Here is a 57,671-nt window from a genome sequence, read left to right as displayed (position 1 = left end):
AGGTACATCATTTATAATAAATTCGCTTAGATTCATAATTAGAAATTATACTGCAAATTAAATAAAATATAGCAATTAAGGATTACATTTGTAGCTCAATTTTAAGCAGATGACAAAACTTAGTGTAAACATAAATAAAATAGCTACCTTAAGAAATTCTAGGGGAGGTAATGTGCCTAATTTATTAAAAGTAGCTCAAGATGTTCAAAGATTTGGAGCAGAAGGGATTACAGTTCATCCAAGGCCAGATGAGCGTCATATACGTTATCAAGATACAAGAGACTTAGTTTCAGTTGTTACAACTGAATACAATATAGAAGGTAATCCTATACCAAAGTTTATAGATTTGGTGTTAGAAACTAAACCAACTCAGGTAACTTTGGTGCCTGATAGTATTGATGCTATTACATCTAATGCGGGATGGGATACAATAAAACACAAAGACTTCTTAATAGAGGTAATATCTGAATTCAAAAGAAATGGAATAAGAACTTCTATTTTTACCAATCCAGACTTGAAGATTATAGAGGGGGCAAAACTAACTGGAGCTGATAGGATTGAATTGTATACAGAAGAGTTTGCTGAACAATATGCTAAAGGGAATAAGTTGGCAATTGAGCCCTATGTAAAATGTGCAGAGTTGGCTAATGAATTAGGTTTAGGTGTAAATGCAGGTCATGACTTAAGTTTGGAAAATATTAAGTTTTTTAAGGAAAATATACCGGGTTTACTAGAAGTGTCTATCGGTCATGCACTTATATCTGAGTCAATTTATTTGGGTATAGAAAATGTGGTAAGTATGTACTTGAATAAATTAAAGTAAATGAATCCAGTTTTACATTCAAAAATTTTAGGAGAAGGACAACCGTTATTAATCTTACATGGTTTTTTGGGTATGTCAGATAACTGGAAAACCTTAGGTAATAAATTTTTAGAAAATTTTCAGGTGCATTTAATAGATCAGCGAAATCATGGAAGGAGTTTTCATCACGAGGATTTTTCTTATGATGTACTTGTTCAAGATTTAAAGCAATACATAGATTTTCATCAATTAAAAAATTGTATTCTTTTGGGGCATTCAATGGGGGGGAAAACCGTAATGCAGTTTGCTTTAGAATACCCTGATTTAGTAAGTAAGTTAATTGTAGCAGATATAGCTCCAAAAGTATATCCGGCACACCATCAATATATTTTAAAAGCATTATCCGAAGTAGATTTTTCAATTCAAAAGTCTAGAAAGGAAATAGAAGTTGTTTTAAAAGAATACATTAAAGATGCTGGTGTGGTTCAATTTTTAATGAAAAACGTTTATAGAAAAGAAAAAACGGAATTAGCTTATCGCTTTAATTTACCAGTTTTGATTAATAGATATGAGGAAGTGATAAAAACTTTTGAAGTAGATAAGTTCTTTAATAAACCAGTATTGTTTTTAAAGGGAGGAAATTCTAATTATATTAATTCTAGCGATGAAATAGAGATTGAACGCAGTTTTTTACAAGCTGAAATAGCTACGATTCAAGGCGCAGGTCATTGGCTTCATGCAGAAAAGCCTCTTGAATTTTATGAAAAAGTAATGCAATTCTGTTAAAAAAATCGTAATATTGCTATGTTTGCATAGTAATAAACACAATCAATTTTAAACTTTTTTTTAGAAAACAAACAAAACAATTATGAGGAAATTATTATCATTTGTGCTGTTTTTTCTTGTAGGATCATCATTGTATGCCGGAGGGTATAGAGTGTCTATTCAAGGTCAAAAACAGTTAGCCATGGGGCATACAGGTGTTGCTGTGATTAGCAGTGCAGAGTCAGCATTTTTTAATCCAGCAGGATTATCATACCTAGACGGTAAATTAAATGTTTCTATAGGTGGTAGTGCTATCTTTTCAACTGTTAAGTTTCAAAACATTGGAGATAGTTATGAAGCAGAGACTGATAGTCCTTTAGGTACGCCATTAAATTTATATGCTTCATATAAAATCAATGATTGGTTAACAGCCGGTATTGCTGTGTATACTCCTTATGGAAGTAGAGTAGAATGGGAAAAAGATTGGGCTGGTTCTCATTTAGTAAATAACATTAATCTTAAGGCTATTTTTGTTCAACCAACAATATCGTTAAAAGTTAATGACTATTTAAGTGTTGGAGGTGGACCTATTTGGGTTAATGGTTCAGTTGAATTTAATAGAAATTTAAATACAGGAACTACCTCTGTTGGAACTGGAGGAAGATCTAATGTAACTATCGAAAAGACAGGTATTACAGCTTGGGGTTATAATGTGGGGTTAATGTTAAAGCCTACAGAAAAATTGAACATTGGATTTAATTATCGATCTAAAGTTATCATGGAGGCAGAAGATGGAGATGCAGATTTCGAAAATATAGCAATCTTACCAGACGGTAAATTTGATGCAGAGTTACCTTTACCTGCAGAAGTAACAATAGGGCTTTCATATAAGTTCTGTGATAAGTTCTTATTTGCTTTCGATTATAATTTTGCTCAATGGAGTGAATATGAGGCTTTAGTTGTTGAATTTGATAATGCAGCAGGAACTTCTACTAATTTAAGAAACTATAAAGATTCTAGTACTTATAGATTCGGGTTACAGTACGAGGCACATAAAAAGTTCACTGTTAGAGGTGGAATTTATTTTGATGAATCGCCAGTTCAAGATGGATACTTTGCTCCAGAGACACCACGTAACGATTCTGTAGGTTATACTGCAGGGTTGTCTTACCATGTAAATGATAAATTATCTATAGATGCATCTTTCTTGTATTTACACTTTAAAGAAATAGATAATTCTTACGATTATATTGATAACGGAAATGGAACGTTTTCTTCTTTTGGAGGAACGTATAAGTCTAGTGTATTTGCACCTGGTATTGGAGTGTCTTACAAATTATAATAAAAGAAGAATATGAAAAAACTATCATATATAGCAATAGCGGCTTTAGGTTTGATAGCCTGTGAGCCAGAATTCGATAATACGATTAGCGATAATCAAGCAACTTTTACTGCAGGTGATGCAGATTTCTCTAAATTTGTTTCTATTGGTAATTCACTAACATCTGGTTTTGCAGATGGAGCTTTGTATATTCATGGGCAAGAAAATTCATTCCCAAATATATTAGCTGGTCAATTTTCATTAGTAGGAGGTGGAGATTTTACACAACCTTTAATGAATGATAACATAGGAGGGTTACTTATAGGGGGATCTCCGGTTTTAGCAGATCCTAATAATCCAGCTACAAATCAATTTCCTCCAAGATTAGTTTTAAATGGGCAATCATCTCCTGTTTGGGTTAATGGAGCTTCAACTACAGAAACCACAACAGTGTTATCAGGTCCTTTTAATAACATGGGGGTTCCAGGAGCTAAATCTTTTCATTTAGTAGCACCTACAGATCCTAATAACCCAGCAAGTGGTTATGGTAACCCAGGAGGGTTAGTAGCAGGAACGGCAAACCCTTATTATGTGCGTTTTGCTAGTTCACCATCGGCTACAGTTTTTGGAGATGCTTTAGCCCAAAATCCAACTTTCTTTTCTCTTTGGATTGGAAATAACGATATTTTAAGTTTTGCGACTTCTGGAGGTGTTGGAGTAGATCAAAATGCTGCAGGAAATATGAATGCTGCTACTTATGGAAGTAATGATATATCTCATTCTAATGTAGTAGCGGGTTCTATTCAGAACATGATAAATGGTTTAACAGCTGCTGGAACTAATGATGTTAAAGGTGTGGTGTGTAATATACCAAGTGTTACAGATATTCCTTATTTTACTACAGTTCCTTACAATGCAATTCCAATGGATCAGGCAACCGCAGATGCTACAAATTCATCGTATTCTGGTTACAATTTAATTTTAGGAGGTTTAGCTCAAGCAACTGTAATCTCTTCTCAAGAGGCAGCAGCTAGAATGGTTTCTTTTTCAGCGGGGCAAAACCCAGCTTTGATAGTAGATGAAACACTTACAGACATAAAGCCACAATTGGAAGCTAATGGTGTTCCAGAGCCGCTGGCAGAGTTGTTAAAGAAGTTAAGGCCAGCTACTCCAGAAGATTTATTGGTACTTCCTTCAAGAACGGTGTTAGGGACATTAGCAGATGATAATAACCCAGCCTCAGTAATTGGAGTGGGGGTTCCTTTAGAGGATAAATATGTATTAATTCCTTCGGAGCAAAATGCTATAGCGACTGCACAAAATCAGTATAATGCATCTATTTCGGCTATTGCGGCTGCAAATAATAATGTAGTTTTAGTAGATATGGCTTCACATTTAAACACATTAAATACTAGCGGAATATCTTATAACGGAGGTACTTTGTTTTCAACATATGCTACCGGAGGAGCTTTTTCTTTAGATGGTGTGCATCCAACAGCTCAGGGATATGCTGTGATTGCTAACAAGATTATTGATGTTGTTAATGCAGAGTTTAACGCTAATATACCAATGGTTAATCCTGGAGAGTATACTTCAATATTCTTTGAGTAGTATTGTAGTTTTTAAAATAAATAAAAAACGCTGCCAGACTGGCAGCGTTTTTTTTGTTGGTATAGTTTTGGTGGTGTAGCTAAATAAAGAATAATGAATTATATACTAAGAATATTATTATCTGCCTTAGCAGTTTTTGTTTTGGCGCATATTTTGCCAGGTATAACTGTAAGTAGCTATATATCTGCAGTTGTTGTTGCAGTATTATTAGGTTTTCTAAATACAATAATTAGACCTGTTTTAGTAGTGCTAACTATACCGGTTACTATTGTAACATTGGGTTTATTTTTGTTGGTTATTAATGCAATAATTGTAATGTTAGCTGGTTATTTTGTTAGCGGGTTTACTGTTTCTGGGTTGCTTCCGGCAATTGTGTTTAGTGTGTTACTGTCTATTTCACAATCTATTTTACATAAATTAGTAAAAGAAGATAAGAAAAGCTAAGTAGGTAAATAATAACATTTAGATTAATAAATATAAAATAATTTATAAAATTCAGGTAAATATCTGATTATGAATTCTGTTGCAGGGAATCAAAAATTTGTTAGGTTGTAAAAATGTATTACTTTTGCACTCCTAAATTTTACCTATTTAATAGATAAACAATGAATATTACAAGAGAAAACATTGATGCACTTAATGCAGTAGTTACAGTAGCAATTGATAAGACTGATTATCAAGAGAAAGTTGAAAAAGTGCTAACAGATTATCGTAAGCAAGCTAATATACCAGGTTTCCGTAAAGGACATGTGCCAATGGGAATGGTGAAAAAGCAATATGGTAAAGCAGTATTGGTAGATGAGGTTAATAAACTATTACAAGAAAACTTAAACAAATTTTTAGTTGAAGAAAAAATAGATTTATTAGGAAATCCGTTACCTAAAGAACAAGATGATTTTAATTGGGATGCAGAAGATTTTTCTTTTGAGTTTGAATTAGGTTTGGCGCCAGAATTCGATATAGACTTAAAGAATAAAAAGGCAATTACTCAATATAATATCGTTGCTGATGACGAGACTATAAATAACCAAATAGAAAACATCAGAAAGCAGTACGGTAAAATTTCTCCAGCCGAAGAGGTAACAACTGAAACAGAAATTACAGGTGTTTTTAAGAGTGTAGAAAAAGGAATTGAGAATACAACTACTTTTTCTTTAGATAAAATTAAAGGTAAGCGTAATAGCGATAAGTTTTTAGGAGCTAAAGTTGGTGATGTATTAAACTTAAAGACCAAAAACTTATTTAACGAAGATCATGATTTAATGAGTTTCTTAAAAGTTTCTCATGAGGATGCTCAAGGCTTAGAAATAGAAGTTTCTTTTGAAATAACAGAAGTTAATACTAGAGAATTAGCTGAAATGAATCAAGAGTTTTTTGATAAGTTGTTTGGGCCAAATGCTGTTAGTTCAGAAGAAGAGTTAAAAGACCGTTTAAAAGAAGATGCTGCTAAACAATTTGCTCAACAAGCAGATCAGCGCTTGTTAAATGATGTAACGGAGTACTTAGTAGAGAATACAAAGTTTGATTTACCTCAAGCTTTCTTAGAAAAGTGGTTAAGAGTAGCAGGTGAAAACCCATTAACAGAAGAAGAAGCTAAAGAAGAGTATCAAAAAGCAGAGAAAGGATTGCGTTATCAACTTATAGAAGGTAAATTATTAAAAGATAACGATATTCAAGTTCAGTTTGAAGACTTAAAAGCTTATGCTAAAGATATGGTCAAAGCTCAAATGGCTCAATTTGGTCAGACTAATCCAACAGACGAAGAGTTAAATGGTATAGTTGCTAGAGTTTTATCTAATCAAGAAGAAGTTAAGCGTTTACAAGAACAATTGGTTAGCCAAAAGTTATTGGCTTTCTATAAAGAGAATGTAAACTTAAAAGTAAAAGAATTAAACTACGAAGCTTTTGTAAAAGAAGTATATAGTTAATAAACGATAAAATTGATTATATTTAAGGCGTTTTAAACACTAGTTTTTAACGCCTTTTTAATATTAATAAGCGAATAAAAGCTTATATTAACCAGATATAAAAGAATTTATAAAAATATGGATTACGGAAAAGAGTTTGAAAAATACGCTATAAAGCATCAGGGAATAAACAGTATGTACTACGATAAAATTATAAGTAGTATGTATCCGCAAGGAATGACTCCTAATATTGTAGAAGAAAGACAACTAAATGTAGCAATTTTTGATGTATTCTCTCGATTAATGATGGATAGAATTATCTTTCTAGGAACAGGGATTAATGATCAGGTTGCCAATGTTATTCAGGCTCAGTTATTGTTTTTAGAAAGTATAGATGCATCTAAAGATATACAAATTTATATCAATTCTCCAGGAGGTAGTGTGTATGCAGGATTAGGTATTTATGATACAATGCAATTTATAAAGCCAGATGTAGCTACAATTTGTACAGGTATGGCTGCATCAATGGGAGCAGTTCTTTTATGTGCAGGTTCTGCAGGAAAACGATCAGGTTTATCTCATTCTAGAGTAATGATACACCAACCGTTAGGAGGAGCTCAAGGTCAAGCTAGTGATATAGAAATTACAGCTAGAGAGATATTGATATTAAAAGAAGAATTGTATCAAATTATAGCAAAGCATTCTGGACAGTCTTATGATAAGGTTTATCAAGATTCAGACCGTGATTATTGGATGAGAGCAGATAAGGCCAAAGAATATGGTATGATAGATGAAATCTTGGTAAGAGATAAATAAAAGAGAAATCTGAATTAATTATGGCGAAGGAAGAGTTAGAATGTTCATTTTGTGGAAGGAAAAAGTCTGAAACAAGTTTATTAATAGCAGGTTTAGATGCACATATATGTGATAGGTGTATAGAACAAGCTCATGGTATTGTATTAGAAGAGTCTAAAGATACTGGAGATGATGCTTTATCTGCAGAGCTTAGTCTGCGTAAACCGGTAGATATAAAAGCTTTTTTAGATGATTTTATTATTGGTCAAGAATACAGTAAAAAAGTACTTTCTGTAGCTGTTTATAATCATTATAAAAGATTGTTACAACCAGTAACAGATGATGATGTAGAAATACAGAAAAGTAATATTGTAATGGTTGGTCAAACCGGTACCGGAAAAACGTTAATGGCTAAAACCATAGCAAAAATGTTAAACGTACCCTTGGCAATTGTTGATGCTACAGTTTTAACTGAAGCGGGATATGTTGGAGAAGATGTAGAAACAATTCTTACTCGTTTGTTACAAGCTGCCGATTACAATTTAGAAAAAGCCGAAAAAGGAATTGTTTTTATAGATGAGATAGATAAGATTGCTCGTAAGAGTGATAATCCATCAATAACCAGAGATGTGTCTGGAGAAGGTGTTCAGCAGGCTTTATTAAAGCTTTTAGAAGGTACGGTAGTTAATGTGCCACCTAAAGGAGGAAGAAAGCATCCAGATCAAAAGTTTATAGAAGTAAATACAGAAAATATCTTATTTATAGCAGGAGGGGCTTTTGATGGTATTGAACGCGTTATCACCAAGCGCTTAAATATGCAGGCAGTAGGTTATAGTGCTTCAAAAAGTGAAGATAATATAGATGAAGAGAACTTATTGCAATACATTATTCCTAGAGATTTAAAAGATTTTGGTTTAATTCCTGAAATTATAGGAAGATTACCAGTCTTAACTCATATGAATCCATTAGATGCTGGTACCTTAAGGGCTATTTTAACAGAGCCTAAAAATGCAATTATCAAGCAATACAAGAAGTTATTTTCTATGGATGATATTTCTTTTGATATTACAGATGATGCATTACAGTACATAGTAGAAAAGGCAATAGAATATAAGTTAGGTGCAAGAGGTTTACGTTCATTATGTGAATCTATTTTAACAGATGCTATGTTTGAAATGCCTAGTAGTGAAAACAAAGAGTTAAAGGTCGATAAAAATTATGCTGAAAAGAAATTAACCAAAGCAACACTTAATAAGTTAAAAGCTGTTTCATAACTTAAGAAATATTATATTTAAAGCCATTGCTAAACAAAAGCAATGGCTTTTTAGTTCGTAAATAAATGAATAATCATCCCATTGGTATATTTGACTCAGGAATTGGAGGACTTTCTATATGGAAAGAAATTCATAGCCTCATGCCTTATGAAAAAACTATTTACTTAGCTGATAGTATAAATGCTCCCTATGGTCAGAAGACAAAACAAGAGATTGTAGAATTATGCATTAAAAATACAGAATTTTTAATTTCAAAAGGATGTAAAATAATAGTGGTGGCTTGTAATACCGCTACAACTAATGCTATAACATATTTAAGAGATAATTATTCTGTACCTTTTATAGGAATTGAGCCAGCTATTAAGCCTGCAGCATTGCAAACCAAAACAAAAGCTATAGGAGTTTTAGCTACTAAAGGAACACTTAGTAGCGAGTTGTTTCATAGTACATCTGAAATGTATGCGGAAGACATACATATTGTTGAGCAAATAGGAGCTGGTTTGGTTGAGTTAATAGAATCGGGTAACTTATTAAGTAAAGAGTTAGATGAATTGTTAGAAAGCTATATGCAACCTATGTTAGCCAATAATATTGATTATTTGGTTTTAGGCTGTACCCATTATCCTCTTTTAATACCTAAGTTAAAAAATATCTTACCTAAAGATGTTAAAATTATAGATTCAGGCGAAGCCGTAGCTAGACAAACATTGAAAGTTTTGAAGGCTAAAAATTTAACAGCGAATGATTCTATTGAGATGTTGAATGATAATTATTTGTTTTATAATAATAAAGAAGTAGAAATAATGAAATCAATTCTTGATAATAAATATCAAATTTCTTTTTTAAAGTTTTAAAAGTGAATGAAGATAAAATGAAAAGGCCTGCTTTAAGTAAAGCAGGCCTTTTTTATATATTTAAAAAGTATTTCTTTGGGACTTAAAATTAAGGAGTTACTAAAGCAGTTTGCTGAGTGTTTAATACTTCTGTCTTAGCTTCTTTAACTTCATTTGCACAATAACGTTTTTTACAACTCCATCTGCTTCCACCACATGATACTAATAAGAAAGAAACTGCTCCTAATACGATTATACTTTTTTTCATCTTTATGTCTTTAAAAATTATGGGTTATTTTGATAAGACAAACATATGTTAATAAATTAGAATATAAAAACTGTTAAATCTTGTTTTTCAGCTACTTATGTTTTTTGAGTTGTGTAAAATCTAATGTAATGTTAATATTGTTGTGAAATATTCTTTTTTTGTTGTGAAACATTCAATAATTCTTAATAAATGTTAACTAAAGATAAACGGTAGATATTATCGACGAAATGCACGTTTCTTGTTTTTTTTCGATGAAATGTATATGTTTCAAAAAAGAATACTATATAGTTGATAGTGAATAGATTTAGGTTTGATATAAAAAAAGGAGATCAAAGTAATTGATCTCCTTTTTTAAAGAATGTTGTTAAGAAAGATTATTTAATAACAACAAATTCTATACGTCTATTTAGTTCATGTTCTTCGTCAGAACATTCTTTAGAAATACAATCAATTATTGTTTGAGTTTCTCCAAACCCTTCAGATATTAATCTATCTGCATTAACACCTCTAGAGATTAGGTATTTCATGGCAGAAGCCGCTCTTCTTTTAGATAAACCTAAGTTATAAGCAGCACTACCTCTTATGTCTGTATGAGCATTTACCTCAATTTTCATATCAGGATTATCTTCTAAAACTCTTACAATTTTATCTAACGATATTTTAGAATCATCTTTAATAGTTGCTCTGTCAAAATCAAAATAAATGTTTTCTATTTTAATCATTGTTTTATCACCTTCCTCTACTATTTCAGGCTGAGTTTGTTCTAGGTTTACTTCAATGTCAAAATAGCGATCTGTAGCAGAATTGGTTTCAACATCCATAATATTTTCAATATAGCCTTCTTTGTTTGAGCGAATAGTGTATACTTCGTAAGGGTCTACATAAACAGAAAATTTAGCATCTTTTCCGACTTTTTTAGTTGTAATTATATTTCCATCCTGGTCTATAACCTCTACTACTGTGTTAGGGGCGTTTAATTTAGTTAACGCATCTTTTACAGTACCTCTTATAGATTGTTTATTATAGTTTAAAATTACTTTGTATATATCAGAACCTCCTACACCATTTGCTTTTGCAGAAGTTACATAACCTCTCTTACTGTTAGCCATCATGAAAGCGTAATCATCTTGATCGCTATTAATAGTTGGACCTAAATTTAAAGGTCTAACAAAAGTACCATTTACATTTCTTGCTCTAAATACGTCTAAACCACCTATTGTGTTGTGCCCGTCTGAAGCAAAATATAAATATTTGTTTTTACTGTCTATATAAGGTGTCCTTTCGTTGTTAGGAGTATTTACTCCTTTTCCTAAGTTTATAGGTTTGCCAACACTACCATCAGCATTTACATCTGCATAATAAATATCAAAACCTCCAAAACCACCCGGCATGTCAGAGGTAAAATATAATTTTTTACCATCATTGGTCATATATGGATTTTCGATATTGTAATTGTTAGAGCTAAGGTCTATCTTTTCCTCACCTAGCCATTGACCATTTCCTTCAGCATCTCTAGCTCTAAATAATTGGTAATTATGAATAGAATCGTTTAAAATACTTCTTGTGTAATAAACAGTTCTTTCGTCTGGTGTAAATGTGATACTACCCTCGTTATCGTGAGTATTTAAAATACGTGAGTACAAGGTTGGATTATCTAAATTTCCAGTCTTTTTGATAGTAGAGCAGTAAATTTGAGTATGTGGCTCTCCTGTTAAAGGATCTTTTGTACCGCCTAACCCTCCAATTTTCTTAGCAGAAATAATAATATATTTTTGCTTAAAAAAACCAGAACCATATTCATTTTGTTTCGAGTTTACACCAGTATCTGTAACATCGAATTGAAAATTAGCTGTAAGAACGGTTACTTCAGGAGTTTCAACATTGTTAATAGAGACAGTTTCTGTATCTGTATTTTGATTGTTATCTTGAGCAAATGTTAATAAGCTAAAGAAAAAGAATAGAGTTGAAAAAAGAGTAGTCTTCATCATAATAATCTAACTTAAATTTGTTATCACTAAACAGTTCGGGTGTTATAAACCCTAATAAGTCTTTACGTTAATTGTATAAGTAGGTAGTTTTGGGAGGGCTAAAATAGTTTAAAAACAAATGTTAACAAACTGAAAGTCAGAACTTAACTTGTGTGTTTCAAAAGAAATTAAAATTAACAAATGATGATTTTTTAGTTTTTACGTCTAATTATTGTGTAAAGTGTAGTAAAATTAATTGATGTTTGGTTATTTTGTATTTTTTAGATCAATACTGTTTAAACTTAGTAAAAATCTATCTAAAGGTGTTTTTTCGACGAAATGCACCTTTTAGCGGAATAATTTTACCGTTAATCGTTAAAGTTGTTGCTTTTTAATAGTGTTTCAAGAAATTCTCGTGAGTTAGAAAGCCTAGGGATTTTATTTTGACCACCAAGTTTGTTGTTACTTTTAAGCCAATTATAAAATAATTTAGGTTTAGCTATGTGTAAAGTAGGTGGGTTTAAGGTCATATTGTTTAAACGCTTGGCTTCATAATCAGAATTTAAAGATTTTAAGGCATTATCTAATAGCTCTGTAAATTGGTTTATATTATTTGGCTGTTTTTTAAACTCTATAATCCATTCATGAGCTCCTTTTTCTTTACCATTCATAAAAATTGGTGCAGCAGTATAATCTATGATCTCACTGTCGGTTTTCTGGCAAGCTATTTTTAATGCTTCATCTGTATTTTCAATAATTAATTCTTCACCAAAAGCATTAATATAATGCTTTGTTCTGCCTGATACTTTAATTCTGTACGGACTAATAGATGTGAAACGAACAGTATCACCTATTTTATAACGCCATAATCCACCATTAGTAGTAATAATAACAGCATAATTTTTATTCAATTCTACAGCATCTAGTGGAATAACTTTTTGATTTATTGTGCCATAAGTATCCATAGGTATGAATTCATAAAAAATACCATAGTCAAGCATTAGCAATAATTCACTAGAGTTATTTTGATCTTGAATTGCAAAAAAGCCTTCTGAAGCATTATAAATTTCGTAGTATTTAAAAGAATTACTCGGTAGTAAGCTTTTATATTGATCTCTGTAAGGATTAAAGCTTACACCACCATGAAAGTATACTTCTAAATTAGGCCAAACTTCTAATAAGTTTTTTTTGTTGGTTGTTTCTAAGGTTTTGTTAAGTAGAACCAACATCCAAGAAGGCACACCAGCCAAACTGGTAACGTCTTCTTTTATGGTTTCTTCTACAATGGCTTGCATTTTTACTTCCCAGTTGTCCATTAAAGAAACTTTACTGCTAGGGGTAGAACTAAACTCTGCCCAAAAAGGCATGTTGTCTATAAGTATAGCCGATAAGTCTCCAAAAGAAGTTCCGTTATTTTTATACAATTCTTTACTGCCGCCTAGGCGTAACCCTTTTCCTGTAAATAGTTTAGAGTCTTCGTTGTTGTTTAAGTACAAACACAATAAATCTTTACTGGCTTTGTAATGACAATCTTCTAAAGAATCTTCGCTAACAGGAATAAATTTACTTTTAGCATTGGTGGTTCCGCTAGATTTTGCAAACATTTTTATAGGAGAATCCCAAATAATACTTTGCTTACCTTGTCTGTTTTTCTCTATTAAAGGTTCTACATCTTCGTAATTTACAATGGGTAATCTGTTGGCAAACTCCTCGTATGTTTTAATAGAAGCAAAATCGTACTGCTTGCCAATTTCTGTATGTTTAGCTCTTTGTAACAATCCAAATAATAACTCGTGTTGTACTTCGTTTGGGTATTTAATAAAGAATTCTATTTGGTGAATTCTCTTTTTTAAAAACCAAGAGACAACAGAATTAACTAACGGAATTGGCATAAATAATTTATCTTTAGCATAAAAATAACAGAAAAATCTCAATATGCAATACCAAGGTGTACTAAAGAAAATGCAAACCGGTTTACAAGATACAGTACAATACTATCTAGATTTTAATAATGATGTATTGAATATGAATCAGTTACTTAACAAATCGATCACTATTTCTTTTGAAAAGTATCAATGTATGAGTTGTGCAAAAGACAAACAATTATATAGGCAAGGCTTTTGTAAGTCGTGTTTTTATGATGCTCCACAGGCTGGTGAATGGATTATGCATCCAGAAAAATCTACTGCTCATTTAGGCATTGAGGATAGAGATTTAGAATTTGAAAAGCAAGCTCAGTTGCAACCACATATTGTATATTTAGCATTAAGCAGTAACATTAAGGTAGGGGTAACTAGAAAGAAGCAAGTGCCTACTAGATGGATAGATCAAGGAGCGAGTAAAGCCCTACCTATTGTAGAAGTACCGAATCGTTATTTAGCAGGTATTGCAGAGGTAGCTTTGAAAAATTATGTAGCCGATAAAACTAATTGGAGAGCTATGCTGAAGAACGAAGTTCCTGATGAAGATTTAATGGCTAAAAAAGAAGAACTGATTGGTTATTTGCCAGAAGAGATTAAAGAATATACTTTGGCACAAGAAAAAGAATACGTGCTAAATTTTCCGGTAGAGCAATATCCAGTTAAGTTAAAGAGTTTAAACCTTACTAAAACCCCTGAATATACAGGAGTGTTAAAAGGTATAAAAGGGCAATACTTAATTTTTGAAGATCAAACTGTTTTTAATGTTCGTAATAACGAAGGAGTGGTGGTTAGTTTGAGTGTGAATTAGTAATACCTTTGATTAAAGATAGAGTATAGTTAAAAGATGAGTATACCAAGAAAGCACCATTTTGTATCCGAATGTCAAATTAAGAATTTTTACAATGATGATTTGAATAGAATTTTTCTTTATGATAAAGAATGTGATAATCATTTTAGTAGAATGGCTCCAAAATCTATTTTTAGGGAAAAAGATTGTAATTCTAAAATTGAAAATGGTGTTATAGACCATGGAACTCTGGAAAAAGAGCTTAACCTAAATTTCGAAAATGATTTTTTAAAGCACTTTAATATAATTAAATCTATAATTAATAGTAATCATGCTAATTTAGAGGAGATAGAGGATAGTGTTGTTTATATAGCTAAATATGGTATCGCTGGATATTTAAGGCACCCAATAGATAAAAAAAATACAGACAATACAATTTTCAAACCTTTTTTTGAAGAATTAATGCCAATTGCAGCCCCAGATTTAAAGTGTGAGTTGAAGCTCCTAAAAGAAGAATTGGGAAAAGTTAACTATTCTAACTTAACTTCATATAAAGATTTTGTTGAAAGTGTGTTTGATAAGATGGGAGACATTAGATTTGATATATTACAAATAACTAGTGATGATTATTTTTTAATCGGAGACAAATCATCTTTCGTTCAAAGAAGAAAAATAAATGAATATTTTAACCCTAATATTGAAGAAATAGCAATAATAGATATTCCTCTTTCTAGTAAAGTCTTATTGAAAATAGAATCTAAAAAACTATCAAATAAACCAAGTCGTTTTATACAACTCAATAATAATGATAGCAAGTTTATATTTGATGTTAACTATGCTATATTGAAGTTGTCGTTTAAACAGGTTGGTTGTGAAAACGAGGAGTACCTGAATGATTTTATAGAAAAGCTTAGAAAAGATGAACTTCTATAAATAATAGTTTTTAGTTTACTTTTTCTCCGTACTATCTTTTTTCTTTTTGCCAAACAAACCACCAATTACATCGTTGGCCAGGTCTTTAACGGCTCCATTGTTACTATCTGAGCTATTACTAGTAGAATCGGTTTCTTGGTTGTTGTTTCCTCCTCCTAACAAGCCACCTAGAACATCCTTAACAGCATCTGTACCTTGACCTAATAATTTATCTTTTTGAATCTGTACCAATTGTTTGGTTAAATTGCTAACAGAGTTTTTTAAATCGGTTTTAACGCTTGGTTGGCTAAAAGAACCATTAATGTTAGCAGTTACAGGTACTTTTACATCTTTAATATCTTCTTCGTTTAATTTAGATAATAAACCACTTACCTCATTACCAAAATATTTAGCAGGAACATCAAAAGTAGCTGTATACCCTAAACTATTATCAAAACCATGGCCACCCGCTATTGTAATAGTAATATCATCGTACTTTACATCGAACGGACTAATGTTTACTTTGCCTTCTTTAAAACTAAGAGCAGATTTTAAGTTTTTTAAATCCAATTTATCTAAATCTATAAAAGGTAATTTATCGTTTAATAAATTCAACGCTTTAGAGTTTTCAGGAACAACTTTGGTTGTTAAAATTTCTGCCAAGGCATTACCAGTTAATGAGTTTAAGTCTGGAGAAAACTCCTTATTTAAATTACCCGATAACTTTAAATTGGTATTTAATTTTCCTTGAACCATTTTTGCAATAGGAGCTAAACTAGTTAACAAATCCATTCCTTTAAACGATTTACTAATATCGAACTTATCGATACCTAAGTCTAAAGCAAAGGTTGGAGTTTCGTTTTTGGTAGATATGTTTCCATCTATAGCCATTCTGCCATCAAACATATCTGTAGTTAAATTCTGTAAAGAGGCTGTTTCGTCTTTAATTACTAAGTCTCCTTTTAGGTTGTTAAGTGTTAGGTTGTCATAAATTACCTTTTTAGCATTAGCGGTAATTTTAGCATCTAAAAACGCAGGTATCTTTAAACCTTCTCCTTTTTCAGATTTTTTCTGAGTGTTTTCAGAATCATTACCATCTTCTGTATTATCAACCATAAAATCATCAACTTTAAATAATTGAGAGTTCACTTTAAAATCTCCTTTTAATTTTTTATCGCTAAACAAGAATCCAAACAAATTATCTATGGTTCCGTTGGCTTTAAAATCGCTACTGCCGCTAGTGGCATCGAACTTTTCTAGGTTAACAGAACTAGGCGTAAAATCAACTTTAGCTTCTGAAATATTAATTGGGTTTACAATATCTTTAGATGCGAATTCAAATCCAGATACACTAAAATTACCATTATTCTTAATTTTTTCATATTGGTTGTCTTCTATAGCTTTTTGTGAAAAAGCGGTTTGTAAATTAGCTTTTACAATTCCCTTTAAATCGTTTTCTAGAACAACCGGATAAGCTTGAGACAAGTTAGCTAAATTTAAAGTACCATCTAGTTTAGCACTTACATACCTGTTGTCTGAAGGTAAATTAGTTATCTTTCCTTGTGCATGAAATACATCTTGATCTATTTGTAAAGAAAGCTTTTCAAGATCTAAAAAGGTGTCGTTTATATTGCCTGTAGTATTGCTAATGGCGGCAATTAGGTTAATATTTTCTACCTTTTTAGGTAAATCAGGATATTTAAAAGAGGCGTTTTTAGAGTTTACTTGAATATTAAAATTAGGAATAGTAGTTTCTGTAATCTTTCCTTTTACATCACCATTAATAGCAAAACTTCCGTTTGTTTTTATGCTATTAATGTTTTTTGAGTACTGCTTAGGTAAAACAGCAATAAAGTTTTTAAAATCAGAAGTAGGAGTGTTAAATTTAATATCTACTTCGGTCTCTTCAGTGTTTTTTACAAAACCATTGAATTTTAAAGCCAGCTGGTTTAGTTTAAACGTATTTTCTAAAAAACTAATTTTACCAGTTTCTTGGTCAATGTCTAAATCGGCTTCTAATGAAAGTGAATGGTTGTCTAAATAATTACTAACTCCTTTATTTAAAGATATAGTGCCGTCTGTTAGGGTGTTGAGTGTAGTTTTAGCAGCAGATAGATCTCCTGCTCCCTTATGATTTAAATTTGCTAAAGCTAACTTTAAATTAGAGGATTCATCTATATAATTAACAGTACTGTTATTAATAGCATATTCTTCTACAGTAAAAGCAAAACCTTTTGCGTTAGTATCTTCTGTTTTAGTAGGTTGTTTGTTTTCTTTCTTTTTGGCTATATCGTAATTAGTAATTCCATTCTTATTAGAAATAATATTAACCAAAGCTTCATCAATAGTAAAAGCGTTTATAGTAATAGCATCTTCTGCTGTCTTTGTTAAACCAGATAACGGCATGGTTAAACCTATTTCTTTGGCATAAAATAAGGTGTCACCTTTAAAAGGTTCAAAGTTAGTAATGCTCAACCCTTCAATTTGTAAACTGGCTTTAGGAAAATTATTAATTAAACTAATATCAACATCGTCAAAATCTACTTGGGCGTTAATTTGTTTATTGATTAAGGTTTTAATCATGCCAGCAAATTTATCTTTAAATACAATAGGAGCAGCTACAGCAGTGATAATGAGAAGTAGAAATAAGATTCCGAATATTTTAAAAGCTTTTTTCATGAATTGAAAATAGTTATTTTATACTGTTAGTTTGAATTGACTAGCAACTCTAGCGAGTTTAATCAAAAGCGTTACTTGATTTATTTGATGAGGTCTTAAAACAAATTTTATATGACAACTCTGTAGTTACAAAAATAGCTTAAAATCAGTTGTCTAATGTTAATTCTTCGCCAAATTCTAGACCAAAATATTTTCTAAATAAGTAAGTAGATATGTATAGTAAAGGAGTATCTAGTATAGCAACCATTATTTTAAAAAGAAATCCGCTAATTAGCAATCCCCAGAAACGTTCCCAAGCAATGATATCGGCATTGCATAGTAAGAGTAAAATAACGAGAGTGTCTATTAATTGAGAACTAAAAGTAGAAAAGTTATTACGCAACCAAAGATGTTTCCCTTTGGTTAGTTTTTTCCAGAAATGATATAAGTGTACATCTATAAATTGGGCAAATAAATAAGCTAGCATAGATGCAAATACTGCTATGGTAGCGTTCCCAAAAACTTTATTAAAAGTTTCATTGTTAACTGGAGACCATGATACGGCATTAACAGACTGACTTATAAATACTATTAATAAAGAGAAGACAGAAGCAAATAAACCAGCTTTTACAAGATTGTTAGCTTTTTGTTTCCCATAAATTTCAGAAACAATATCGGTAATTAAAAAAGTTATTGGGTAGGGCAGTAAACCGACAGAAAGTTCGAATAATTCTTCTCCAAAGATGGTAATAGGAAAAGGTTTAAACGCAAAAAATTTCTGAAAAATAAGATTGCAGACAACCAAAGAGGTAATAAAAAGTGCTCCTAAATAAAGGTAGATAGTATATGCTTGTCTTTGCTTTTTTGAATTCATAAGAATAAAGATAATTTATTTTTTTGGTAAGAAATGATTAAAATTGTAACTAGTTAAACAACTTTAAATATTAAAAAATGAAAAAAGGAATTTTTACTCTATTTGTAGCTACAGCTACATTATTATCATGTTCTAGTGATGACTCATCTGGTAGCTCACAAGACCCAATTATAGGTAATTGGCGTTTAACAGCTCAATCTGTAGATGGAACTCCACTTAATGCCTCTGAATTAGGATGTGACTTAGAAGAAGATTTAATATTTAGTTCAAATGGCGAATATACTAGCGAAAACCTTGTTGAAAGTGGTAATGATTGTGTGTTAGATGAGTTAACAAGTGGAACTTGGTCTAGGATTTCTAGTGGTGTTTATGCAATCACAAATTCAGGAGAAACTAATCAAGTTACTCTATCATTTTCTAATAATAATAATACCTTTACAGTTACAGAAACTTATACAGACCCTGCTCAAACAGAAGTGAGTACGTATGCTCGCCAGTAAAAGTAAGGTTGTAAAATATAGATAAATGACAGAGCTACAAGAAAGAAAAATATACGTATTAAATCTTAAGATAGATAGAATAAAAGAGAGTACTGGTTTTTTAAAAAGAAACTTTGTAAAGGCATTGCTTTTTGGAGTCGCATTTTCGTTTTTATGTCCTATGTATTCTGGTTCTAGTCATTATGGAACACACCAAAATAGAAAAAGTATTATGGAAAGAGCAGGTACAGATTACCTTACTTTAGTATTGTATTTTTTTTTAGGATACGTATTTGTGTGCTTACTGGGGCATGTAGTTTTTCATTATCAAGATAAATTCAGAATAAGAAAAATGGAAGAGGAAATTAAAATGATAAAAGAGCAAGCCAAAAAATAAAATAAGAAAGCCGCTATTTAGCGGCTTTCTTATTTTTAAATTCGGTTACAATCATATAGAATATATACAGAAAACCTGCTGTTCGAGTAATTTGCTTAGCTGTTTCTGAATAGGGTAATTCTAAGTTAAAAAGCCAGCCAATTGTTCTGTATAATAAGGCAGCAATACCTATAATAATTAGAATCCAAATTACAGTAGGTTTATGAGTGTTAATTTTCATTTTTATAAAAAAAAACGCCTACTAAGGTAAGTGTAGTAGACGCTTATAATGTTTGTATAAATTTTTATTACTGAATATTTAAATCGTATGGTAGTAACATTTGCGCTCCTTCCATCTTAGTAATATTCTTCATTTTTTGCATGATTTCGTAATTACGAGCACCCAACTCTTCTTTTAATAAGCTTTCTTTTGTTTGAACAAATCCAAAACCAGATAGCATTTTTTCGAAATCTTTTTCATAATGAGGTAACTCTTTAACTTTATAATCTTCTAATTCTGCAGCTTCAGCAGCATATTTTAAAGCGATGTCTAGTCCTCCTATTTCGTCTACTAAACCAATGTTCAAAGCATCAGAACCAGTCCAAACTCTACCTTGTGCTATTTCGTTTACAGCTTCAGGAGTCATCTTTCTACCATCTGCCACTCGTTTAACAAATAAGTTGTAAATATCTACTACCCCTTCTTTAATTACATCGTGTTGTTCTTGAGATAACGGTTCGAAGAAACTGTAAGTTATAGCATTTTTGTTAGTTTGAACACTTTCTGCATTGATACCTATGTTATTCATAAATTCATGAGCATTAGGTAAGGTTCCAAATACACCTATACTACCAGTAATAGTACTTGGTTCTGCAATAATTTTATCAGCATTACAAGCAATGTAATATCCTCCAGAAGCAGCTAAGTTACCCATAGAAACAATAACAGGCTTAACAGCTTTTGTACGCTCAATTTCTCTCCAAATTAATTCACTAGCCAGTGCAGACCCCCCTGGAGAGTTAACACGTAAAACAACGGCTTTAATTTTTTCGTCTTCACGCGCATCTTTTAAAGCTTTGTTTATAGAACCTTGTCCAATCGTTTTCTCATCACCTTCACCATACATAATTTGACCTTGTGCATATATAACAGCAATCTTATCTTTAATTTTTGCTTTTTTGCTACGTATTTTTCCTGCAGCATATTTAGCGTATTTATATATGCTAACAGTTTCTACATCTTTATCTTCTTCAACACCTAATCTATTTTTAATAGCATCATTAAATTCATCTACATAAGCAACTTTATCTATTAATTTGCTATCTGCCGCTTTTGTAGCTGTACGGGTTAATAAGTTGTCGGCAATAGTATCTAATTGAGCTACAGAAACTCCTCTGCTTTCACTAATTTCATTTTTCATATTAGACCAAATAGAGTTTAAGAAAACAGAAATTTGCTCTCTGTTAGCTTCACTCATTTCTTGAGCTAAATAAGGTTCTACAGCACTTTTATATTTACCATGTCTGATAACTTCCATTTTTAGACCGTACTTTTCTTGAAAGTCTTTATAATATAGTATCTCAGACGATAATCCTTTAAAGTCTAAAGCTCCCACAGGATTTAAGTAAATAGAATCAGCAACAGAATTTAAATAATATGCTTTTTGGCTAATAATATCTCCATAGGCAACAATAAATTTACCAGTGTTTTTAAATTCTTTTAAAGCATCACGTAAGGCTTTAGTTTGAGCCATACCAGCTTGTAAGTTTAAGTTTTTTATACTGATACCCTTAATGTTTTCATCTTTAGATGCATACTCTATAGCTGAAATAATATCGAATAAATCATTATGGCCTTCTTTTCCAAATAGCTCGTTAAAGATTTTATCTTCTTCAGATTTAGGCTTGTAATCAGGAATAGCTTGGTCTAAATTTAATTCTAAAACCGTATTTTCTTTTATTTTCACTTTATCGTCACTTCCTCCACCTGCAATAGCTCCGATAATCATAAGCATTACAAAGCAAAGCCCTATAAATACAAATATTCCTACAATAGTTGCTAAAACTCTTTTCAAAAAATTCATTTGTTTTTTATTTAAGTTTAAAAAATTTATACGTTAAAAAATGGTAGTTTTGTGAGCTACTCAATTTTGTTAAACTGTAAGTCTGTCGTTTTTTGAATTTGTTACAAAAAATATTTCTTTCTTTAGGAACCAACCAAGGAAACCGATTGCAAAACCTGCAATTGGCAGTAGATAAAATATTTGAACAAGTAGGAAATGTTATTCAGGTTTCACCAGTTTATGAAACACCATCGTGGGGATTTGAAAGTGATGATTTTTTAAATTGTTGTATAGAGATTACAAGTTTCTTATCTCCTGAAGAATTACTTATTAAGTTTCAACAAATAGAAATTGAGTTAGGTAGAAAAGAAAAAACTACATCTGGGTATCAAGCTCGAGTAATCGATATCGATATTTTATTTATTAATGATAAGGTAGTAAGGACTAATAAGCTTTCAATTCCGCATAAAGATATAGATAAGCGTAATTTTGTGTTAACTCCTTTGGCAGATATAGCTAAAGAATTCAAACACCCTGTTACAGAGAAAACTGTATTAGCACTGAAAGAAGCTTGTTTAGATACGGATCTACCAATAAAACTAAGTGAGTGTTTAAACAATCCGCCAAATGATTTTAATCTTAGTAAATATAACTTTATTGCTATAGAAGGAAATATAGGTTGTGGTAAAACATCTTTGGCAACAATGATTTCTCAAGATTTTAAAGCCAAATTAATTTTAGAACGTTTTGCAGATAATGCTTTTTTGCCAAAATTTTATGAAGATCAGCAACGTTTTGCTTTTCCGCTAGAAATGAGTTTTTTGGCAGATAGATATCAGCAACTTTCTGATGATATTGCTCAATACGATTTATTTGCCGATTTTATGGTGTCAGATTACCATATCTCTAAATCATTAACCTTTGCTAAAGTAACTTTACCAGAAGATGAATTTGGCTTGTATCGTAAGTTTTTTAATGTGATTTATAAAGACATGCAACAACCCGATTTGTATGTGTATTTATATCAAAATACGGAAAGATTATTACAAAATATAAAAAAGAGAGGTAGAGAATATGAGCAAAACATACAGCCAGAATATTTAGAAAAGCTAAACAAAGGTTATGTTGAGTTTATGAAATCTCAACCCAAATTAAATGTTAAGGTAATAGATGTATCTGATTTAGATTTTGTAAAGAGTAGAGAAGATTACTTAAAAGTGTTGATTCAATTGTTAGGATAAATTGTATCTATTTGGTAATAAGTTTTTTAGATTATTAAAAACAATGATTTTGTTGTAAATTTGAAAGAAACGCTAAACAAAATCAATACAAATGAAAAACTTATCAGCTAACGAACAAAACAAATGCCCCTTTCTTAGTATACAAAAAAAGCCAGCCGGAGGAGGAACCTCCAATAGAGACTGGTGGCCCAATGAATTAAAGTTAAATATTCTTCGTCAAAATGCTTTAAAAAATGACCCAATGGGTAAAGGGTTTAATTATAAAGAAGCTTTTAATAGCTTGGATTATAATTCATTAAAGCAAGATTTAGTTAATTTAATGACAGATTCTCAAGACTGGTGGCCTGCAGATTATGGTCATTATGGAGGGCTAATGATACGAATGGCTTGGCATAGTGCTGGAACTTATCGTGTGGGTGATGGTAGAGGGGGAGCTGGATCTGGAACCCATCGTTTTGCACCATTAAATAGTTGGCCAGATAATGGGAATTTAGACAAGGCACGATTATTATTATGGCCCATTAAAAAGAAATATGGAAATAAAATTTCATGGGCAGATTTAATGATTTTAGCAGGGAACTGTGCACTAGAGTCTATGGGGTTTAAAACTTTTGGTTTTGCTGGCGGACGAGAGGATGTATGGGAATCAGAACAAGATATTTATTGGGGTAGTGAAAATCAGTGGTTAGGTAATGATGATAGATACGATACTGGAGATGGTGAGTTAGAAGGTCATTTAGGAGCAGTGCATATGGGATTGATTTATGTAAACCCTGAAGGTCCAAACGGAGAACCTGATCCATTAAAATCGGCTCATGATATTAAGATTACTTTTGGTAGAATGGCAATGAATGATGAGGAAACAGTAGCTTTAGTAGCGGGTGGGCATACATTTGGTAAAGCCCATGGTGCTGCAGATCCTGATAAGTATGTGGGGGTTGAACCACATGGAGCTTCTATTGAAGAAATGAGTACAGGCTGGAAAAACTCTTTTGGGACTGGAGTATTAGATGATACAATTACGAGTGGTCTAGAGGGAGCGTGGACTCCAAATCCTACTCAATGGGACCATGATTATTTTGATGTATTGTTAAATTATGATTGGGAATTAACTAAAAGTCCAGCAGGAGCGCATCAATGGACGCCTACGGCTGCTTCTAATGCTAGAATGGCACCTAAGGCTGGAGATCCAAACGGAAAACAAGCTTTAATGATGTCTACTGCAGATATGGCCTTAAAAATGGATCCTACCTATCGAGAGATTTCAGAACGTTTTCATAAAGATCATGCTGCCTTTGAAGATGCATTTGCACGCGCTTGGTTTAAGTTAACCCACAGAGATATGGGACCTATTGATCGTTATTTAGGGCCAGAAGTGCCTTCAGAAGAATTAATTTGGCAAGATCCGGTGCCAAAAGTAAATTATACTTTAAGCGAGACTGATATTAATTCTTTAAAGAAAATGATTTTAGATTCTGAATTGTCTATTTCAGAAATGGTTAAAACTGCTTGGGCTTCTGCTTCTACTTTTAGAGGTTCAGATAAGCGTGGAGGAGCCAATGGAGCAAGAATATGTTTAGAGCCACAGCGCAGCTGGGAAGTGAATAATCCAGAAGAGTTGAATAAAGTTTTAAATGTATTGGAAAGCATTCAAAAAGAGTTTAGTGAAACAATTTCTATGGCCGATTTAATTGTATTAGCAGGAAATGCAGGAATTGAAGAAGCTGCTAGAAAAACTGGATATCATGTAAATGTTTCTTTCTCACAAGGAAGGGGAGATGCTACTCAGGAGCAAACAGATTTAGAATCGTTCAGTCATATGGAACCATTGGCTGATGGATTTAGAAATTATCAGAATTCGAAACTTAATGTAGCTGCTGAAGATTTATTGGTAGATAAAGCTAATTTATTAACACTGTCTATTCCAGAAATGACGGTTTTAGTTGGTGGACTAAGAGTTTTAGGGGCCAATTATAATGGATCTAAGCATGGAGTGTTTACAGAAAATGTTGGACACCTAACCAATGATTTTTTTAGTAATGTTTTAGATTTTTCTCTAACCTGGAAAGCAGCAAATTCAGAAGATAATGAGTTTATTGGTAGAGATCGAGCTACTGGAGCAATGAAATTTTACGGAACAAGAGCAGATTTAATATTTGGTTCTAATACAGAGTTAAGGGCCGTTTGTGAAGTTTATGGAGCAGATGATGGAGAAGAGCGTTTTGTAAACGATTTTGTTGCTGCTTGGGCTAAAGTGATGAACCTAGATAGATTCGATTTAGAATAACGTTTATAATATTGTCATCTTTTTATTATTTAGTTAATGAAAAGATGACTTTTTAATTTTTTTTGAAGTAGTAAATTATATCTGTTAGAGCATCTGTAATTGTTAAAGAATCTCTTTTTTTAAGAGATCTAAAAGAAAGTAAAGAAACGTTTCCTGTTTCTACTTGATATACTAATTTGCCCATTAGATTGTTACTTTTATTGGTAGACAATTCTATTTGATTGATAGTTGTGTCTAATCCATTACTATAAAGACATCTAATTTTCCAAGATATGTTTGAATTGTCCTTAGATAAAATATTCAAGAGGTTAAGAATGGTAATCTTATTTTTCATAATATTCAATACTTTTATAGTTCTAGTCTAGAATAAAAAGATACGAAATATTCAAGAGAAATACGTGTTAAGTGTTTGTTTTTCAGTCGTTTGTTTTTTTGATAAAATGTTTCCGTAGTGTCGAAAAAATAGATTGATCATTTAATCTATTAATCATTTTTTTCTTCGATATTTATCCTGAACTAACTGATTTAAGAATACTTTTGATTCTATGTGTTCAAACTCTAGAGGGTTGTCTAACTCTCCAAATAAAGGGAAACCACCTCCTAATAAAATAGGAATGGTTGTTATAATTAATTCGTCTATTAAATCTTCCTTTAAAAAATTCTGAATGGTTCTTCCTCCGTCTATATATAAATTATGATACCCTTTTTCATGTATAGATTTCAGAATTTCGTTTAGTTTCCCATTTAAGATGGTTACTTTCTCGTTTAGGTTGTCTGGAATTTCCTTAATAGAATTGCTTAAAACAAAAACATGTTTTTGGTAGGGCCAATCGATATCAAATCCAAGAACTGTTTCAAAGGTAGTTCTACCCATGACTATTGCATCAACTTCATCCATTAAGTCAGAGTATCCCATTTCTATATTGTCTGGATTCGGGATTAAATCTAACCAATCTAACTCTCCGTTTTTATCAGCAATATAGCCATCTAAACTTCTTCCTATGTATACTATGTTTTTATGGTTCATAATTTGTTGATGACATGTACTTATTATGTTATAAAAATAAATATAAAAGTTTAGATGTTATATAAAAAGCTTATAAGTCAGTACAAAAGTCATTGTAATACTCCACTATTTCTTTCAGATCATTCCTGTTAAATTCGTTGGCTTTAATTTTTCGTACTAGTTCATCGCAATCACTAAAATATTCCATCATTTTTTTCTTCCAACCTACAAATGGATTTTTGTTAAAAGGCTTTGGGAATTTTTTGTTTATTAAATAAAGCGTAAAAAAATTAGTGTCAGAATATTGACCTGCTCCAAATGTGTTTAAATTAAGAAATAAAACACTCCAACTAGTTTTAACTTCTGCATAAAGAGTTACTTCACCTTCAGTCAATACTTGTAGTAAATTATATTGATTATTTAGTTTAACATATTCAAAGATAGCTTCAGTATATAGTCCATAAAATTCAACTCTAGAAATCTCATTAGACGAAAATTTTGTTGGTTCATCTTCTAAATTTAACCTGAATTTTATTTTGTTGTTACCAGTTATTGAGGCAAAACCTTCGAAAGTTTCACCGTCGTTAAAAAATATTTTTGCTTCTTGATTTTGAGAAAAACTCAAGAAACTAAAAAAAAAGACTAAGGTTAAATATTTCATGTAAAAAAAAATACTATTCTGAAAAAATAGAGTTGTTAATTAAATGGCCTAAAACATTAGAAACTGCATTAGCTCCGTTAGTATTCATATGGTGTAAATCGGTAAAATAACTATCCTGATAATTAGTATTGTCTAGGTAATTAAAATCGTAAAAAGGAATACTTAATTCGGTACACGCTTGTTGATAAAGAGTTGTGGTAATTAAATCTGTTTCTTTACTCATCTGTAATCTCGAATTTGGATATGGGGCTCTTAAACAAATGAATTTTACATTGCTTTCTTGGCACAGATTGGCAATTAAATTTAAAGAATATATAAGTTGTTTCTTTTCTTTTTTTAGGTCTTTAAAATGACTAATTTTTGAAAAGTTTTTTATAGATGCATCACTCACTACTTCTTTGCTGTTTAAAAAACCTTTAGTCCAATTACTCTTTGTTACTGCAACAGTATCATTAAATGAATTTAAAAGGCTATTTTTAAAATAAGGTTTTTGACTTATAAGAGGGAAAGTGTAATTAACCACTCCATCAAATCCAAAACCATTAATAATAAGATCTAATTTGTTGTGTGTAGACAAAAAACGAGCGTTTGATAATATATGGTAATAATCTGGAGAAGATTTGATTGAATTATAAAATAAATCGAAAAAAACGACTTTGGGTTTTTGATGTTCTAGAATTTCTTTTAGCAAATAATAACTTTCTGTAATATTTTGTGAACCTGTACACATATTGTACGAATTGCTATTTGTAATACTGTCTATAATAATAGGGTTGTAAGCACAATAACCTCGACTAGATCCTAAAAATATTATATCATATTTATTCTCAGTATTTTGTATGTCATTCCATTTTAAAAACTTTTTATGAGTTTTGTTTTTTATAGCGTTGCGCACAGGCTTTTCTAATATCCAATTAGCACCTTGGTTAATAAGAAAAACAACAAAAAAGAATAATATTAAACGAGTTACAAATTTACGCATAGTTAAAATTGAAAATAGATAAATTCTTGTTGTTGGCCGTTAAAAAAATAAATTAATACTATAATGGTTAAATAGAAAAACCACCTAGAAATTACATTCCATTTTAACTGTAAGTTTTCTAATGCATATTGTTTTTCTCTACCCAGCCATTCTATTATTAAAAAGAAAATAATTAAGTAAAAAAGCTCTATTGGTTTCTTTTGTGGGACTGATAAAAAAGACGATGAAAATATTTTATTTAAGATACCAAATGCATGAGAGATATTTTCGGCTCTAAAAAATATCCAAGCTAAAACTGTAATTGAAAATGTAATCACTATACTTAAGATTTCAGAAAATGTAGGTAATAGTTTTCCCTCAGCTACAATATTGGTATTTCTCCTATTCTTATTAAAAAGCATTAGTGGTAAAAAATAGAGAGCATTTATAGTTCCCCAGGCAATAAAAGTCCAATTAGCACCATGCCAAAAACCACTTACGATAAAAATAATAAACACATTGCGAATTTTTTTAACGGTACTCCCTTTACTGCCTCCTAAAGGAATGTATAAATAATCCCTAAACCAGGTAGATAAAGACATATGCCAACGTCTCCAAAACTCAGCAATGTCTCTTGAAAAATAAGGAAAAGCAAAGTTTTGTTTTAAATGAAAACCGAATAGCCTAGAAGTACCAATAGCAATATCTGAATAGCCAGAAAAATCACCATAAATTTGAAAAGCAAAAAAGATTGCACCTAAAAATAAAGTACTACCATTAAATTGCTCTGAATTGTTAAAAATGTAATTGGCATATTCAGCACAATTATCTGCAATAACTATTTTTTTAAATAAACCCCATAAAATTTGTCTAAGACCATCTATTGCTTTGTTGTAATTAAAAGTTCTTTTAAAATGAAACTGAGGTAGTAAATTAGTAGCCCTTTCTATGGGGCCAGCTACTAGTTGAGGAAAGAAACTCACAAAAGCAGAAAAAGCAAAAAAGTTTTTAGTTGGATTTAGTTTATTTTTATACACATCTATAGTATAACTCAAGGTTTGAAAAGTGTAAAAACTAATTCCTACTGGTAATATAATTTGTAAAGAAGTAATATTTAGTTTTATGCCAAATATTGAGAATACTTCAACAAAGTTGTCGATAAAGAAATTATAGTATTTAAAAACAGCTAAAAAGCCTAAGTTTACTATTATACTAAGCCATAATAAAGCCTTTCTTTTCTTCTTGCTTTTTTCGTTGTTAAGGTAGATACCTATAGTGTAGTCTAAAACAGTACTAAATATAATAAGCGATAAGAATCTCCAATCCCAACAACCATAAAAAAAGTAGCTAGCAAGAACTATAAATGCATTCTGAAGATTTATTTTTTTGCTAGGGATTAACCAATAAGTAATAAATACTATTGGTAAAAATAAAGCAAAATCAAAAGAGTTGAAAAGCATTTTTAGATTAGTAAATTAAAAATAAATAGATTTTTTAATTAGTTATTTTATTAAACAAATCCCACAATACAATGCCACAACTAACAGATATATTTAAAGAGTGTTTAGTTCCTAGTTGAGGTATTTCTATACAGGTGTCAGAATTACTAACTATTTCTTGTTGTACTCCTTTAACCTCATTACCCAATACTATGGCAATTTTTTGGCCTGATTCTGGACTAAAATTATTTAGCATTACTGCATTTTCTGCTTGTTCTATTGAAGCAACAAAAAAACCTTCTGACTTTAATTTCTCTACAATAACTAGGGTGTCTTTTGCATATTCCCATTCAACAGAATCGGTTGCTCCTAAAGCGGTTCTTTGAATATCTTTATTAGGTGGAGTAGCGGTGATACCACATAGATAAATCTTTTCAATTAAAAAAGCATCACTAGATCTAAAAACAGAACCGACATTATTAGAGCTTCTTACATTGTCTAAAACAACGATGATAGGAGTTTTTTTAGCATCCTTAAATTCAGCAATATTTTTGCGACCCAATTCATTGTTTTTTAATTTTCTCATATCAAATAGTATTTATGATGCTTTAATGGTAATCAACCCAACATGCTTGCAAAAATCAGTAAAAAAGAGGAATAAAAAAAGCGCTCTATTTGAGCGCTTTGAATTTATATTACTAATTTAATTAGTTTACAGCTTTAGCAGGTGCTTTAGTAGCAGGTGCTTTAGTAGCAGGTGCATTCTTAAGTGTAACCTTGTTAGGATTAGCTAAAACTTTACCTTTAATTTTTACAACTTTAGTAGGTGTGTTTACAGCGTTAGAGTAAACGGTAATAGTTTTAGAAAAAGGTTGACCTCCTCTTTTAGTATCGTAACGAACCTTCATAGTAGCAGATTCACCAGGCATAATAGGTTCTTTTGGAGCTACAGGAACAGTACAACCGCAAGAACCTTTAGCTCTTGTAATAATTAAAGGTTCATCACCTTCGTTTATAATAACAAACTCACGTTCACCGTTAGAAGCATAAGCTACTTCACCGTAATCAATCACCTCCTGTTCAAAAGCAATTTTAGCTCCTTTTTCAGGAGTTTTCTTTTCGGTTTCTTGAGCAGTAACAGAGAAGCTAGTAAATAGAGTTATAGCCACAACTAATGATAATAATTTTTTCATCTTTTATTATTTGTTTTTTGTTTTACAATGTTGACAAAAACAATGCCAAAGGACATATAGGGTTTTTGAGGTTTCCAAATGTAGTAAAATTTAATTCAATTTAGAAACGATTAGAAGCGTAAGAATAGGTAAATGTGGTGTTTAACACTAATTTTAAGGTTGGTATACAAAAACAATTCATTCAAATTCATAATATGAAGTAGAATAGTTAAATTCGCATTTTACGAATTTAAATCATATTCTCTTGGCAACAAAAGCTAAAAAAGTCACCCCGTTAATGCAACAATACAATACCATTAAGGCTAAATATCCTGATGCAATGTTGTTGTTTAGAGTAGGTGATTTTTATGAAACTTTTGGAGACGATGCTGTTAAAAGTGCACAAATTTTAGGTATTACATTAACACATAGAAATAATGGTGGAGATAAGACTGAATTGGCAGGTTTTCCGCATCATTCTTTAAATACGTATTTACCTAAATTAGTAAAGGCGGGCTTACGTGTTGCTATTTGTGACCAACTAGAAGATCCTTCTAAAACTAAAAAGATAGTAAAAAGAGGAGTGACAGAATTAGTGACTCCTGGTGTAGCATTAAACGATGAAGTGCTACATGCTAAAAGCAATAACTTTTTAGCGGCTGTTCATTTTACCAAAAGGCATATAGGTATTGCTTTTTTAGATGTTTCAACAGGAGAATTTTTACTTTCTCAAGGAAATGAGGAGTATGTAGATAAATTACTTCAAAACTTTAAACCTAGTGAAGTGTTGGTGCCAAAGCAATTTAAGCTGCCATTTAGAGAAGCTTTTGGCGAAGATTATCACGCATTTTATTTAGAAGATTGGGTTTTTAACGACGATTATGCAGAAGAAACACTAACGAATCACTTCAAGACAAATTCTTTGAAAGGTTTTGGAGTAGCACATTTACAAGAAGGTATTGTTGCTTCTGGAGCTGTACTATACTATTTGTCTGAAACCCAACACAATAAATTAGAACATATCACAACTATTAATAGAATAGCAGAAGATGAATATGTTTGGATGGATCGTTTTACAGTTCGTAATTTAGAACTATATGGTTCTCAGTCTGTTAATGCAGTTACTTTATTAGATGTAATAGACAAAACTATTTCACCAATGGGTGGAAGGCTGTTAAAACGTTGGTTAGCATTGCCTCTTAAAAATGCAACAAAGATACAACAGCGTCATCAGGTAGTAGAGTATTTAATTAAAGAGCAAGATACTTTTGATAAAATAAGAAGCTACACCAAACAAATAGGAGATATTGAACGCTTAATATCTAAGGTAGCTACTCAAAAAGTGAGTCCTCGTGAGGTAATTCAATTAAAAAACTCGTTAGAAGCTATAGTCCCTATAAAAGCTTTAGCATCTAATTGTAAAAATGAAGCTTTAAGAGTTATAGGTGATAATTTACACGGTTGCGATTTATTAAGAGCAAAAATAAAAGAAACCTTAAATGAGGAAGCTCCAGTAAATATTTTAAAAGGGAATGCAATTGCTTCGGGTGTTTCTAAAGAGTTAGATGAATACAGAAATCTAGCCTATTCTGGAAAGGATTATTTAGATAAAATGTTAGCTCGCGAAACAGAAGCTACTGGTATTACGTCTTTAAAAATAGCTTCTAATAATGTATTTGGCTATTATATAGAAGTAAGAAATACCCATAAGGATAAGGTTCCAGAAAGTTGGATTCGCAAGCAGACTCTGGTAAGTGCAGAACGTTATATTACAGAAGAGTTAAAAGAATACGAAGCTAAGATTTTAGGGGCAGAAGAAAAAATAGGTGTTCTTGAACAACAATTATTTACAGATTTAGTATTATGGATGATGAACTATATAAAATCTGTTCAACAAAATGCAAATTTGATTGCTCAATTAGACTGTTTATGCTCTTTTGCAGAATTAGCCCAAACAAATAATTATGTGTTACCAGTAATAGACGATTCATTTGATTTAGAAATAAAAAATGGACGTCATCCAGTTATAGAAAAACAGCTTCCACCGGGTGAAGCGTATATTGCTAATGACGTTTTTCTAGATAGGGATCAGCAGCAAATAATTATGATTACTGGACCAAATATGTCCGGTAAATCGGCAATACTCAGGCAAACAGCATTGATTGTATTACTAGCTCAAATGGGAAGTTTTGTGCCAGCCGAAGCGGCAAGAATTGGTTTAGTAGATAAAATTTTTACCAGAGTTGGTGCTAGTGATAATATATCTATGGGAGAATCTACTTTTATGGTAGAAATGAACGAGACAGCTTCTATATTGAACAATGTTTCAGAACGTAGTTTAGTATTACTAGATGAAATAGGTCGTGGTACCAGTACTTATGATGGTATATCAATAGCTTGGGCGATATCAGAATACTTGCATGAGCATCCGTCTAAGGCAAAAACATTGTTTGCGACTCATTATCATGAATTAAATGAGATGACAGAGACTTTCGATAGGATTAAAAACTTCAATGTGTCTGTAAAAGAAACTAAAAATAATGTGCTGTTTATTCGTAAACTAGTAGAAGGAGGAAGTCATCATAGTTTTGGTATACATGTAGCTAAAATGGCTGGTATGCCTCAGCAAGTAATACGCAAGGCAAATAAGATTTTAAAGAAGTTAGAAAAATCTCATTCTTCTGAAGAGTTAACAGACAATCTTCAAGCAGCTCAAGACGAAATGCAGCTAAGCTTTTTTAATTTAGATGATCCGTTGTTAAACGATATAAAAGAAGAAATTATTCATACAGATATTGATACATTAACTCCGGTTGAAGCTTTAATGAAGCTTAATGAGATTAAGCGAATGTTGGTAAAAAAATAAGGTTATCCTATTTAAGGGTTTTAGAGATATAACTCACTATTTCATTGGTAGCTCCAGACTGTTGTTTAATAAAACTAGCATTGATATTACCAGTTTCTTTTCTGTAATCTGTATGGGTAATTAATTTTTGAATAATGGTTTCATATTCATTTTTAGAATTAATAGAAATAACTCCTTTTTGATTTACCAAATCTACGGCTTCTTGGAACTTATTATATTCAGGTCCTATTATTACAGGAATGCCAAAAACAGCTGGCTCTAATACATTATGTAGTCCCGTTTTAAAAGCTCCACCTACAAAGCCAATATCAGCATAACTATATATTTTAGTTAATAAGCCAATTGTGTCTATAATGAAAACATCATAGTTTGCTAAGTTTTTACCTTCTTTTTCAGAATATAAAACAACTGATTTTTGAATACCTTTTTTTAATTTTTCTATTTTACGTGGTTTAATATCATGAGGAGCGATAATGTGTTTAATACCCGTTGAGTTGTTTAAGAAATCTAAATAAATAGCTTCGTCATCTTCCCATGAACTGCCATAAACTATAACAGTTTTATTTTCTTTGAAATCAGCAATAAAATCTAAAGAGTTGTCTCGCTCTAAAATTTCCGAAACCCTGTCGTAACGAGTATCGCCAGCTACAGCAACATTTTTAAAAGAAATAGAGTTTAATAATTCTTTAGAATGTTCATTTTGAACAAAGAAATAGCTAAAAGCATGTAATGATTTTCGCATCCCTTTACCAAATGGTTTAAAGAAAATTTGATTCTTTCTAAATATACCAGAAACTAATAATGTTGGGATGTTTCTTTGTTTGAGTTCGTTTAAATAATTAGGCCAAAATTCATATTTAACAAATATTGCAAGATCAGGTTGTGCTAAATCTAAATATTGAGTTACATTCTTTTTTGTGTCCAAAGGCAAATAAACAATACAGTCTGCTATAGGGTTATTTTTTTTTACCTCGTAGCCAGAAGGAGAAAAGAAACTAACTATAATTTTATAAGTCGGGTATTGCAATTTTAGTTTTTCTATTATGGGTAATCCTTGTTCAAATTCGCCTAAGGATGCGGTATGGATCCAAATAGTTTTATCAGAAGTAGATATTGTATTTTTTAAAGTTTTAAAAACATGTTTTCTCCCTTTAACAAATAGTTTAATTTTAGGATTGAATAAAGCAATGACCTTTAAAATGTATTTGGTTATATGAGTTAATATGTTGTATAGAAAAAACAAAACGGCTTGTTAATAAGTTTCCAAAGCTAAAATACATTTCTTAATTCAAATAGCTGTTTAAAACAGATTGCTTTTTGTATTTTTGAACGAATTCTTATAAGAAATTAGACATAGGATGAGAAAAATTCAAATGGTTGACTTAAAGGGTCAATATGAAGGAATAAAAGAACAAGTGAATACTTCTATTCAAGAAGTTTTAGATAATACAGCCTATATAAATGGTCCTCAAGTAAAAGCTTTTCAAGCTGAACTTGAAGAGTACCTTGAGGTTAAGCATGTTATTCCTTGTGCGAACGGTACAGATGCTTTGCAAATAGCTATGATGGGGCTTGGGTTAAAACCAGGTGATGAGGTTATTACGGCCGATTTTACATTTGCAGCCACCGTTGAGGTAATTGCTTTGTTAGGATTAACACCTGTTTTAGTAGATGTAAATCCAGATGATTTTAATATAAATGTTGATGCTGTAGAGAGAGCTATTACACCTAAGACTAAAGCAATAGTGCCTGTTCATTTGTTTGGTCAGTGTGCTAATATGGATGCTATAATGCAATTGGCAGAGAAGCATAATTTATATGTTATAGAAGATAATGCCCAAGCAATAGGAGCTACTTATACGTCTAAAAATGGAACTTCTAAAAAAGCAGGAACTATTGGTCATGTAGCATCAACTTCTTTTTTTCCATCTAAGAATTTAGGTTGCTACGGAGATGGTGGCGCTATTTTTACAAATGATGATGAATTAGCACATATTATTAGAGGAATTGTAAATCACGGTATGTATAAACGATATCATCATGATGTTGTGGGGGTAAATTCTCGTTTAGACTCGATACAAGCAGGAGTTTTACGTGCTAAATTGCCTAATTTAGATAAGTATAACGCGGCAAGACAATTAACGGCTTCTAAATATGACAAAGCATTTGAGGCTATTGATGCTATAGTTACACCTGTTAGATCTGGAGACCATGTATTTCACCAGTATACTTTAAAAGTAAAAGGAGTAGATAGAGATGCTTTAGTTGAGCATTTAAATGGTAATGGAATTCCGTGTGGTGTGTATTATCCGATACCTTTGCATAGTCAAAAGGCATATGTTGATGATCGTTATAATGAAGAAGATTTTGTAGTTACAAATCAGTTGGTAAAAGAGGTTATATCTTTACCAATGCATACAGAGTTAGATGATGAGCAAATTAAATTCATTACAGGTAAAGTAATAGAGTTTGTAACAAAATAATTGTATATTTAAAATACTTTTAGAGCCTTGAAATTTCAAGGCTTTTTTAATTAATAGGAAATTATGAAGGTACTTGTAACAGGGGGATTAGGTTTTATAGGATCTCATACTGTAGTAGAATTGCAGCAAAAAGGATATGAAGTATTAATAATAGATAATTTGTCTAACTCTTCTTTAGAGGTTCTAGACGGTATTGCAAAAATAACAGGTGTAAAGCCTTATTTTGAGCAGTTAGATGTAAGAGATAAAGCTGCTGTTTTTTCTTTTTTTGAAGTTCATAATGATATTCTAGGTGTTATTCATTTTGCGGCAAGTAAAGCTGTTGGTGAGAGTGTAGAAAATCCGTTATTGTATTATGAAAACAATATATCTAGTTTAGTTTATATATTACAGGCGTTAGAAAAGTATCAAATTCCCAACTTTATTTTTAGTTCTTCATGTACTGTTTATGGTCAGGCAGATGAGCTTCCTATTACTGAAAATGCTCCTGTAAAAGTAGCAGAATCGCCTTATGGAAACACCAAACAAATTGGAGAAGAAATTATAAAGGATTCAGCTAGAGTATCTAATAATTTAAGGTCAATTGCTTTGCGTTATTTTAACCCAATAGGAGCTCACCCTTCAGCAGAAATAGGAGAATTACCTATAGGTGTTCCGCAAAATTTAGTTCCTTATATTACCCAGACAGCTGTTGGAATGAGAAAAGAGTTAACTGTTTTTGGTGATGATTATAATACTCTAGATGGAACTTGCATACGCGATTATATTCATGTGGTTGATTTAGCCAAAGCTCATGTTGTTGCTTTAGAGAGATTGATAGGTGGTAAGCAGAAAGAAAATTATGAAGTATTTAATATAGGTACAGGAACAGGAAGTACAGTCTTAGAAGTAATTAATTCTTTTGAGAAAGTTTCTGAAAAAAAATTAAATTATAAGATAGGAGTAAGAAGAGCAGGAGATATTACGGCAGCTTATGCAGATACTTCAAAAGCTAATACCGAATTAGGATGGAAAGCTTTATCTACTTTAGATGAAGCAATGCTGTCAGCTTGGAAATGGGAGCAAAAGATAAGAGGGTAATTTTTAATTGCGTTCGTTTTTCTCTATATTTAATTGATTGTTAAATAAGTAAGTACAATAAAAATGAACCTAAGTCGTTTTAAAAATGTCCTCAAAGCTAAAATGAGCCTATTAAAAACTGTAGGCGTACTTATGATAGTTTTAGTATCAGCCTCATCATGTAATGAGGCTGAGCTTTTTAGTAAATCTTTTGATGATTTTCCTGATAATAGATGGGAGAAAACAAATACTTTAGAAACGAACTTTTCTGTAAATCAAGATAATACAGTAGCTAATTTAGAGCTTCAGTTAAGCTACGTGTACGGTTCTCAATTTTCTGAAATACCAATAGAGATTTATTTTACAGCACCAAATCATCAAATAGAAAAAATACCAATTACTATAAAGACAAGGGATGTGTCAGGTAATGAGTTGGGTAATTGTGCTGGTGATTACTGTGATTTAACTTATGAGGTTAAGAAAGAGTATGTTTTTACAAGTAGAGGAAAGTATAAAATTCAGATATTGAATAAATTCAATTATAGTTATTTGCCAAATATTTTAGCTATCCAAATAAGATTAAAAAATGAATAAGTATAAATAATGAGAGCTGACTAAATTTAATTATTTTTAGTCAGCTCTCTTTTTTTAATATCCTATTTATTAGGCTTCAATATTTAAACTAGCTCCAGAAGTTTCCATACTTCGGTCTATTTTCTTAACTAACCCTTGTAAAACTTTACCAGGACCAACTTCAGTAAAAGAAGTAGCACCATCTGCAATCATTTGTTGAACAGACTGAGTCCATTTTACAGGTGCCGTTAATTGAGCGATTAAGTTTTTCTTAATTTCATTTTCATTAGTAATAGCACTTGCTGTAACATTCTGATAAATTGGGCAATTAGGTTTGTTAAATTGTGTAGCTTCTATGGCAGCAGCTAACTCTTCTCGAGCAGGCTCCATTAAAGGAGAGTGGAAAGCTCCTCCTACAGGTAAAACCAAAGCTCTTCTTGCACCTTCTTCTTTTAAAGTCTCACAAGCTTTGTTAATTGCTTCTATTTCTCCAGAAATTACTAATTGTCCTGGGCAATTGTAGTTAGCTGCTACAACAATTCCTTCAGTTGTACCGCAGATTTTTTCAACTACATCGTTTTCTAGCCCTAAAACAGCGGCCATTGTACTAGGTTGAACTTCACAAGCTTTCTGCATAGCCAAAGCCCTTTTGGAAACTAATTTTAATCCATCTTCAAAAGATAAAGTTCCGTTAGCAACTAAAGCAGATAGTTCACCTAAAGAGTGACCTGCAACCATATCTGGTTGAAAAGAATCACCTAAGGTTTTAGCTAAAATTGTAGAATGTAAAAAGATAGCAGGTTGTGTAACCTTAGTTTCTTTTAATTGCTCGGCAGTACCTTCAAACATAATATCTGTAATGTGAAACCCTAAGATTTCATTAGCATCTTCAAATAAATGTTGAGCAATATCTGAGTTTTCATATAAATCTAATCCCATTCCTGAGAATTGAGCTCCTTGTCCTGGAAAAACGTATGCTTTCATAAGTTTATTTTTAATATTCGATATTAACCGAATGATAAGTTTATTTTTAGTGTTGCAAAATTACGGAAAATTAAGAATTTATTTCTCGTAAGTAATAAAGCTATAATCGTAATTATGTTTTTCGTCTTTGTAACAATCTTCTCTAGCTATCTCTCTCCATATGTTTAAATCTAATTCAGGAAAGAAAGTGTCAGCCTCAAAAGAGTGGTGTACACGAGTTAATTCTATTCTATCAGCTATAGATAAGCTTTGTTGGTATATTTCACCTCCTCCAATAATAAACGGTTGAGAGTCATCTTTCGCAACGGTTAGGGCTTCTTTTAAAGAATGAACTACCACAGCATTTTCTGCTTGATAATTGGTGTCTCTGGTAATTATTACGTTAGTTCTGTTAGGTAATGCTTTAGGGAAGCTTTCGAATGTTTTTCTACCCATAATAATATGGTGGCCAGAAGTTAATTTTTTAAATCGTTTTAAATCGTTGCTTAGATGCCAAATTAACTTATTGTCTTTCCCTAATTCATTGTTTTCTGCAGCAGCAGCAATTATAGTAATCACTTGTTGATCTTGTTTTCTTGAGGTTATTTCTTCTTGAATATGGTGCTCTTTTAACACCGTTTTTTCTAGTTTAGCTACTTTCTTATCGTGCTTGGCAAGTATTTTTTCAGTTTGAATGCGCTCCCATTCTTTGCCAAAAAATCGATTAGTAATAAATACATTTACAATGTGAAGCAAGAATAGAAAAGTCCAAATAGTAATAACAATAATGTACCAATTGGTAATGAAGTCTTCACCAATATGTAAAGCTTTATTTAAAACTGTTAGGATAATAGAGCCCAATACAAACACTACAAAATGAAAGTATAAGCGCTTCTTTTGTTTTACTCGCTTGCGAGCGTTTTCGTATTGTTCGTGTTGGTTTTGCATTTGATTATGTATTATACTGCAACAGCGCCTTTAATATGTGGGTGTGGATTATAATTTACTAATTCAAAATCTTCAAAAGTAAAGTCTTCTATGTTAGTAATATTCGGATTCATTTTAATAGTAGGTAGCCCCTTAGGTTCTCTAGATAATTGAAGCTCTAATTGTTCCATATGGTTGCTATAGATATGAGCGTCTCCAAAAGTATGTACAAAATCTCCAGCTTCTAAACCACAAACTTGAGCAATCATCATAGTTAATAAAGCATAAGAAGCAATGTTGAATGGAACTCCTAAAAAGATGTCGGCACTACGTTGGTATAGTTGACAAGATAATTTTCCATCAGCTACATAAAACTGAAAGAAAGCGTGACAAGGAGGTAAAGCAGCTTTTCCATTAGCAACATTCTCACTAAAAGAAATTGATGTGTCTGGTAAAACAGATGGGTTCCAAGCAGAAACCATCATTCTTCTACTGTTAGGGTTGTTTTTTATAGTATTGATTACTTCCTTTAATTGGTCTATATCATCACTATTCCAATTACGCCATTGATGACCATATACAGGCCCTAAATCACCATTTTCATCTGCCCATTCGTTCCAAATACGGACTCCGTTTTCTTGAAGGTATTTAATATTCGTATCTCCTTTTATAAACCAAAGCAATTCATATATAATAGATTTTAAATGTAACTTTTTGGTAGTAACCATTGGGAACCCTTTACTTAAGTCAAATCTCATTTGGTAGCCAAATACACTTTTAGTTCCTGTACCTGTTCTATCTCCTTTTTCGTTTCCGTTTTCTAATACGTGCTTTACTAAATCTAAATATTGCTTCATAAGTCTATCGTCTGTGTAATTACATTTAAAATACAAAATCAAAAATAAAGAAAAGCATCGTTGAATTAACAACAATGCTTTTTATTTTATTAATATTTATTAACTACTTAAAGTAGCTTTGTAAAAGAATTATGTTTCTGCGGTATAGAATGTTGGGTATTAAAAACAGTGCTTTTGGGTTATATCAAAAACATTGTTTTTTAACCAATTATCATGCCGGCAATAGTAGCAGAAATTAATGAAGCTATAGATCCTCCAATTAATGCTTTCATTCCAAATTTTGACAATAATGTTCTCTGCCCAGGAGCTAATGAACCGATACCTCCAATTTGAATTCCAATTGAAGCAAAATTGGCAAAACCACATAGCATATAAGTAGCCATAATAACAGATTTGCTATAATTTAAGTGAGTAGGATTAGCCATGTTTTTAAGTTCTGCTAATTGGATATAACCTATAAATTCGCTCGCAGCAATCTTAATACCTAATAATTGCCCCATCATCATCATGTCTTCTTTGGCTACTCCAATTAACCACATAAGAGGCGCAAAGATAGTTCCTAAAATAGCTTCTAATGATAGTTTTTGATAAGCGGAGTTAGCGGCAACCCATTCATTTAAACCGGTTACATTACCAATTAATTCTAAACCTCCGTTAATCATTGCTATAAAAGCAACAAAAACTAATAACATTGCACCAACATTAACAGCTAGTTTTAAACCTTCTGTGGTACCGTTGGCAATTGCATCTAAAATGTTAGATCCTATTTTTTCTGATGAAACTTTTACATCGGTATTTACTTCTTCAGTTTGTGGATACAATATTTTAGAAATAACAATAGCTCCTGGTGCAGCCATAACAGATGCAGCCAATAAGTGCTTGGCAAACTTAAGTCTTAAAACGGGGTCGTCCCCACCTAAAAATCCTATGTAAGCAGCTAATACAGCTCCCGCTACAGTTGCCATACCGCCAATCATTACTAATAAAATTTCTGACTTATTCATTTTTTCTAAATAAGCCTTTATTAATAACGGAGCTTCTGTTTGTCCTAAGAATATATTTCCAGCAACGCTTAAACTTTCTGCTCCAGATATGCCAAGCAATTTAGTTAACAATTTGGCCATTAACTTTACTATGAATTGTATAATTCCTAAATAAAATAACACAGAAGTTAAGGCAGAAAAGAATAATATGGTAGGTAGAACTTGGAAAGCGAATATAAAACCGAAAGATTTTACATCAACTAATCCGCTAAATAAAAATTCGCTACCAGATCTTGTAAATTCTAATATCTTTACAAAAAAACGACCAACATAGTCAAAAGCAGTTTGTATAAATGGAACTTTTAAAACACCTATAGCAATTATTAATTGAAAAGCTAGTCCAATTCCGACTGTTTTCCAGTTAATCTCTTTTCTGTTACTGCTGAATAAAAATGCGATAAATAATAGGCAGAACATACCTAAAGCACCTCTTAAAATACTATTTAAAGACATTCCTTCGCTAGGAATTAAAGTGGGTGTGTTGGAATTGATAATCTTTGTTGTGGCAACATAATCTTTAATGTTGTCTTTAGTAAAGAAAGCATAGTTTACGTTATTCTCAGTTATAACAAGTGTAGAATCTGTTTTTTGTGTAATTCTATATCTTCTTATGGTGTCTTTAGGTTGTTGATAATAGAAAACCAATAAGTCGTTTTGTAAAATATAATCTCCTTTGGCAACTAAGTTATTTTTACCTTCTAAACTATAATGGAATTGGTTATTTTTAAGTATAAAGAAGTCAGAATCTGAATTGATTGAGACTAGTGAACTATCGTTTTTTTTAATGGAATTAAATTTCCATTCTTGCTCAATGTTTTGTCCGAAAGTTAGTAGGCTTACTAGTATTAGTAAAGCTGCTAAAGTTTTTTTCATGTGTAAGTAAGTTTATCTAAAAATAAGGGTTAACCACTAAACCTTATAATTTTTCACGTTTTGAGATTTCATCTCTTATTTTGGCAGCTGTTTCATAATCTTCGTCACGAACAGCTTCTCCTAATAAATTGTTAAGTTCTTCTAAGCTCAAATGAGAGTAGTTTACATTACCTCCTTCATCATTGTCATCAACAGTTACTTCTTCTTGTAAAATAGCCTCTACTTCATTTTCATCATCTTCTTTCTTAGACATACTAAGGTAGATGCCAGCCTTGTCTAAAATGTTTTTGTAGGTAAAAATAGGAGCGTTGAAACGTAAGGCCAAAGCTATAGCGTCTGATGTTCTTGCGTCAATAATCTCTTCAATTTTATCGCGCTCACAAATAATACTCGAGTAAAACACGCCATCTACCAATTTATGTATAATTACTTGTTTTACTATAATATCAAACCTAGAAGCAAAGCTTTTAAATAGATCGTGTGTAAGAGGTCTGGGCGGTTTAATTTCTTTTTCTAAAGCAATAGCAATAGATTGTGCTTCAAAAGCGCCAATAACTATTGGTAGTTTGCGCTCTCCGTCTACTTCGTTTAAAATAAGTGCATAAGCCCCATTTTGTGTTTGGCTATATGAAATTCCTTTTATGTTCAGGCGTACTAAACTCATTTACTCCTCTTCAAATTACTGTCTATTCTCTATAAAAGCAAAAAGGCTATCTAAATTATGGACTGGAATGTCAGAAATTTAGATAGCCCTTTAGAGGCACAATTTATAAAAAATTATGCGTTTTGCGCTTTAAAAGCTTTTAATTTTTCATTTAATTTAGGAACTACTTCAAAAGCATCGCCTACAATACCATAATCAGCTGCCTTGAAAAATGGTGCTTCTGGGTCTGTATTGATAACAACTTTTACTTTAGAAGAGTTGATTCCGGCTAAATGTTGAATAGCTCCAGAAATTCCGATTGCTATATATAAGTTTGACGCTACAGGTTTTCCTGTTTGTCCAACGTGTTCACTGTGTGGTCTCCATCCTAAATCAGAAACAGGCTTAGAACAAGCTGTTGCAGCTCCTAAGGTTGCTGCTAAATCTTCTACCATTCCCCAGTTTTCAGGACCTTTTAATCCTCTTCCTCCAGAAACAACTATCTCAGCATCAGCAATAGTAACAGTTCCTGTTACTTTGTCTACAGATTCTACTTTAGAGGCTAAGTGAGCATCGTTTAAAGTTGGTTCAAAAGATTCTTCAGTAATAGTAACTTGGTTTTCTTGTAAACCGAAAGCATTCTTAGCTAAAGCAATAACCTTATTATCGCTAGTTAATTCAGTTATGTTAAAAGCTTTGTTAGAAAAAGCAGTTCTTTTAACTGTAAAAGGAGAAGTGCTTTCTGGTAAGGCTACAACATTAGATGCATATCCTGCATTTAAATTACATGCAACTAGTGGAGATAAAAATTTACCATCAGTTGTAGAAGACATTACTACTAAAGAAGCCCCAACTTTTTCAGCAGCTTGTTTAATAACATCTGCATAAGCTAAACCATTAAAATTTTCTAAAGAAGTATTGTTTACATTTAATATTTTTTCAACACCGTATTGAGCTAAAGCATCTGAGTCATTAGCGTTTATAGCAACTGCACTTACAGAGGTTCCTAAGCTAGAAGCTACTGCTTTAGCATAAGAAGCTACCTCTAAGGTTGCCTTGTTGAATTTTCCGTTATTGGATTCTGCAAAAATTAAAACAGACATAATATTTTATATTTAAAACTTCAGTTGTATTAACCAAAGTAGAAGATTATTATTAAATTACTTTAGCTTCGTTGTGTAATAAGTTAATTAACTCATCAATATTATCTGCGTCAATTAATTTTACAGCAGATTTAGGAGCTGGTTTTTCAAACTTAACAGCTTTAGAAGCCACATCAGAATTTATAGGTTCAACAACCTGTAAAGGTTTTTTACGAGCCATCATGATTCCTCTCATATTTGGTATACGTAATTCACTTTCGTCTACTAATCCTTTTTGCCCTCCAACAATTAAAGGTAATGAAGTTGCAATAGTTTCTTTTCCTCCATCAATTTCTCTAATAGCAGTAGCGTTAGTTCCTTCTACTTCTAAAGAAATACAAGCGTTAACAAAGTTAGAATTTGTTAAACTAGCTAACATGCCAGGAACCATACCTCCGTTATAATCTAAAGATTCTTTTCCTGCAATTACTAAATCGTAATTACCATTTTTAACTACTTCTGCCAACTCTTTTGCAACAGCAAATCCATCTGTAGCTGGAGTGTTTACTCTAATAGCACTATCTGCACCAATAGCTAAAGCTTTTCTTAATGTAGGTTCAGTTTCTGGTCCGCCAACATTTACAACTGTAACAGTTGCGCCTTGCTTTTCTTTCATAAACATGGCTTTGGTTAAACCAAATTCATCATTAGGGTTAATAACAAACTGTACGCCATTCGTATCAAACTCAGCATCACCGTTGGTAAAGTTTATTTTTGATGTAGTGTCTGGAACGTGACTAATACATACTAATATATTCATGATATAATTATTTAAATTCATTAAAAATTAAGTGCCGCTAATATACTTATATTTTTCGACTAAACTTCTATGCATGCATAATAAATTTTATCAATAAAACTAGTTGTTAAATTTTATGAATTGTCTATTTTTGTTTGCTATTAAAATTTGAATGAGAATTAAACAGATGCTTTTCAAAGTGTTTGTACAACAAATAAAAGTTAACAAATGAAAACAATTCAGTTTAGAGAGGCGATTTGTGAGGCCATGAGTGAGGAAATGCGTCGCGATGAATCTATATACTTAATGGGAGAAGAAGTTGCGGAGTATAACGGTGCATACAAAGCCTCTAAAGGAATGTTAGATGAATTTGGAGAAAAAAGAGTTATAGATACTCCTATTGCTGAGCTTGGTTTTGGAGGTATTGCTGTAGGTTCTACAATGACGGGTAATAGACCAATTGTAGAGTACATGACCTTTAATTTTTCTTTAGTAGGTATAGATCAAATCATAAATAATGCTGCTAAGATTAGACAAATGTCTGGTGGGCAATTTAAATGTCCGATTGTATTTAGAGGCCCAACGGCTTCTGCGGGTCAGTTGGCTGCAACACACTCTCAAGCATTTGAAAGTTGGTATGCCAATACACCAGGTTTAAAAGTAATAGTTCCTTCTAACCCGTATGACGCAAAAGGCTTATTAAAAGCAGCTATTAGAGATGATGATCCGGTTATTTTTATGGAGTCTGAGCAGATGTATGGAGATAAAGGAGAAGTTCCTGAAGGTGAGTATGTGTTACCTATAGGAGTTGCTGATATAAAAAGAGCAGGAACAGATGTGACAATTGTTTCTTTTGGAAAAATTATAAAAGAAGCTTACAAAGCAGCTGATGAATTAGCAGAAGAAGGGATTTCTTGCGAGATTATAGATCTAAGAACTGTTAGACCTATGGATCACAATGCAATTATTGAGTCTGTTAAAAAAACGAATAGATTAGTAATTCTAGAAGAAGCTTGGCCATTTGGAAATGTTTCTACAGAAATAACATATCAAGTACAAAATCAAGCTTTCGATTATTTAGATGCACCGATAGAAAAAATAAATACAGCAGATACACCAGCACCTTATTCACCTGTTTTACTTGCTGAATGGTTGCCTAATAAAGATGATGTAATCAAAGCTGTTAAAAAAGTGATGTACAGATAAGAAATCAGGATTAAAAACCTATATTTGAAACTCCAACTTTAAAATGTTGGAGTTTTTTATTTTTATGAAAAAGCTATTATTCTTATTAACATTGTTAGGTACCACAATATTAGTTGCTCAAACTAAAGTTAGTGGAGTGGTAAAAGATGATACAGACTACCCAATAGCATTTGCTAACGTAATTTTTAAAGGGTCTACTACTGGGACAATTACAGATGAAAATGGACGATTTTATATAGAATCTGATGAAAGGTATAATGTGTTGCAAGTTTCTTTTGTAGGATACGATACAAAAGAAATAGATTTGCCGAAAGCTGTAACTTATAAAATGAATATTGTTTTAAGTGAAGGGAATGAATTAGATGAAGTAGTTATTTATACAGGTAAACAATCTAAAAAAAATAATCCGGCAATTGATATTTTAAGAAAGATTTGGGCAAATAGGAGGTCTAATGGAACGAAAAAGTTCAAGCAATATCAATACGATAAGTATGAAAAGTTAGAATTCGATTTAAACAATGTAGATAGTACAATGGTGCAAAGTAAATTCTTTAAAGGAATGGAATTTATTTTTGAGAAAATGGATACTTCTAACATTACAGGAAAAACATATTTACCTATTTTTTTAAATGAAGCTGTTTCTAAAGTTTACGGAAACAATGAAATAGATAAAGTAAGAGAAGATTTAATTGGTAATAAAAACTCAGGATTTAGTAATAATCAAACCATTATATCATTTATAAAAGATTTGTATTCAGACTATGATATTTATGACAATTATTTAAAGTTTTTTGATAAGAGTTTTGTAAGTCCTTTGTCTAGAACAGGAATCAATACTTATAATTATGTATTGTCTGATAGTGCATTTATAGGAGATAAATGGTGTTATAACATTATATATTATCCAAGAAGAAAAAATGAATTAACGTTTAAAGGTGATTTTTGGGTAAACGACACAACATGGGCTATAAAAGATATCAACCTTCAAGTGTCTAAAAGTGCTAATATAAACTGGATTAAAGATATTTATATAGAACAAGAGTTTGATGTTTTAAACGATTCGGTATTTTTAATAACGAGAGATTATTTTATGTCTGACTTTAGTTTGTCTAAAAAAGATAAATCTAAAGGTGTGTACGGAAAGCGTACAACATTATTCAATAATTATGAATTTGACCAAGACAAAGGAAGCGATTTTTACAAAGAAGAAGCCGATCCATATGCATTTGAAATATACAATCAGAATGATGATTTTTGGTCAGAAAATAGGCTAGAGAAATTAAATAAAGATGAGAAAGGTATTTATAAAATGTTAGATACCTTAAAAACGGTTCCAAAATTTAAGCGTATATATAATACGGCAAGTATTTTAGCCACAGGTTATATAGAAATACCTAAATTGAGAATGGATTATGGGCCTATATTTTCAACTTTTGGATATAACGATGTAGAAGGGATAAGAATACGTACAGGAGGAAGAACTTATTACGGTCCAAATGACAAGTTAAGAGTGCAAGGGTATACCGCTTATGGTTTCAAAGATAATCAGTTTAAATATGGTATTTCTGGAAAGTGGTTGTTTAGTCGAAAAAATAGATGGATAGCTTCTTTAGGAACTCGAAGAGATGTAGAGCAAATAGGAGTTAGTTTAACTACCTCGAATGATGTGTTGGGTAGAAGTTTTGCCTCCTCGTCACTATTTGCAACAGGAGATAATGATAGACTTACATCGGTAAATTTAACAGCTCTTGGTTTAAGTGTAGAACCAATTAAAAATATGGTTTTTAGTCTTAATGGGACTTATAGAACCTTAAAATCTGCATCTAATACTTTTGATCTAAGTTATTATACAGATGATACTTTTACTACTTCTAGTCCGAGGATTAAACAAACAGAATTAAATTTATCAGCAACCTATACACCAAAAAGAAAAACTACTGGTTATGGAGTTGAACGAACTACTGTAAATAGTAATCATGCAACTATTTTTGTGAGTTTAAGTCAAGGTATAAAAGGAGCATTAGATAGTGATTTTAATTATTCTAAGGCACAATTGTTTTACAGACAACCATGGCAAATTGGTGGATTTGGAAGATTGTTTAGCAATGTAGAAATAGGAAAAACCTTTGGAGAAGTTCCTTTAGGTTTGTTAAATGTTATACCAGGTAACCAGTCTTATTTTTCAATATTCAATACATTTCCATTGTTGAATTTTTATGAATTTGTAACAGATACTTATACTTCTGTTCATTTAGAGCATAATTTTAATGGTAGGTTGTTTTCTAGAATACCAGCCTTAAGAAAATTAAATCTAAGAGAAATTGTTGCTATTAGAGGTGTTTGGGGAGAGTTGTCACAAGATAATATAAATTTAGATGCCTCAGGATTTTTGCAAACAGTTGGAGCTCCAAATGAAAAAGTGTATTGGGAGTATAGTTTTGGTATAGGAAACATATTTAAAGTATTTAGAATAGATTTTAATTTTAGAGGGAATTATTTTGATAATCCAGATGCTCGAAAATTTGGAGTAACGGGTAGTTTTGGTTTTATGTTTTAAATGATTTATTTGTTATGAAAAAATATATTGTTATTTGTGCTGGCTTTCTATTGTTTCTAACAATGTCGTTTATTTTGCCTAACTCACCTAAAGAGGTAAACGATTGTGCAACTTATTGTGCTGGCTACGCAGATGTTAAAGTACCTAATAAAAAAGGAGATGAACAGCTAAAAAAATGGAGAAAGGTCTACTACGCTTGTATGAAAGCTAAAAAATGTAAGAAGACTAAAAAGGTAGACTCACTATCTAAAAAAAAGTAGTTTAGATTAATCAATCTAAAATCTTTGTTTTAATATTTTTGTAAAGGATTGAAGTCTATATATAGAATAATATATGTTTCATATTTTAATAATATAATAAGGTTGTCTAATCAGTTTCTTTTTGCTACTTTCGCGTCCGATTTTTTAAACAAACTTATTGAATATGAGTGCAGCAATTAAAAAAACGTTCGACGTTTTAATTGAGATTCCAAAAGGAAGCAGAAACAAATACGAATACGATTTCGAATTAAATAAAATCCGTTTTGACAGAATGTTATTTTCTTCTATGATGTATCCTGGTGATTACGGTTTTATACCAGAAACATTAGCATTAGATGGAGATCCGTTAGATGTATTAGTGTTGGGTACAGAGCCTACATTTCCTATGTGTGTAATGGAGGTTAAGCCTATAGGAGTTTTCCATATGGCAGATGAAAAAGGTCCAGACGAAAAGATTGTATGTGTACCAGTTTCAGATCCTATTTGGAATAAATACAACGATCTATCTGATTTGAATCCACATAGAAAAGAAGAGATCACTCATTTCTTTCAGGTATATAAAGATTTAGAGAAGAAGAAGGTAGATGTTGGAGATTGGGGAGATGCTGCAGAAGCGTATGATATTTTAGATAAATGTATTTTACGTTACGAAGAGAGCGAACACAAAACTAAAGCAAGCTTTACTATTTAAAAAAGCTTTCTGAGTTAATATAAAAAGGAGGTATTCAACTGAATATCTCCTTTTGTTATTTGAAACAGTTTTTTATCTCGCTGATTTTTAATACATTTAAGCAGCTTTGGATTAAAATTGTTTTATAAATGAAACCTATTATTTCAGATGGGGCTGGAAAAGTATTACCTATAAAGTAATTTTACAAAAGGCTATAATACTAACCTTTAATATTACTTTTCTATGGAATCTATAATGATTTACATGCCAATAGCCGCCGCTGCAATTGGACTACTTTACATGCTAGTGAAAAAATCTTGGGTAATGAAACAAGATGCTGGTGATGGTAAAATGAAAGAAATTTCAGATCATATTTACGAAGGAGCACTAGCTTTTTTAAACGCAGAATATAAATTACTTGCCATATTCGTAGTAGTGGTTAGTATTTTGTTAGCTATTGTTTCAATAATTGTCCCAACAACACATTGGATGATTGTAATAGCTTTTGTTTTTGGAGCTGTTTTTTCTGCATTAGCAGGAAATATGGGAATGAAAATAGCTACAAAAACAAATGTAAGAACCACCCAAGCAGCTAGAACGAGTTTACCTAACGCCTTAAAAATATCTTTCGGAGGAGGAACGGTTATGGGGCTAGGAGTTGCAGGTTTAGCAGTTTTAGGTTTAACAGCATTCTTTATCATTTTTTATCAGATGTTTATGGGAGGAGAATGGACTTCGATAAATGACATGACAATTGTACTAGAAACCTTAGCAGGGTTTTCTCTAGGAGCAGAATCTATAGCCTTATTTGCAAGAGTAGGAGGGGGTATTTATACTAAAGCGGCCGATGTAGGTGCTGATTTAGTAGGTAAGGTAGAAGCTGGTATCCCAGAAGATGATCCGCGTAATCCAGCAACAATTGCTGATAATGTAGGGGATAATGTTGGGGATGTAGCCGGAATGGGGGCAGATTTATTCGGATCTTATGTAGCTACGGTTTTAGCAGCTATGGTACTTGGTAATTATGTAATAAAAGATATGGGAGGAAGTATTGCAGATGCCTTTGGAGGAATTGGACCTATTTTATTACCTGTGGCAATTGCTGGTGCAGGTATTATTATTTCAATGATTGGTACCATGTTGGTTAAAATTAAAAATAATGAAGCAAAAGAAGCTCAAGTAATGGGAGCATTAAATATAGGTAATTGGACATCGATAGCTTTGGTAGCATTGTCTTGTTTTGTTCTTTGTAAATGGATGTTGCCAGAAACGATGCAAATGGAGTATTTTGGAGAAGGGCTACAGGAAATTTCTTCTATGAGAGTTTTTTACGCAACTCTTATTGGGTTGTTAGTTGGGGGATTGATTTCTTCAGTTACTGAATATTATACAGGATTAGGTAAAAAACCAATTTTAGAAATAGTACAAAAATCGAGCACAGGAGCTGGAACTAATATTATTGCTGGTTTAGCAACAGGTATGATCTCAACTTTTCCTTCGGTATTATTATTTGCAGGCGCTATTTGGGCATCCTATGCATTTGCTGGTTTTTATGGAGTAGCTCTATCGGCTTCTGCTATGATGGCTACAACAGCTATGCAGTTAGCTATAGATGCTTTTGGGCCTATTGCAGATAATGCAGGAGGGATAGCCGAAATGAGTGAGCAAGATCCTATAGTTAGAGAACGTACAGATATATTAGATTCTGTAGGAAATACTACTGCTGCAACTGGAAAAGGTTTTGCAATAGCATCAGCGGCATTAACTTCTTTGGCTTTATTTGCTGCTTATGTAACTTTTACAGGGATTGATGGAATAAATATTTTTAAAGCTCCAGTATTAGCTATGTTGTTTGTTGGAGGAATGGTACCTGTGGTGTTTTCTGCTTTAGCAATGAATGCTGTAGGCAAAGCTGCTATGGAAATGGTTTATGAGGTAAGAAGACAGTTTAAAGAAATAGCTGGAATAATGGAAGGTACAGGAAAGCCTGAATATGATAAATGTGTTGCAATTTCTACTAAAGCGTCTTTAAAAGAAATGATGCTTCCTGGTTTATTAACTATAGGGTTTCCATTAATAATCGCTTTAGTGCCTCTTTTATTTGGAATGGATAAGTTAGCTATTGCAGAGATGTTAGGTGGGTATATGGCTGGAGTTACAGTTTCAGGAGTGTTATGGGCTATATTTCAAAATAATGCAGGTGGAGCTTGGGATAATGCCAAAAAATCTTTCGAAGCTGGAGTAGAGATAAATGGAGAAATGACTTATAAGGGTTCAGATGCGCATAAGGCTGCTGTTACAGGTGATACTGTTGGAGATCCGTTTAAAGATACTTCAGGTCCGTCAATGAATATTTTAATTAAACTAACATGTTTAATAGGATTAGTAATAGCTCCTATTTTAGGAGGCCATACAGGAGATGTTCATCATGATGAGAAACAAAAAATAGAAGTTCATTCGGGTCACGGGCATTCTCACGACCATGATCATCAACATTAAAATGTCAGACTGAGCTTGTCGAAGTCAAATCAAAAATTAAATAGCAGGAAAGCAACTCTTAGGGTTGCTTTCTTATTTTTGTTTTATGAAATTGTATAAGAAAATTATCAAAGGCGTTTTTATAGCAATTACAGCTATTGTATGGTTGTATTTTTTATATGAGTTCTTTATTAAAGACTATGTGAAGAATAGGGAGGACTTTATTGATGACCCATCTATTTTTATAGGAATTGCTTTTATGTTGGTTTTGTTACTTGCGATAGTGTATCATGTAAAGTTTTTTAATGTCTATAAAACGAGAAAGATATGGGCTGATACTACAATGATTGATATTATGTTAATAATTTCAAATTTTGTTTTTTCAGGCATTGTTATAGTGTTTGGGATGGGTGGATTGATTTCTTTGTTGAATATGGACAATGTTTTGGTGGCAATTATAATGCCAATACTTATGCTTACTTATGGTTTGTATTCTTTTATAGAAGGATTAAAAGTCAATCAGTACTTAAAAAGGGATTTGAAATTTGAGCTCGAATCTCCAATTGATGATTTAGGCAAGGAATAATACTCTCTCTTAAAAAGAAGTGATAGAGGGAGGTTTTTTACAATTGATAAATCAATACATTATTTCCTTCGCCTTGAACCGCAAATAAGTTTTTCTTTAGAGTAATATTGCTTTTTCCGTAAACAGGGAATTTAGCAAAAGATTTACCATTGCTGTCAAATAAGTATGTTTTTTGACTATCTAAATCTGTGGTACTGATGTAGTACTTTTTATTTTGGTAGAATATTTCTGGAGCTGTATAGTTTCCATATTCTAATTCAACAGTATTGTTTTTAATGCTTAAATTTTGGTCTTCTAATTTTACTTTTAGATTGTCGTTTTGGGTAAAATGGGTAATAGTTCCTTTAAGTAAATCTACTTTTTCTGTTTTTCCAGTAGCTATATTTACCTTGTATATGGTGTTTTTGGTATCTCTAAAAATTAAACTATTTTTAATAGGTGTTATTGTAGTGTTGTTAAAATCAAAAGTGGTTTTAATCTTTGTTCTGTCTTTTCCTTGTCTGTTTAAAATGTTTAGTTTGCCATTGCTTTCAGTAATTACAATATAATCTTTTGTTCCAATACGAATATGTTTTGGTGATGCAGTTAAATTACTAGATGCTTTTTTAAAAGTAAATCCTTTAACAGGTTTCATTTTGTTGTCTAGCATATTAACTTCATTATTATACGATATTAGGAAACGATAATTTCTATTCTTGTCATAATCAAAAACAGCTAAAGGAAGTAAGTTGTGGTTGTTGTATTTCTTGTAAAAAGGATCTACAAGTTTTCCATTCCTATCAAGTACCATAAACTCATTTTCTGTGGTAAATGCAAATTGTAACTTCCTGTTTCTATATAAGTCAACCTGAGTGATATTTCCCTGGATAGGACTATCTAATTGTTTTTTCCAAAGAATACTTCCTTTTTTAGAAATAAGATATAAATTATTTTCAATGTCTTGTGCTAAAAGTTCTTGTTGTTTGGTTTTATGATTGGTTACCCATTGCTTAAAACTACCTAGGGGTTTGTCTAAGCTAACTATAGCTGCTTGAGTAACTCCAGAAGTGTTTTTTACAGGGCTAGCCTTTTTAATAACACTAGAAAAGTTGATGTAATTTTCTTCATAAGTAACCTGTTGACTTAGTAAAGGGTAATCGTCTATATTAACTTTAAGAATGCTTTTATCGTCAATAATATTAGCTATTGAGTTTAAGATATATTGATTCTTCTTTCCAGTTGTAACATGGCTATTTGTAAGTAAATCAGAAATGTTTTCTAAATAAAACTCCTGTTTATTTAAGGTAGTTTTATTTTGATAATGAGCTATACAGTTTTGTAAACCTTCTTTTGAGCTAGAAAACAAAAGAAAGTTGTCTAGTAAGCAAGCGTATTGAGGTTGAGGTTTGTTAATAAAAGGAGGTATTTTATAATGATCGTTTTGAAATATGGTAATGTTTCTATAAGTATCTAGTTCAGTCAGGTTGTCAATAATAGAGTTATCTATTAAGAGAAACCCTGAAACTTGTTGCTTTCCGTCGTTAAAAGAAACAATCTCGCTACTGTTGTTTTTTAATTCATTAAAGTTTTCAAATTTGGTGTCGATGTTTTCTACTTCTTCAAAAGCAAAAGATTTGTATTCAATATTATTCAAAGGAATAATTTTAGCAGCGATACTTTTTTGAGTGTTACTTTTACTAAGATTGTTTAGAAAAGAATCGGTTAAGGTTGTTTCAGTAACAGTTCCATTAATATTAATGCCATTATCGGTATTCACAGAAAAACTTGTCCATCCTTTTTTACTAATAAATGTAGTGGGTAAAATAGGCTTTAAAAACTCAATAGGTTTTTCGTTGTTAATATAAACAGATATATTATTAGTATTTGTTTTTATTAATTTGTTTAAACTGTTATTGTTATAGGTAATGTTGTTTTCTTGGTTTCTAATAAGGTTTTCTATTAATAGTTCAGAAGAACTAATAATTAAAACGCTATCTATAGTTGTGGTAAAAGCTTCATGATTTTTCAGCTTGTAATATTGGGTTTTGTTGTATAGTTTTGGAGTACTTTCTTTTTTGATTTGATTGTTGTTGCTTTTTGTAGCTAATAAGAAATCTAAGCCTTTTCCAATTGTGCTATAACTAATCAATACTTCTTGATTTATATTAAGGTCTTTGTAAAAAGAAAAGTCAGATTTTAACTTTTGATAGCTTTTAGTGTTTTTGAACTGCTGAATTAACTCACTAGAGTTAATAGTCTCTTTTAATTCTTCAAGACTTGAGCTATTTATAATTAAAGAAGGATTATTGGGTATGAAATCTACGAGCTTAGATGTTTGTTTAGGTTTTTTTTGGCAAGCAATAAATGAGATTCCGATAATTAAAAATAAGATAGTCTTTTTCACAACAAAATAGTTTAGCTGAACAAAAATATGAATAGAAAAATAATACTAAAATTTCTTTAGTTAAATAATATATTAAGATTAAAATAAACTAAGTTGTTCTGGTAGTAATCTAAATGATTTTCTGTGGTATTTCGTAATACCATATTTTTTAATAGCTTCTCGATGCTCTGTTGTTGGGTAACCTTTGTTTTTCTTCCAATTATACATGGGGAATTCTTTGTGAATTTTTTCCATATAGGCATCTCGGTAAGTTTTTGCTAAAACAGAAGCCGCTGCTATATTTAGGTACTTACCATCACCTTTTATAATGGTTTCGTATGGAATATCTTTGTAGGGTTTAAATTTGTTTCCATCAACAATAATAAACTCTGGCTCAGGGAAAAGTTTAGAAATTGATCGCTGCATAGCCGTTATAGATGCGTTTAAAATGTTAATACGATCTATTTCCTCTTCAAAAACATGGCAAACTCCAAAACAAGTAGCTTCGGCTTTTATAATGGGTTGTAGTAAAATACGTTTCTTTTCACTTAGTTGCTTAGAGTCTGTTAGTATGCTGTTTTGAAAATTTTGAGGTAAAATAACAGCTGCTGCGGTAACTGGACCCGCTAAACAGCCTCTTCCAGCTTCATCTGTGCCACATTCTAGTAAGGTTTTTTGATAACTTGCTAATAACATAACGCTAAAATACTACTTCAATAATCAATTAACATCACTTTATAAATATTTATAAAGTTAGTTTTTTAAAATCGTTTACATTTGTATTTTGTAATAGAATCCAAGATGAATAAAATACTTGCTTCAATTGTTGTTTTTCTTTTTTGTATAAATGCTCAGGCGCAAAAAGAAATAAGAGTTAATAAGAAAATTGACGGCAATGGAAATCAAGTAAAGGAAAATGGTAAATCTACAGGAAACAATAAAGTAAATACAGACGCTTCTCATTATAAGTTCATAAGTATAGATAAAGACACTACTTTAATAGATACTACTCTAAGTATAAAAAAAGAGTATAAATTCAATTATTTAAGAAAAGATTACTTTGAATTATTACCTTTTTCTAATACGGGTCAAGTTTTTAATGAATTAGCTTACAATTTTACAGAAAGCCAGCATACTTTTTCTCGCTTTGGCTCTAGAGCTAAACATGTTGCTTATGATGAAGTAAGAGATGTAAAGTATTATGAAGTTGCTACACCTCTTACAGAGTTGTTGTTTAAAACAACTATGGAACAAGGTCAGTTGGCAGATGGTTTTTTTACAATAAATACCACTCCACGATTTAATTTTTCTTTAGCATATCAAGGTTTGAGGTCTCTTGGTAAGTACAGGCACATAAAAGCTAACAGTGGTAAATTAAGAGCAACAGCTAATTACAGAACAAAGAATGATCGTTACTTTATAAGAGCTCATATGTTAGCTCAAACATTCGAAAATGAAGAAAATGGGGGTATTGTAGATGGTCAGGTGGTTGATTTTGAGAATGGAAACTCAGAATTTAGAGACCGTTCACGATTTGATGTAAATTTTGAGGACGCTAGCAATAAGTTGTCTGCTAAAAGGTTTTATTTAAACCATTACTACGATGTTTTTAAAAAGCAGGATTCTACTAGTAATTATGCATTAAGTGTTGGTCATGTGGCTAATTTAGAAGATAAGAAGTATCAATTTAATCAAACTACTGCAAACGCTTATTTTGGAGATGCTTTTACCTCAAATATATCAGACGAAGTTAGATTAGAAAGGTTTTATACAGAAGGGTATCTCTCTTTTTTTAGAAAAGATATAGGTGCTATTACAGCAAAAATAGGATTTACAGATTATAATTATGGCTATAATAGTATTGTCAACTTAAACAATAATATTTTTATCCCAAATAGAATTAAGAATGATTTTCTTTCTTATGGCTTCACTTATAAAAATAAATTGAAGAGAATAATGCTTCAGGCTAACTTCAATAGTAATATAACTAAAGATCATCAAGGAAGCTATTTAGATGGGAAAATTGGATACAATATATATAAGGATGTAAATTTAGAAGGTGAGGTTGTGGTTAAGGCTACTTTGCCAGATTTTAACTATAGGTTATATCAATCAGATTATAAAAATTATAATTGGTATAATGAAAATTTAGAAACGATTAAGAGTAAAGCTATAATAGGAAAGTTAAGCTCAGAAAAATACAAGGCAACTATTCAAGCAAGTTATACAACTATTCAAAATCATACTTATTTTGGTATAGATGCGGTAACTAACTCAGTAAAACCATTTCAATCTGCTAATTCTATTAATTATTTAAAGGTATTCGTTAATAAAGAATTTAACTTAGGAAGATTTGGTTTAGATAATAGGTTGCAATATCAATCGGTAAACCAAGATTCAGACATATTAAATGTGCCAGAATTAATTGCAAGGAGTACATTGTACTATACTAATACATTTTTCAGAAAGAATTTATATTTACAAACTGGGCTTATTGGAAGTTATTTTACAAAATATAAGATGAATGCATACGATCCTCTATTAGGAGAGTTTTATACACAAACAGCAAAAGAATATGGAGGCTTTCCTCGTTTAGATTTTTTTGTAAATGCTAAAGTAAGAAACGCTCGTATTTATTTTAAGATAGAGCATTTCAATTCAGGGCTTACAGGTAATAACTTTTATAGTGCTCCTAATTATCCTTATAAAGATAGAATTATACGTTTTGGTTTAATTTGGGATTTCTTTTTATAATTTTTGTGTAAGCTTTCAATGTGTAATAAAGACTTTAAAGAAAGTAAATAGTTGTAGGTTGCTTGCCAATTACAAGTGTTAAAAACTAGAATAATCATCTTTCTCAAATTAACTACACAAAAAAAGAAGTATTTCATAAGCTTAAAACGCATGTTATCAGTTGGTTCAAAAATACTTTGCAAAAAAGTTCAAAAAAAGGGTTAAAAAGTTTGTTCAGAAGAAAAGAAAGGTAGTATATTTGCACCCGCT

At 31.5% G+C, this 57,671-nt stretch carries 51 protein-coding genes (1 of these 51 running past the window's edge); 26 read left to right on the top strand and 25 right to left on the bottom strand.

The window, feature by feature from the left end; genetic code table 11:
* Positions 1 to 36: the beginning of a CBS domain-containing protein gene (locus ACFQ1O_RS14030; RefSeq protein WP_377716987.1), read on the bottom strand. The gene continues 618 nt to the left of window position 1, outside the view; only the first 36 of its 654 coding nucleotides appear in the window; it begins with the start codon at positions 34 to 36; its stop codon lies off the left edge, out of view.
* Between the two features lie 73 nt (positions 37 to 109).
* On the opposite strand from ACFQ1O_RS14030, the gene ACFQ1O_RS14025 reads away from it, so the two are divergent.
* The 9 genes from ACFQ1O_RS14025 (at position 110) to murI (ending at position 9,329) form a co-directional block, all read left to right on the top strand.
* A complete protein-coding gene (locus ACFQ1O_RS14025) occupies positions 110 to 823 on the top strand; it encodes a pyridoxine 5'-phosphate synthase (RefSeq protein WP_377716985.1) in 714 nt (237 codons plus the stop codon).
* Positions 824 to 1,588, top strand: a complete 765-nt coding sequence (locus ACFQ1O_RS14020; RefSeq protein WP_377716983.1) for an alpha/beta fold hydrolase — start codon at positions 824 to 826, stop codon at positions 1,586 to 1,588.
* An 82-nt stretch (positions 1,589 to 1,670) separates the two neighbouring features.
* The gene (locus ACFQ1O_RS14015; protein ID WP_377716981.1) at positions 1,671 to 2,909 is read left to right on the top strand and encodes an OmpP1/FadL family transporter; all 1,239 of its coding nucleotides are present in this window, start codon (positions 1,671 to 1,673) and stop codon (positions 2,907 to 2,909) included.
* Between the two features lie 12 nt (positions 2,910 to 2,921).
* Positions 2,922 to 4,499, top strand: a complete 1,578-nt coding sequence (locus ACFQ1O_RS14010) for an SGNH/GDSL hydrolase family protein (RefSeq protein WP_377716979.1) — start codon at positions 2,922 to 2,924, stop codon at positions 4,497 to 4,499.
* Between the two features lie 93 nt (positions 4,500 to 4,592).
* A complete protein-coding gene (locus ACFQ1O_RS14005) occupies positions 4,593 to 4,943 on the top strand; it encodes a phage holin family protein (RefSeq protein ID WP_377716977.1) in 351 nt (116 codons plus the stop codon).
* A gap of 161 nt (positions 4,944 to 5,104) precedes the next feature.
* On the top strand, positions 5,105 to 6,427 hold the full coding sequence (gene tig / locus ACFQ1O_RS14000; protein WP_377716975.1) for a trigger factor: 1,323 nt from the start codon (positions 5,105 to 5,107) through the stop codon (positions 6,425 to 6,427).
* A 117-nt stretch (positions 6,428 to 6,544) separates the two neighbouring features.
* Entirely contained in the window at positions 6,545 to 7,222 is a 678-nt protein-coding gene (gene clpP / locus ACFQ1O_RS13995) for an ATP-dependent Clp endopeptidase proteolytic subunit ClpP (RefSeq protein ID WP_377716974.1), read from the top strand.
* Positions 7,223 to 7,242: 20 nt separating this feature from the next.
* The gene (clpX, locus tag ACFQ1O_RS13990; RefSeq protein ID WP_377716972.1) at positions 7,243 to 8,475 is read left to right on the top strand and encodes an ATP-dependent Clp protease ATP-binding subunit ClpX; all 1,233 of its coding nucleotides are present in this window, start codon (positions 7,243 to 7,245) and stop codon (positions 8,473 to 8,475) included.
* 65 nt (positions 8,476 to 8,540) lie between these two features.
* On the top strand, positions 8,541 to 9,329 hold the full coding sequence (gene murI / locus ACFQ1O_RS13985) for a glutamate racemase (protein WP_377716970.1): 789 nt from the start codon (positions 8,541 to 8,543) through the stop codon (positions 9,327 to 9,329).
* Positions 9,330 to 9,417: 88 nt separating this feature from the next.
* Here the strand turns inward: murI and ACFQ1O_RS13980 are convergent, their stop codons facing one another.
* From ACFQ1O_RS13980 to ACFQ1O_RS13970, 3 genes are all read right to left on the bottom strand, one after another.
* Positions 9,418 to 9,576, bottom strand: a complete 159-nt coding sequence (locus ACFQ1O_RS13980; RefSeq protein ID WP_377716968.1) for a hypothetical protein — start codon at positions 9,574 to 9,576, stop codon at positions 9,418 to 9,420.
* Between the two features lie 374 nt (positions 9,577 to 9,950).
* Positions 9,951 to 11,564 carry an OmpA family protein gene (locus tag ACFQ1O_RS13975; protein ID WP_377716966.1) on the bottom strand — a complete coding sequence of 538 codons (1,614 nt, stop codon included), beginning with the start codon at positions 11,562 to 11,564 and terminating at the stop codon, positions 9,951 to 9,953.
* Positions 11,565 to 11,911: 347 nt separating this feature from the next.
* Complete coding sequence (locus ACFQ1O_RS13970) at positions 11,912 to 13,435, bottom strand: GH3 auxin-responsive promoter family protein (protein WP_377716964.1); 1,524 nt, start codon at positions 13,433 to 13,435, stop codon at positions 11,912 to 11,914.
* Between the two features lie 43 nt (positions 13,436 to 13,478).
* Here ACFQ1O_RS13970 and ACFQ1O_RS13965 point away from each other — a divergent pair, with 43 nt between their 5' ends.
* Together ACFQ1O_RS13965 and ACFQ1O_RS13960 are read left to right on the top strand one after the other, a co-directional pair.
* On the top strand, positions 13,479 to 14,273 hold the full coding sequence (locus tag ACFQ1O_RS13965; RefSeq protein ID WP_377716962.1) for a DUF2797 domain-containing protein: 795 nt from the start codon (positions 13,479 to 13,481) through the stop codon (positions 14,271 to 14,273).
* 36 nt (positions 14,274 to 14,309) lie between these two features.
* On the top strand, positions 14,310 to 15,185 hold the full coding sequence (locus tag ACFQ1O_RS13960) for a DUF4238 domain-containing protein (protein WP_377716960.1): 876 nt from the start codon (positions 14,310 to 14,312) through the stop codon (positions 15,183 to 15,185).
* A gap of 15 nt (positions 15,186 to 15,200) precedes the next feature.
* Here the strand turns inward: ACFQ1O_RS13960 and ACFQ1O_RS13955 are convergent, their stop codons facing one another.
* Positions 15,201 to 17,843 (bottom strand): AsmA-like C-terminal region-containing protein, encoded by a 2,643-nt coding sequence (locus tag ACFQ1O_RS13955; RefSeq protein ID WP_377716958.1) that lies wholly within the window; start codon positions 17,841 to 17,843, stop codon positions 15,201 to 15,203.
* A gap of 145 nt (positions 17,844 to 17,988) precedes the next feature.
* Positions 17,989 to 18,696 (bottom strand): queuosine precursor transporter, encoded by a 708-nt coding sequence (locus tag ACFQ1O_RS13950; RefSeq protein WP_377716956.1) that lies wholly within the window; start codon positions 18,694 to 18,696, stop codon positions 17,989 to 17,991.
* A gap of 77 nt (positions 18,697 to 18,773) precedes the next feature.
* On the opposite strand from ACFQ1O_RS13950, the gene ACFQ1O_RS13945 reads away from it, so the two are divergent.
* On the top strand, positions 18,774 to 19,196 hold the full coding sequence (locus ACFQ1O_RS13945; protein WP_377716955.1) for a lipocalin-like domain-containing protein: 423 nt from the start codon (positions 18,774 to 18,776) through the stop codon (positions 19,194 to 19,196).
* A gap of 25 nt (positions 19,197 to 19,221) precedes the next feature.
* Positions 19,222 to 19,572 carry a hypothetical protein gene (locus tag ACFQ1O_RS13940; protein WP_377716953.1) on the top strand — a complete coding sequence of 117 codons (351 nt, stop codon included), beginning with the start codon at positions 19,222 to 19,224 and terminating at the stop codon, positions 19,570 to 19,572.
* A gap of 13 nt (positions 19,573 to 19,585) precedes the next feature.
* Here ACFQ1O_RS13940 and ACFQ1O_RS13935 read toward each other — a convergent pair whose 3' ends face one another.
* A complete protein-coding gene (locus ACFQ1O_RS13935; protein WP_377716951.1) occupies positions 19,586 to 19,792 on the bottom strand; it encodes a hypothetical protein in 207 nt (68 codons plus the stop codon).
* Positions 19,793 to 19,859: 67 nt separating this feature from the next.
* Positions 19,860 to 21,635 carry a signal peptide peptidase SppA gene (gene sppA / locus ACFQ1O_RS13930; protein ID WP_377716949.1) on the bottom strand — a complete coding sequence of 592 codons (1,776 nt, stop codon included), beginning with the start codon at positions 21,633 to 21,635 and terminating at the stop codon, positions 19,860 to 19,862.
* A gap of 92 nt (positions 21,636 to 21,727) precedes the next feature.
* Between sppA and folK the strand changes: the two genes are divergently transcribed.
* Positions 21,728 to 22,855 (top strand): 2-amino-4-hydroxy-6-hydroxymethyldihydropteridine diphosphokinase, encoded by a 1,128-nt coding sequence (gene folK / locus ACFQ1O_RS13925; protein WP_377716947.1) that lies wholly within the window; start codon positions 21,728 to 21,730, stop codon positions 22,853 to 22,855.
* A gap of 91 nt (positions 22,856 to 22,946) precedes the next feature.
* A complete protein-coding gene (gene katG / locus ACFQ1O_RS13920; protein ID WP_377716945.1) occupies positions 22,947 to 25,142 on the top strand; it encodes a catalase/peroxidase HPI in 2,196 nt (731 codons plus the stop codon).
* A gap of 52 nt (positions 25,143 to 25,194) precedes the next feature.
* Here katG and ACFQ1O_RS13915 read toward each other — a convergent pair whose 3' ends face one another.
* The 7 genes from ACFQ1O_RS13915 to ACFQ1O_RS13885 all read right to left on the bottom strand — a co-directional run bounded on the left by ACFQ1O_RS13915 (position 25,195) and on the right by ACFQ1O_RS13885 (position 30,402).
* Positions 25,195 to 25,476, bottom strand: coding sequence for a hypothetical protein (locus ACFQ1O_RS13915; protein ID WP_377716943.1), 282 nt, complete (start codon positions 25,474 to 25,476; stop codon positions 25,195 to 25,197).
* A gap of 153 nt (positions 25,477 to 25,629) precedes the next feature.
* Positions 25,630 to 26,169 carry a dihydrofolate reductase family protein gene (locus ACFQ1O_RS13910; protein ID WP_377716941.1) on the bottom strand — a complete coding sequence of 180 codons (540 nt, stop codon included), beginning with the start codon at positions 26,167 to 26,169 and terminating at the stop codon, positions 25,630 to 25,632.
* Positions 26,170 to 26,239: 70 nt separating this feature from the next.
* On the bottom strand, positions 26,240 to 26,809 hold the full coding sequence (locus ACFQ1O_RS13905; protein WP_377716939.1) for a hypothetical protein: 570 nt from the start codon (positions 26,807 to 26,809) through the stop codon (positions 26,240 to 26,242).
* A gap of 13 nt (positions 26,810 to 26,822) precedes the next feature.
* Positions 26,823 to 27,791 carry a hypothetical protein gene (locus tag ACFQ1O_RS13900; RefSeq protein WP_377716937.1) on the bottom strand — a complete coding sequence of 323 codons (969 nt, stop codon included), beginning with the start codon at positions 27,789 to 27,791 and terminating at the stop codon, positions 26,823 to 26,825.
* A 2-nt stretch (positions 27,792 to 27,793) separates the two neighbouring features.
* A complete protein-coding gene (locus ACFQ1O_RS13895) occupies positions 27,794 to 29,230 on the bottom strand; it encodes an MBOAT family O-acyltransferase (protein ID WP_377716935.1) in 1,437 nt (478 codons plus the stop codon).
* A gap of 34 nt (positions 29,231 to 29,264) precedes the next feature.
* Positions 29,265 to 29,795 (bottom strand): RNA methyltransferase, encoded by a 531-nt coding sequence (locus ACFQ1O_RS13890; protein ID WP_377716934.1) that lies wholly within the window; start codon positions 29,793 to 29,795, stop codon positions 29,265 to 29,267.
* Between the two features lie 121 nt (positions 29,796 to 29,916).
* The gene (locus tag ACFQ1O_RS13885; RefSeq protein ID WP_377716932.1) at positions 29,917 to 30,402 is read right to left on the bottom strand and encodes a DUF1573 domain-containing protein; all 486 of its coding nucleotides are present in this window, start codon (positions 30,400 to 30,402) and stop codon (positions 29,917 to 29,919) included.
* Positions 30,403 to 30,646: 244 nt separating this feature from the next.
* Between ACFQ1O_RS13885 and mutS the strand changes: the two genes are divergently transcribed.
* Positions 30,647 to 33,247 carry a DNA mismatch repair protein MutS gene (gene mutS / locus ACFQ1O_RS13880; protein WP_377716931.1) on the top strand — a complete coding sequence of 867 codons (2,601 nt, stop codon included), beginning with the start codon at positions 30,647 to 30,649 and terminating at the stop codon, positions 33,245 to 33,247.
* 7 nt (positions 33,248 to 33,254) lie between these two features.
* Here mutS and ACFQ1O_RS13875 read toward each other — a convergent pair whose 3' ends face one another.
* Positions 33,255 to 34,490 (bottom strand): 3-deoxy-D-manno-octulosonic acid transferase, encoded by a 1,236-nt coding sequence (locus ACFQ1O_RS13875; protein WP_377716930.1) that lies wholly within the window; start codon positions 34,488 to 34,490, stop codon positions 33,255 to 33,257.
* 115 nt (positions 34,491 to 34,605) lie between these two features.
* On the opposite strand from ACFQ1O_RS13875, the gene ACFQ1O_RS13870 reads away from it, so the two are divergent.
* The 3 genes from ACFQ1O_RS13870 (at position 34,606) to ACFQ1O_RS13860 (ending at position 37,383) form a co-directional block, all read left to right on the top strand.
* Positions 34,606 to 35,730 (top strand): DegT/DnrJ/EryC1/StrS family aminotransferase, encoded by a 1,125-nt coding sequence (locus ACFQ1O_RS13870; RefSeq protein ID WP_377716928.1) that lies wholly within the window; start codon positions 34,606 to 34,608, stop codon positions 35,728 to 35,730.
* A 60-nt stretch (positions 35,731 to 35,790) separates the two neighbouring features.
* The gene (gene galE, locus ACFQ1O_RS13865; RefSeq protein WP_377717484.1) at positions 35,791 to 36,810 is read left to right on the top strand and encodes a UDP-glucose 4-epimerase GalE; all 1,020 of its coding nucleotides are present in this window, start codon (positions 35,791 to 35,793) and stop codon (positions 36,808 to 36,810) included.
* Positions 36,811 to 36,942: 132 nt separating this feature from the next.
* Positions 36,943 to 37,383 (top strand): hypothetical protein, encoded by a 441-nt coding sequence (locus tag ACFQ1O_RS13860; RefSeq protein WP_377716926.1) that lies wholly within the window; start codon positions 36,943 to 36,945, stop codon positions 37,381 to 37,383.
* Positions 37,384 to 37,452: 69 nt separating this feature from the next.
* On the opposite strand, the gene fabD is transcribed toward ACFQ1O_RS13860, so the two are convergent.
* The 7 genes from fabD to ACFQ1O_RS13825 all read right to left on the bottom strand — a co-directional run bounded on the left by fabD (position 37,453) and on the right by ACFQ1O_RS13825 (position 44,570).
* Positions 37,453 to 38,346 (bottom strand): ACP S-malonyltransferase, encoded by an 894-nt coding sequence (gene fabD, locus ACFQ1O_RS13855; RefSeq protein WP_377716924.1) that lies wholly within the window; start codon positions 38,344 to 38,346, stop codon positions 37,453 to 37,455.
* Positions 38,347 to 38,424: 78 nt separating this feature from the next.
* Positions 38,425 to 39,273: a dihydrofolate reductase gene (locus tag ACFQ1O_RS13850; RefSeq protein ID WP_377716922.1), complete on the bottom strand. Its 849-nt coding sequence runs from the start codon at positions 39,271 to 39,273 to the stop codon at positions 38,425 to 38,427.
* An 11-nt stretch (positions 39,274 to 39,284) separates the two neighbouring features.
* Positions 39,285 to 40,109 carry a thymidylate synthase gene (locus ACFQ1O_RS13845; protein ID WP_377716920.1) on the bottom strand — a complete coding sequence of 275 codons (825 nt, stop codon included), beginning with the start codon at positions 40,107 to 40,109 and terminating at the stop codon, positions 39,285 to 39,287.
* A 200-nt stretch (positions 40,110 to 40,309) separates the two neighbouring features.
* Positions 40,310 to 42,025: a NupC/NupG family nucleoside CNT transporter gene (locus tag ACFQ1O_RS13840; protein ID WP_377716918.1), complete on the bottom strand. Its 1,716-nt coding sequence runs from the start codon at positions 42,023 to 42,025 to the stop codon at positions 40,310 to 40,312.
* Between the two features lie 43 nt (positions 42,026 to 42,068).
* Entirely contained in the window at positions 42,069 to 42,689 is a 621-nt protein-coding gene (locus tag ACFQ1O_RS13835) for a bifunctional nuclease domain-containing protein (protein ID WP_377716916.1), read from the bottom strand.
* A 113-nt stretch (positions 42,690 to 42,802) separates the two neighbouring features.
* Positions 42,803 to 43,771 (bottom strand): electron transfer flavoprotein subunit alpha/FixB family protein, encoded by a 969-nt coding sequence (locus ACFQ1O_RS13830; RefSeq protein WP_377716914.1) that lies wholly within the window; start codon positions 43,769 to 43,771, stop codon positions 42,803 to 42,805.
* Positions 43,772 to 43,823: 52 nt separating this feature from the next.
* Positions 43,824 to 44,570 carry an electron transfer flavoprotein subunit beta/FixA family protein gene (locus tag ACFQ1O_RS13825; RefSeq protein WP_377716913.1) on the bottom strand — a complete coding sequence of 249 codons (747 nt, stop codon included), beginning with the start codon at positions 44,568 to 44,570 and terminating at the stop codon, positions 43,824 to 43,826.
* A gap of 207 nt (positions 44,571 to 44,777) precedes the next feature.
* Between ACFQ1O_RS13825 and ACFQ1O_RS13820 the strand changes: the two genes are divergently transcribed.
* The 6 genes from ACFQ1O_RS13820 (at position 44,778) to ACFQ1O_RS13795 (ending at position 52,306) form a co-directional block, all read left to right on the top strand.
* Positions 44,778 to 45,755, top strand: coding sequence for a pyruvate dehydrogenase complex E1 component subunit beta (locus ACFQ1O_RS13820; protein WP_377716912.1), 978 nt, complete (start codon positions 44,778 to 44,780; stop codon positions 45,753 to 45,755).
* A gap of 64 nt (positions 45,756 to 45,819) precedes the next feature.
* Positions 45,820 to 48,312: a DUF5686 and carboxypeptidase-like regulatory domain-containing protein gene (locus ACFQ1O_RS13815; protein ID WP_377716910.1), complete on the top strand. Its 2,493-nt coding sequence runs from the start codon at positions 45,820 to 45,822 to the stop codon at positions 48,310 to 48,312.
* A 14-nt stretch (positions 48,313 to 48,326) separates the two neighbouring features.
* Entirely contained in the window at positions 48,327 to 48,572 is a 246-nt protein-coding gene (locus ACFQ1O_RS13810; RefSeq protein WP_377716909.1) for a hypothetical protein, read from the top strand.
* Positions 48,573 to 48,735: 163 nt separating this feature from the next.
* Positions 48,736 to 49,263 (top strand): inorganic diphosphatase, encoded by a 528-nt coding sequence (locus tag ACFQ1O_RS13805; protein ID WP_377716908.1) that lies wholly within the window; start codon positions 48,736 to 48,738, stop codon positions 49,261 to 49,263.
* 222 nt (positions 49,264 to 49,485) lie between these two features.
* Positions 49,486 to 51,741: a sodium-translocating pyrophosphatase gene (locus tag ACFQ1O_RS13800; protein WP_377716907.1), complete on the top strand. Its 2,256-nt coding sequence runs from the start codon at positions 49,486 to 49,488 to the stop codon at positions 51,739 to 51,741.
* 85 nt (positions 51,742 to 51,826) lie between these two features.
* Positions 51,827 to 52,306 carry a hypothetical protein gene (locus ACFQ1O_RS13795; RefSeq protein ID WP_377716905.1) on the top strand — a complete coding sequence of 160 codons (480 nt, stop codon included), beginning with the start codon at positions 51,827 to 51,829 and terminating at the stop codon, positions 52,304 to 52,306.
* Positions 52,307 to 52,343: 37 nt separating this feature from the next.
* Here the strand turns inward: ACFQ1O_RS13795 and ACFQ1O_RS13790 are convergent, their stop codons facing one another.
* Positions 52,344 to 54,689 (bottom strand): hypothetical protein, encoded by a 2,346-nt coding sequence (locus ACFQ1O_RS13790; RefSeq protein WP_377716903.1) that lies wholly within the window; start codon positions 54,687 to 54,689, stop codon positions 52,344 to 52,346.
* 78 nt (positions 54,690 to 54,767) lie between these two features.
* Positions 54,768 to 55,364 carry a ribonuclease HII gene (locus ACFQ1O_RS13785; protein WP_377716902.1) on the bottom strand — a complete coding sequence of 199 codons (597 nt, stop codon included), beginning with the start codon at positions 55,362 to 55,364 and terminating at the stop codon, positions 54,768 to 54,770.
* A 105-nt stretch (positions 55,365 to 55,469) separates the two neighbouring features.
* Between ACFQ1O_RS13785 and ACFQ1O_RS13780 the strand changes: the two genes are divergently transcribed.
* Positions 55,470 to 57,422, top strand: a complete 1,953-nt coding sequence (locus ACFQ1O_RS13780; protein ID WP_377716900.1) for a putative porin — start codon at positions 55,470 to 55,472, stop codon at positions 57,420 to 57,422.
* Positions 57,423 to 57,671: the final 249 nt, after the last annotated feature.

Source organism: Pseudofulvibacter geojedonensis, from assembly GCF_042675745.1.
GTDB lineage: Bacteria > Bacteroidota > Bacteroidia > Flavobacteriales > Flavobacteriaceae > Pseudofulvibacter > Pseudofulvibacter geojedonensis.
The sequence above is the reverse complement of the archived record's forward strand: the minus strand, read 5'-3'. Positions and strand labels throughout refer to the sequence as shown.

Coding starts and splice junctions, on each gene's coding strand:
- ACFQ1O_RS14020 (WP_377716983.1), top strand. CDS start 824: ATGAATCCAGTTTTACATTCAAAAATTTTAGGAGAAGGACAACCGTTA.
- ACFQ1O_RS13795 (WP_377716905.1), top strand. CDS start 51,827: ATGAAATTGTATAAGAAAATTATCAAAGGCGTTTTTATAGCAATTACA.
- ACFQ1O_RS13850 (WP_377716922.1), bottom strand. CDS start 39,273: ATGCAAAACCAACACGAACAATACGAAAACGCTCGCAAGCGAGTAAAA.
- ACFQ1O_RS13900 (WP_377716937.1), bottom strand. CDS start 27,791: ATGCGTAAATTTGTAACTCGTTTAATATTATTCTTTTTTGTTGTTTTT.
- ACFQ1O_RS13830 (WP_377716914.1), bottom strand. CDS start 43,771: ATGTCTGTTTTAATTTTTGCAGAATCCAATAACGGAAAATTCAACAAG.
- ACFQ1O_RS13980 (WP_377716968.1), bottom strand. CDS start 9,576: ATGAAAAAAAGTATAATCGTATTAGGAGCAGTTTCTTTCTTATTAGTA.
- ACFQ1O_RS13835 (WP_377716916.1), bottom strand. CDS start 42,689: ATGAGTTTAGTACGCCTGAACATAAAAGGAATTTCATATAGCCAAACA.
- ACFQ1O_RS14005 (WP_377716977.1), top strand. CDS start 4,593: ATGAATTATATACTAAGAATATTATTATCTGCCTTAGCAGTTTTTGTT.
- ACFQ1O_RS13870 (WP_377716928.1), top strand. CDS start 34,606: ATGAGAAAAATTCAAATGGTTGACTTAAAGGGTCAATATGAAGGAATA.
- murI (WP_377716970.1), top strand. CDS start 8,541: ATGAATAATCATCCCATTGGTATATTTGACTCAGGAATTGGAGGACTT.
- ACFQ1O_RS13965 (WP_377716962.1), top strand. CDS start 13,479: ATGCAATACCAAGGTGTACTAAAGAAAATGCAAACCGGTTTACAAGAT.
- ACFQ1O_RS13955 (WP_377716958.1), bottom strand. CDS start 17,843: ATGAAAAAAGCTTTTAAAATATTCGGAATCTTATTTCTACTTCTCATT.
- ACFQ1O_RS13845 (WP_377716920.1), bottom strand. CDS start 40,109: ATGAAGCAATATTTAGATTTAGTAAAGCACGTATTAGAAAACGGAAAC.
- ACFQ1O_RS13840 (WP_377716918.1), bottom strand. CDS start 42,025: ATGAAAAAAACTTTAGCAGCTTTACTAATACTAGTAAGCCTACTAACT.
- ACFQ1O_RS13895 (WP_377716935.1), bottom strand. CDS start 29,230: ATGCTTTTCAACTCTTTTGATTTTGCTTTATTTTTACCAATAGTATTT.
- ACFQ1O_RS13935 (WP_377716951.1), bottom strand. CDS start 19,792: ATGAAAATTAACACTCATAAACCTACTGTAATTTGGATTCTAATTATT.
- ACFQ1O_RS13915 (WP_377716943.1), bottom strand. CDS start 25,476: ATGAAAAATAAGATTACCATTCTTAACCTCTTGAATATTTTATCTAAG.
- fabD (WP_377716924.1), bottom strand. CDS start 38,346: ATGAAAGCATACGTTTTTCCAGGACAAGGAGCTCAATTCTCAGGAATG.
- ACFQ1O_RS14025 (WP_377716985.1), top strand. CDS start 110: ATGACAAAACTTAGTGTAAACATAAATAAAATAGCTACCTTAAGAAAT.
- ACFQ1O_RS13910 (WP_377716941.1), bottom strand. CDS start 26,169: ATGAACCATAAAAACATAGTATACATAGGAAGAAGTTTAGATGGCTAT.
- ACFQ1O_RS13805 (WP_377716908.1), top strand. CDS start 48,736: ATGAGTGCAGCAATTAAAAAAACGTTCGACGTTTTAATTGAGATTCCA.
- ACFQ1O_RS14010 (WP_377716979.1), top strand. CDS start 2,922: ATGAAAAAACTATCATATATAGCAATAGCGGCTTTAGGTTTGATAGCC.
- ACFQ1O_RS13905 (WP_377716939.1), bottom strand. CDS start 26,809: ATGAAATATTTAACCTTAGTCTTTTTTTTTAGTTTCTTGAGTTTTTCT.
- katG (WP_377716945.1), top strand. CDS start 22,947: ATGAAAAACTTATCAGCTAACGAACAAAACAAATGCCCCTTTCTTAGT.
- ACFQ1O_RS13860 (WP_377716926.1), top strand. CDS start 36,943: ATGATAGTTTTAGTATCAGCCTCATCATGTAATGAGGCTGAGCTTTTT.
- ACFQ1O_RS13970 (WP_377716964.1), bottom strand. CDS start 13,435: ATGCCAATTCCGTTAGTTAATTCTGTTGTCTCTTGGTTTTTAAAAAAG.
- ACFQ1O_RS13820 (WP_377716912.1), top strand. CDS start 44,778: ATGAAAACAATTCAGTTTAGAGAGGCGATTTGTGAGGCCATGAGTGAG.
- ACFQ1O_RS14015 (WP_377716981.1), top strand. CDS start 1,671: ATGAGGAAATTATTATCATTTGTGCTGTTTTTTCTTGTAGGATCATCA.
- ACFQ1O_RS13960 (WP_377716960.1), top strand. CDS start 14,310: ATGAGTATACCAAGAAAGCACCATTTTGTATCCGAATGTCAAATTAAG.
- ACFQ1O_RS13780 (WP_377716900.1), top strand. CDS start 55,470: ATGAATAAAATACTTGCTTCAATTGTTGTTTTTCTTTTTTGTATAAAT.
- ACFQ1O_RS13945 (WP_377716955.1), top strand. CDS start 18,774: ATGAAAAAAGGAATTTTTACTCTATTTGTAGCTACAGCTACATTATTA.
- ACFQ1O_RS13890 (WP_377716934.1), bottom strand. CDS start 29,795: ATGAGAAAATTAAAAAACAATGAATTGGGTCGCAAAAATATTGCTGAA.
- ACFQ1O_RS13940 (WP_377716953.1), top strand. CDS start 19,222: ATGACAGAGCTACAAGAAAGAAAAATATACGTATTAAATCTTAAGATA.
- ACFQ1O_RS13785 (WP_377716902.1), bottom strand. CDS start 55,364: ATGTTATTAGCAAGTTATCAAAAAACCTTACTAGAATGTGGCACAGAT.
- ACFQ1O_RS13825 (WP_377716913.1), bottom strand. CDS start 44,570: ATGAATATATTAGTATGTATTAGTCACGTTCCAGACACTACATCAAAA.
- ACFQ1O_RS13950 (WP_377716956.1), bottom strand. CDS start 18,696: ATGAATTCAAAAAAGCAAAGACAAGCATATACTATCTACCTTTATTTA.
- clpP (WP_377716974.1), top strand. CDS start 6,545: ATGGATTACGGAAAAGAGTTTGAAAAATACGCTATAAAGCATCAGGGA.
- ACFQ1O_RS13975 (WP_377716966.1), bottom strand. CDS start 11,564: ATGATGAAGACTACTCTTTTTTCAACTCTATTCTTTTTCTTTAGCTTA.
- ACFQ1O_RS13885 (WP_377716932.1), bottom strand. CDS start 30,402: ATGAAAAAATTATTATCATTAGTTGTGGCTATAACTCTATTTACTAGC.
- clpX (WP_377716972.1), top strand. CDS start 7,243: ATGGCGAAGGAAGAGTTAGAATGTTCATTTTGTGGAAGGAAAAAGTCT.
- tig (WP_377716975.1), top strand. CDS start 5,105: ATGAATATTACAAGAGAAAACATTGATGCACTTAATGCAGTAGTTACA.
- ACFQ1O_RS13800 (WP_377716907.1), top strand. CDS start 49,486: ATGGAATCTATAATGATTTACATGCCAATAGCCGCCGCTGCAATTGGA.
- sppA (WP_377716949.1), bottom strand. CDS start 21,635: ATGAATTTTTTGAAAAGAGTTTTAGCAACTATTGTAGGAATATTTGTA.
- ACFQ1O_RS13815 (WP_377716910.1), top strand. CDS start 45,820: ATGAAAAAGCTATTATTCTTATTAACATTGTTAGGTACCACAATATTA.
- ACFQ1O_RS13810 (WP_377716909.1), top strand. CDS start 48,327: ATGAAAAAATATATTGTTATTTGTGCTGGCTTTCTATTGTTTCTAACA.